The organism is Sphingobacterium pedocola (assembly GCF_015209965.1).
In the GTDB taxonomy this organism is placed as follows: Bacteria; Bacteroidota; Bacteroidia; order Sphingobacteriales; family Sphingobacteriaceae; genus Sphingobacterium; species Sphingobacterium pedocola.
In genome coordinates, this window is record NZ_MU158689.1 from 2026695 (window position 1) to 2084365 (window position 57671).

A 57671-nucleotide genomic window follows, 5' to 3' on the forward strand; every position below is an offset into this window, starting at 1 on the left:
TTAGGAAAAACCCTTGTTTTATAGAGTTTTCAAGGCATTAGAGGGGGTTTAGAAAGGAGTTTTGCTAACATTTGCCAATTGGCACATATGGGTAAAAGAAAAAGCAGTACGTTTTGGTACTGCTTTTAACTTTTTTGAATGTAAGCTGTATAAAATGGCTAAAGATCTTTATCCATGTATTCTTCGAGGGAAATTTTGAGTTGGTCTAAAAATGCTGTCCGGGAACCTGCTCTTGTTTTCATACGGGGAAACGCATGATGAAGATCACCCAACGAAACACTAAAAACTATCTGCGCTATCATGCTTAGTTTTCTTATCCCCACTTTTCCATGTGATACAGCTCCTGAAGCATACATCGCATATATGAGTTCGACAAGGGCATTTTTACTACTCGTCCAAAAAATGTCTTTAGTGGCTTCTTCATCCTTAAAGTTACTGTCCTCGATCGAATCTAATTTAAGATGCAAATAATTTTGGAGCAGATCGTTGGCTATGATGCGTGCAACTTTATAATCATAATAAGTGGAAAAGTGATGGTCGATTTCAAAAACAAAGCTGTTCAACCCATCATAGAAATTAATATTGCCCAATCTGAAAAAGGTCTGGTCTCGGTCATTTCTTCCCGACCGATAGTATCTGTAGAATTCTGAATTAAAAATATGCTCTTCAAATTCCTGTTTGAGTTCTTTTATTTGGTTGGAAAAATAGTTCCTGTATATTTTTCCGCTACCGAGAGGACAGGCACATTCAATACGATAAACCTTGTTGTAATAAATCAGTTTACCAAGAATACCAGGTTTGACGTTCCTGAAAAAATTGATTTCATCCCATTCACTCTCAAAACCTTCTTTCGTAACTGATGCTTTTAATGAGATAAGGACTTCTTGCAAATAGCTAATCATTTTGAGTGCCTCGTCCAAAGACCCAGATGCCTCATTCACAATTTTGCTTTCATATTGACTTACATCGTCAATGATTTTATGTAAAGAGTATTTCATGGCAATATAGTTTTTGTTAGAATACTAATTGCAATTGAAGAATTGCTCTTTACAAAGATTAGGATTATCAATCGCTCTTTTTCCCAAGTTACACCCAAGTTGGGTAAGATTTTTTTTCTTATTCAGGTTTACTTTTCTTTATATAATACTGAATGCGATTTGTTTTATATCAAATTTAAAAAGCAAAAAAAACTGCTTAGCACAAAAGATCTTATTCATATTTTGTAAATTTGCACTGAGTTACAAGGAGAAAACCACTGAAAGTGAGTGCAGTTAGCACCATTACTTAATCGTTACCTATAAGAAACCTCCTTAACGTAATCTACTCTGTATTAACTCGCTTAGAGTTTTCTAATGTTTTTTTCAAAAAAAAGATGTTTTTGTTTCTAACAGTACAACCATTCTAATCATCAAGGAGTTTTGAAGTGATGTACCCCTTTTTTGATGGCGATATACGTATCGGAAAGAAAATTCGCATCCAAAAAAATACGAGCGCAATCTTACAGGTAGGTATAAAACGAAAGATTAGCGTATCATGGCGCGATTTATTCGATAAAATACCTGAGATACAGTCTATTCCAACAATATGTGTGTACCTGTGTTATATTTCTAGAAACAGTATAGTATTACACAAAAAATTAAACAAAATGGAAAATTTACAAAACCAGCACACGGAAGGGGAAATGACGAAAAAAATCGAGAATATTACAGCGAAGATTCCCTCAGATACGTACCTGTGCATATCCGTTGCAGCTATGGCAACGTCGGCTGTACTTAAGTGTATGGGACACAAGCATACCGCACTATTTATCGGACAATGGGCCGCTCCATTTCTACTTTTCGGCATCTATAATAAAATAGTGAAAACCGAGGGGCATGATTGACAGATCGATAAGTATATAGAATAGCGGTTTCCAATTTTTCCATGTTTTGGAGACTGCTATTCTTTTCAGGAAACAAGGAACATAATGAATAATCACCGAGGAGGATATAAAACTATCAGCGATGAAACAAAGCGACGATAACAAATTTATACCGATGACGTCCTTTCACAGCAATACAGGAAAGGAAGTTAGGGATGACCTTTACTACTATACGAATCAGATCGTAAATATCATTATGATCGGAGATCCGACTACAAGCAACTGGGTGCTGGTGGATACGGGCATGCCAAAATGCGGGGATGAGATTTTATCGCTAGCTTATGATCGTTTTGGAGTCGGTCACGAACCGTCTGCAATCATTCTTACGCATGGGCACTTTGATCATGTCGGTAATGTGGTGCATTTATTGGAACATTGGGATGTTCCGGTTTTTGCCCATACGCTGGAATTATCCTATTTGACGGGCAGCAAAGATTATCCCGAGCCGGACAGTTCGGTTGAGGGCGGGCTTTTGGCCAAAATATCGTCCATGTATCCGCATGAATCAATAGATATAGGTGAGAAGTTACTTCCCTTACCCCCAGACGGTACGATACCATTTCTCCACGAATGGAAATGGATACCCACCCCTGGCCATTCGCCAGGTCAGATCGCACTATTTAGGGAAAGAGACAGGTCGTTGATCTCCGGTGATGCTTTCATTACGGTTAGACAGGATTCATTTTATAAAGTGCTAATTCAGGAAACCGAAGTTAATGGTCCGCCTAGATACCTTACAACGGACTGGAAGCGGGCATACGATTCCATCGTACGGCTTCGCGAGCTCGATCCGCAATTAGTAATTCCCGGACACGGACAAATGCTCGAGGGAATTAAGCTGACCACTGGACTGGACAATTTAATTAACAATTTCGATGAGCTGGCAAAGCCGGACCACGGTCGGTTTATTTGACCTTAGATGAATTGCAAGTGAGGCCTGATCTGTAAACCAACGATATCGCAACGTTCGTGTTGCGCAAGACAAAATCCGACCGCCATAGCGATGTCCTCTGCAGGCAGCATCTCAAGATTATCTACTTTTTCTTCTTTTTCTGACGTGCTTCCTGCCTGCATATCGGTATCTACAGCACCTGGCTCAATTAACGTTACTTTGATTTTTTTGGGATTGAGCTCTTTTCTCAGGGCTTCCGAAAACCCCTGTATGCCAGTTTTCGTAGCGACATACACTGAACTGCCCGCTTCCCGGACGTCCGCGCTCATGGATCCAATGTTGACGATGTGGCCTTTTCCCTCGGCTGCCATCCGTTTTGCGGCATAATGGCTACAGGCAAGATATGCTGTTAAGTTGGCGCGGACAAGATAGTCCCAGTCTTCATAATCTCCTTCGGACACGCTGCCATAGCCTAAGGCAGCGTTGTTGATCAGTATATCCACTCCCCCTAGGCGTTGGTCTGCCGTTTCAAACAAGCGATCTATGTCTTCCCGCTTGGCGATATCAGCGACAGTTCCATCGCAGGACCCAGTTGTGGCTACTTCCTTGCTAGCGGCTATTGTTTCATCAATCTGTTCTTGATGACGGCCGCATATCAGACAGCGTGCCCCTAAGGACGTAAGTAATAAGGCAATTTCTCGGCCGATCCCCGTGCTTCCTCCGGTGATCACAACTCTTTTTTCGGATAGACTTTCTTTCCAATAGGCATTTAAATCTTTCATATCGCTTTCGTTTAATGATTTTAAAAATTTGTTATATACATCTATTTCCTTTGCTTTTTTTACTTCTTTTTCTTTTGCTCCATACCTACCCCCAATGTATAGTAACGCGGTCGCCCCCTTTTAAAAGGATTGACTTACCCCTGATGATTACCTCTTTTTGCGGTTCTCCCCCATGGACTTCCAGCCGGTATTCCTTTTCTGAAGGACTTGTTATCCAGACACGGCAACTGTAAGCTGGTATACCCGTAAGCCGGAACGAAAGGGAATTTTTCAGGCGTTTCATGTCAACTGCTGGATATTCCAAAAATAGTCGAGTGCCCTCCTTATCCAAATCGAAAAAGTGCCGGTTTACCAAGTTAAACAGTGCTCCTGCACCGTATACTTCTTGACCTACCTGGCCTACCGGTTCCCAGCCGTCGCCGAGATCCTCTACGGGCATCCAAAGGTCCTTGTCTAAATAACCGGATTTGACTTCTGGAGCCAGAATATCTGCGGGCAATAAGGGAGGGAAGTAATGGGGTATGCGTTGACAGGCGTATTTGACATATTCTGGCAAGAGTGCCCGAATACCTTCCGGCAAGGGAGCACGATAAGCATAAGCCATCTGCAGATAACGGTGCGCGGAAGCAAGGCATTCATGCTCCTCAAACACCGCCGAGTACGGCGCGTCCTTGAGTGGAAAAAGGGCAAAGAAGCTTGGGTATTCTTTACTGTTTCCATATTGGCGGTCCCACAAGGATGTGTTGCGCAGAATGTTGGACATAAACAAGACGCTAAGATCAAGATAGCGGTCTTGCTTAGTAATAGCCCATAGTTCTAGCAACGCTTCTGCTGCAAAACTGCTATTATTTGCTTGATATAAAATATCGTGTTCATACGATCGCAGTCTCGTTACGGCTCTAACGGCTTCATCGATATATTTTTTTTTCTTTGAAAGTTCGTACGCCCGCAACATGAGCTGGGCATACATGCCTGCTACATCTTTTTCGCCCCCTTCGCCGGGTCCTGCCTCCTTCTTTACAACTTCCAATGTGTCCATATCGTAAAAAATGGGCCACTTGTATTTAAAATTCCTGGCCACACGGACGCTGTAATCCACAGACTGAAAAAACATGTCTTTTATTTTTTCGTCTACGTGCCCATCCCGAACGAGATGTGATATAGCAAGCAACGGATGGTGCAGATACCATGAATCCATAATCCGCGGTTCTTTCTGCTCTTCTGAACCATCTAAACGGTTCTCCTCTTTAGGTAGCCACCGTATAAATGTCTTTATCTTCGAATCGAAAAAATGTGGAATCGTTTTAATAAGGGTGTCCGCAATATAATCCAGCTTGGCTGATTCTGCCTTTTTACAGATGGGTAAAAGTGGAATAAGTACCGCGAGCTGAACCATGATTTCTACCGGGTTCTCATAATCGCTTACATAAGCGTTGAGGTAAGCCTGCGCTTCCACCTGCTCCCAGCACCCCTTATACGTATATAGGTCAGAAATGCAGTTTGCCAAATACTGCTCGTAGTCCTGCACCTTCGTTGTCGGGCGATCTATTTTGCGGTACACGATTTCCTGCATACGCAGATAGCTTGATGCTACATCAAATTTATCCTTTGGTTTATTCGAGTGGTATAATACAAAGGTGTCCTTCAGGATATACTTCTTTCCTTTTCGCAGGGAACGTGTAGATGATACGGGGATCGTATAACCTAGCTCCGGCCATTTAATTTTTACCGTATCGGCCAATGAAACCTGAACGTCTTCTGCATAATCATTAAGTGCACCTAAATTCTGGAAATAAAAAAGGCAACCCGGTGTTGACTTTCCGAAATCCACAAAAGCAATCCCTGACCGGATTTGCATCTGCTCCGCGTACGCCTCCCCTTCGGGGGCGGGCGAAAATGAACTTCTTTTCAGTATTAATAGGTCGGCAGGCATGTCATCGATGAGTACATCCTCTTTGGGCGTGAAGCGTACCGCATAATGAAGATTGAGGCCGGCCTCCTGCCCCGTTTCTATGTCGACCTCAAAAGTTCCGTTGGACGTCTCCATACGGACTCGCAGCTTATTCTTTCCTTTTGTAGCCTGGATTGCATTCGGGGCTATATCCCGGCCATCGACAATGCGGCAAAAGACCACCCTTCCATTCGGTAGGTTTACACAAAGCGTCAATATACCCATTATGCTAAGCAACCTTATGCCGTCCTTTGTTCCGGTTTCATTATAGATGACCTGGTAGGTGCGGTATTTAAAAGCTTGGATATACGCTTGCGTGGTATCCTGCAACGGCAAATGGTCTTTATACATAGCAAAGATTCTTTAATTCATCGGATTAAGAGTGCGCTATCCGAACCGTACTGCATTACATTTATGTCGATACTTAACATACTTTTTTTATTGGTTTATAACCATTGGAAACCCGCCGTGGCTAACCGTGTTGCTACAGCGGGCAACTGTACGACTTCTCTGGCCGGTACACTATATTGTCGTCTCGTCGTCGATTTCTGAGTCTTCACCCATGAGATCTTCAGCGTCATCAAGGTTGCTACCCTCGGCGTCTTCATCCTCCGAATCGTAAGGCGTACCCAACTCTTCGTCCTCTTCATCCGGGACTGGCTGCACATGCCCCCGTACTGCTCGATCGATATCGCTCTGCTGCGGCTCTTTTTCGACGCCTTCCACGTCATGCAGATCGTTTGCGGCATTTTCGGGATGATCAGAATGCCGATCTTCGCCTTCCGGAATCCGGATAATCATTGCTATTACGAAACCTGGTCTCTTCTCTAGCTGCGCTTGTTCATATATTTTCATAGTCGTGTATTTATTTCTTTTTTGTTCGGGGATTTGGTCCCGCCTTCTTCTCCATATTCTTAACGGTCTTTTCCTTAAACTCGGTAAATGCATCTACAAGCTGTTGCATCTCGGGATCCAGGCCCGGTGCAAACTCTTCCGGCCGCTCCGGCGCGATAGGATTTGGATAGGATTCCCTAGGTTCTTTTAGTGTTACCAATTCGGTTCCGTCGTTAGATGGCGCACTACCTTGGAAAATCTTTTCCATCTGTGAGCCGTCGAGTCTAAAGGTATACTGTTCACGATGGATGCCCGCGTCCATCAATTTCTTTACCTCAGGATACTGCGCGGCATCAAATTTCGGAATCGGTAATGCTTTCGCCCAGTCGACCCCCAGCGTTTCCAGCGCTTTAGCAAATGCCATCTGATGGGCTTCATCGCGTGCAATGAGAAAAGCGACAGTTGCTCTAAGCGTTTTGTTCGATGACATCTGATAAATTCTGCATTTTTGGAGTCTACCTGTAGATTCCAGTACCAAGTTGTCCATCAGATCCAATATGAGGTTACCGTGATTGTGCACATATGAACCGCTCCACGGATTGCCGGCTGCATCTACAGGCAACGCTCCTTGGGCACCAACGATAAAATGATGCGGGTTTTGCTGTTCTTTAGCCATATCCATCGTCGGAACACCCCCTTTACCGGGGACGTCGAACTTACCACCATGGTACTCCGGCGCACCGTCAAGCAAACGTGAAATCGTTTTGGTGATCAGTTCCACATGGCTGATTTCTTCGATACCGACTCCCTGGATGAGGTCAAGATAAGGAATGCCATCGCCCCTAAAATTGAAACTCTGAAACAGGTACTGCATCATCGTGCGCATTTCGCCGAACTGTCCGCCAAGCCCCTCCTGTAGCGCATTGGCTGCCGATGGATCTGGCTGATCGTCGACAATGGGATTAATTAAACTTTGAACGTGGTAAAACATAATATATTTATTTAAGAGTTATAAATAGCGGCTATTTTACTAACCTGAAGTAGCGATTGATATACATTTCGCACCGGAATGGATATCTCCTACTTTCTGCTGTGCTTAACCACATGCAGCACAGAAAAGTTTCTGACAATACATCCAAGGAGTATTAAAGTGTAAAATAACGTATTTTACGTAGGTGAGAGACATCATTATACGGTACGAATGAGGTGTGTAAACGAGTTACCCTTGGCGATAAATGTTAAGCAATTTTTACGTTATCAATAAATCTCAGTGTCGAGAAATGACGACAGAAAATATCTGTGGCTTGTCTGGAAAGTGGTATGAGTAGAATGTTGAAAAGGTAGTAATCCGCTCGTACTTCCTGTCGTAAACTGACGATTTCCTTCCTTGTTGCTCATCGATAGACATACACAAGGCGATATGACTTTGCACATCTTTATCTAAAAAAAGGAGTAGATATTCATGAAACTATTTTGCAAATAAATAGTTAATAGAGGTAAAAAGATGCTTATGTTTCATTTAGCTATTTTGGTATCTGACGGGTTTGATGAGCAGGCGGTAAAAGCTTCCCAGTCCTATTTTAAAAAACAAGGGTACAGCTATGAATTGGTTTCTCCTAAAAAAAGTGAATTCGCTCGTTCGTGGAGCTATAAGGACTGGGGGGCCTCCTATGCTATTGACCGACATATCCATGAAGCTGATCCAACAGCGTACGATGCGTTAATTATGCCCGGGGGGGCATTAAGCATTGATAATCTCCGTACTGACAGCGACGTGCAGACATTTGTACAATCTTTCGTATGCAACAATAAGTTAATAGGAACATTATGTCACGGTGTGTGGCCTTTGTTGGATATCGGTTACATAAGGGGCAAGCATATAACAAGTGTGCGAACTATTAAAGTTGACATTGAAAACGCCGGTGGCATTTGGGAAGACGAGCCCGTCGTTGTGTACGGCAACTTAATCTCCAGCCGTACCAGTGACGATATGCCCGATTTCCACCGTATATTACACGAAATTTTGCAAAGCAGATTACAGGTATTGCGTCCGAATAGCTCATAGTATGATAGATGTATATAGAAACTCTTCTGCCGGTAAACGGTTACAATACAGAACATAAAATTATAAACAACGAAGCGATTCGAGCAAAGAAGTTTTGTCATCTATACCGCGTTCAATTCACAGTCGGCTCTGCATTCTCAATCATCGTCGATCACTCCTCGAATTCATGGATCATTACCGAAGTACTTTGAGCCGTTTTATTATCAAATTGTTCATGTAAAAATCGTAGCGCTTGGTCTTCTGTATAAACCGAACATATGGCTTAAATAGTATTTAAAATATAATCATTATATTTGTTGTACAAATAGTTGTTATGCTAACGGAAAAATACAATCAATATTCGTTTATTTTAGATCGTACGGCCAGACGGGTAAAGCAATTTGCACAAACCGCGTTCGCACAAAATAACTTCGACTTAACTGTTGATCAGTGGACAGTCATGCGCACCCTCCATGAAACTGCGGCTATGACCAATAGAGAGCTAGCGGAAATGTGTGGCAAAGATCAACCCACATTGACACGGATAATTGATCTACTGATAAAAAAAGGATTAGTCGAACGCGCTAGCCACCCATCTGACCGAAGGTGTCTCACCTTACAGCTAACGGAAAGTGGCACGACGAAGATCAATCAAATTGCACCGAAGGTGGCGGCGTTTCGCATGCAGGCCTGGGAAAATCTTTCTGACGAAGATTTTACGCACTTCGTGCGAATTTTAGACACAATTTATACGAATTTAACAAACAAAGATGAATAATATAATACAAACCGATATATGTATAATAGGTGCGGGTCCGGTAGCCCTATTCGCTGTATTTGAAGCGGGATTACTCAAAATGAGATGCCATCTTGTCGACGCATTGCCTCAAGTTGGTGGTCAATTGTCTGAGATATATCCGCAGAAACCGATATATGATATTCCCGGATATCCGGCCATCAAAGCTCAAGAACTCATTGATAATCAGATGGAGCAAATAAAACCATTTTCTCCTACGTTTACCTTAGGAGAGCGGGTTGATTCCTTGGAGCAGCAAACCGATGGATCTTATATCGTTTCGACTTCTGAAAATACAAAAATACACTGCCAGGTGATTGCGGTGGCAGGGGGATTAGGGTGTTTTGAGCCCCGAAAACCGGATGTAAAAGACATTTTGGATTTTGAACGAAAGGGAGTTGATTACATGGTTAAAAATCCAGAAATCTACCGGTCAAAAAAAATAGTGATTGCGGGAGGCGGTGACTCGGCATTGGATTGGACAATTTATTTGAGCGATATCGCCGAAGAAATTACCTTAGTACATCGAAGTGAGAGTTTCAGAGGAGCACCCGATTCGGCAGACAAGGTTTATGAGCTGGCAAAAAAAGGTAAAATAAACCTACTATTATCCCACAATCTATTGGGTGTACAAGGCAATGGTTCATTGTCTCACGTGAAATTAGCCAATAAAGCTAAGGATGAATTTTTGATAGAAGCAGACCATCTGATTCCATTATATGGCTTAACGCCAAAATTAGGTCCGATTGCAAATTGGGGCTTGAATATTAACAAAAATGCCATCGAGGTAAACACATTTGATTATTCGACCAATGTAGAGCGCATATACGCTATTGGAGATATAAACACTTATCCTGGAAAATTAAAGCTTATTCTTAGCGGTTACCACGAAGCAGCTTTAATGATGCAAAGTGCCTTCAAATATGTGTATCCAGATCAAAAATTAAGTTTTAAGTACACCACTGTAAACGGTATCAATACTTTTTAAATAAATAACACTTTTCCTTATGGACGAAAACATCATCACAATAGAAGTGGAAGATCGAGATGGTACATTGCATAATATCGATATACCGACAGACGTTAATCTTAGTTTGATGGAAATCTTAAAGGCCTCAGAATATGAAATCTTAGCCACATGCGGTGGCATGGCGCTATGTGCAACATGCCGTGTTCAGATCAAAGTCGGCATTGAAAAACTCCCTGAGGCAGAAGATCAGGAACTCGACATGCTTGACACGCTACCTGACGCCGATGACAATAGCCGATTGGCTTGTCAATTGCGGTTAAAAAATGAGCATAATGGATTAAGCATAAAAATAAGAGGTGCATTACAATAAATTGTGTACTTAATACACTAAGCAAATTGTCTTTAAATGAAATAAACCCCCTTTTTGTGCTAAAAATGAAACTTTATCTCTTAATTTAAGCCCAATATATTGAAAAATAATTACTGAAATAACGTAAAATTTTAGGATATTTGAGCTTTAATTTTTTTCGAAACAAAACTAAATAAACGATATATGTTGTTGACCCGTTCTGAGCGTTCTTTTCCCCGCGTGATTGTTATTGGAGGTGGCTTTGGTGGCGTAGAGGTAGCCCGCAAACTAAAGGATAAAGATTTAGAAGTGCTACTAATAGATAGGAACAACTTCCATACATTTCAGCCCTTAATGTACCAGGTTGCGACGGGTACGTTGGCTTCAGACGCGATCTCGTTTCCGATTCGCAAAATGTTTAAATCACAACATAATTTTAGATTCCGATTGGCGGAAGTAACTCGTGTTGATTCCGAGCAGAAGGTAGTACACACTTCTGTGGGTAGCTACGATTATGATTACTTGGTGATTGCTACGGGTGCTATAACAAACTTTTTCGGTAATAAAGAAGTAGAAACATACTCTTTACCTATGAAAAGCATCAAAGAGGCATTGAATATCAGAAGTTATGTTTTACAGAATCTGGAAGAGGCTGTATTACGCAAAAATATGTCGGAAAGGGAGCGTTACCTCAACTTTGTGGTGGTGGGTGGCGGACCTACCGGAGTGGAGTTATCGGGAGCCATTGCCGAAATCCAGCTTCACATGTTGAAAAAGGATTATCCTGAACTTTCAGAACACGAAATGAAGGTATTTCTTATCGAGGGAACGGGAAAAATACTAGGGGCACTATCAGAAAAGTCTTCACGCGACGCGGAACGATACTTAAATGAGCTAGGTGTGAAGGTGATGTTGAATACACAAGTAACGGGCTACGACGGAAATACAATTACGTTTAGCGATGGCGAAAGCATCCCAACCAAAACAGTGATCTGGGGAGCTGGAGTAAAAGGACAATATCCGGAAGGGCTGAATCCAGAAATTATCGAACGTGGCAACCGGATCCGCACGAACGGGAAATGTCAGGTAGAAGGCCTAGAGAACGTGTATGCCATAGGAGATGTATCAGCAATGGTGACACCCGAAAATCCAAGAGGCCTTCCTGGTGTAGCACCGGTAGCGCAGCAGCAGGGAAAATATGTAGCGGAACAGATCGTAAGTCTATTGTCCGGAATAGAACCTATCGCCGACTTCAGCTATTTTGATAAAGGATCAATGGCTACTATAGGGCGTAATAGAGCGGTAGTCGATATGGGGAAAATCCATATGAAGGGATTTATCGCCTGGATGACCTGGATGTTTGTCCATTTGGTTTCCATATTCGGATTCCGTAACAAGGTGATCACTTTTGTTAATTGGTCGATTAAATTCTTAACGAAAAACTCCGGCATCCGTTTAATTGTCAATAAATATCACAGACCTGATCCTATTGTGGTTAAAAAAGAAATGACGGAACAAAGTTCTTAATAGCCTAGGACTTAACTGCAGAAGAAGGTCGTGCTTTTTCTGCTTTTTTCTGAAAAACGCTTTTAATTTTAGTTTTTCAATTTAACACAAGCATCTTTAAGATTAGATAAAGCGATTATCTCTTGTCTAACAAATTCTTTAATAGCTACGTTATCTGTTCGAACCAGCGTAAACATATAGTGGCGCAGAATCAATTCAATCAGTTCCCGATAGTTGTTAATTATATTACTACGTAGGGATTTTGCATTGGACTTCTCTAAAGCTAACCCTGCAATAGCAGTACCATAAAGATCTTCAGGCAGACTGAATTTAACAAGCTTTGCTACTGCCAAAAACTGAGACTGGCTTCCATGTATTTGGTTCGCCATTTGCTTCGAAAAATCAACAATATCGCCCTTGTCTGTATATTTTAAAGCTTCTTGTGACAGGTGCAAACAGCGTGTCCTTAAAATAATTGAGTGTACTATAAATTCGCGATCGACTACACTATCTAATTGGAGACCAATTAGCTGCTCTTCACTGTGCGCTTCGGTCCCAGAAGAACACATTACGAACAACAAACACATCCACGTTGCCTTCATAAATTTCACATTTGGGTTGAAGAAGCAATATACGAACTCTACAGCCAACTAAAATACGGTTTCTGTAGGTCAACCTTACCGTTTTACATCGTACAAAAAAGAAAAGAACACGTATAAATACGTATTACAGAATCTTTCTAAACAAATATATGCTGCATAGGTTTTATAAATGACATCTAAAAGTATTATGACAATAGGAAAAACATTTATAATTTCTAACAGATTACCCGTAAAAATTGAAAGAAAGAAAAATAAATTAGTTGTTACCCGTAGCGAGGGGGGATTAGCAACAGGGCTTGGATCCTTCTATCGTGAAGATGGTTCGTGGTGGCTTGGTTGGCCTGGAATAATCCCGAAAAATACGGAGGAAGAAGAGTTTATCCGTAGGGAACTACATTCTCTCAATTTAATACCCGTATTTTTAACGCAAGAGGATATAAAAGGATATTACGAAGGATTTTCGAACGCTGTACTATGGCCACTGTGCCATTACAGACCAAGTTTCGTAGATTTTAATGAGGCATATTGGAATAGCTATCTAAATGTTAGTAACAAATTTGCCGAAGAAGCACTAAAACATCTTGATAGCGATACAAATATCTGGATTCATGATTATCAGTTGATGGTGCTTCCTGAGCTATTACGTAAGCAGGATCAGTCGTTTACCATCGGATATTTTCACCATATACCCTTTCCTCCCGAAGAATTGTTTAAAATGCTGCCGTGGCGTAACCAACTCTTAAAAGGTCTATTGGGAGCAGATCTAATTGGTTTCCATACTTTTGAAGATACTCAAAACTTCCTTAATTCCTGTAGCAATAACTTACGCATGGAAGCCCATTACAACAATCTGAAATGTAATGGGCGCCGAATATTTGTAGAAGCTTTTCCTATGGGAATTGATTATGAAAAGTTCAAAAATGCGGCATTGAGCCCGCAGGTGATACAAAAAGCTCAGGAAGTAAAAGAATATTACAGAAATCAAAAAATAATACTTTCTGTAGATCGGCTAGATTATAGCAAGGGGATCATAGAGCGACTGCGTTCGTTGGAACGATTATTAACATCCCATCCCGAAATGATCGGAAAAATCGTCCTCTATATGTTGATTGTACCTTCGCGGGATCAAGTCTCGGCATACAAAAAGTTACGTAACGATATTGACCAATTAGTAGGAAACATTAATGCCGTTTACGGCAGACCCGGCTGGAGTCCGGTGGCGTATTTTTATCAATCTATTCCTAGCGAAGAATTGTCTGCCCTCTATGTAGCTGCTGACGTCTGCTTAGTAAATTCAATTCGAGACGGAATGAATCTCGTAGCTAAAGAATACATCGCCAGCAAGCAGATTGATAAACGAGGCGTACTACTCCTAAGCGAATTCACCGGCGCTTCCAAAGAATTGACCGATGCCGTACTCATTAATCCACACGATTCTATAAAAGTAAGTGCATCATTATACCACGCGCTAAATATGCCGGCAAAAGAGCAAAAAGAAAGAATACAAGCTTGTCAACATATCGTGGAAAAATTCCACGTATATCATTGGGTAAAGCTATTCATGGAAAAACTGCAGGAAACTAAACATCTTCAACGAAAAGAGTTGGCACGCAAAGTAGCCTATTCAATTCGATCGGCGATACACGACAGGTATACAAATAGCCAAAATCGTTTGTTCTTTTTGGATTATGACGGTACATTGGTGGGTATCAATATAAACGCCGATAAAGCTGTTCCTACTGAGGAAGTTTACAGTTTAATTGATTCTCTTACTGCGGATCCAAACAATACCGTCGTTATCATTAGCGGACGCAGACACCTTGAATTAGAAAAGTGGTTTGGTAAAAAGCCGGTATATTTGATCGGAGAACACGGAATTTGGACCAATTATCCGGATAAAAAATGGCGTGCTAAAAAAGGTATTTCCAACAAATGGAAAAATCATATCAAGGAGATACTTCAACATTATACCGATCGAACTCCAGGAGCTTCTATCGAAGAAAAATCGTATGCCGTTGCTTGGCACTACCGTAAAGTTCAAAAAGGATTGGGGTTATTACAAGCCCATAATCTTATTGTACAATTGAAAAATCTCGCATCAGATTACGGACTGCAGGTCGTACACGGGGATGAGGTAGTGGAAATAAAAGTGATGCAGACAAACAAGGGAAAGGCAGCCTTGGAACTTGTAAACACCATGACCCCGGACTTTATCTTGAGTATAGGCGACGACACGACAGATGAAGATATGTTTCAAGAACTCCCATCTAATACAGTGTCCGTGAAAGTCGGCGACAAACAATCACATGCTAAATTTTATGTCGACACGCAGATCGATGCCTTGAAATTTTTAAAATCCTTTACACACCTAAATGCAGAAAACACAATACCATATGAATAAAAAACATGTTTATGAAAGTGGAATAATAGGAAACTGCTCTTATATAGCTCACGTCCATAAGAGCACGAATATCTCCTGGCTATGTTGGCCTTCTTTTGAAGATAGTTTTATTTTCGGAAAACTATTGGATGAAAATTTAGGTGGAGAATTTTCCTTTAATCTAGAAGGACCGATTGACAGTCAGGAGCAATATTATCTTGAGAATACCAATATTTTGGTAACCGAAGTCAAAGGTCCTAATGCGGGATTTAAAGTAATCGATTTTGCTCCTAGGTTCAATCAATATGAACGGTATTATAAACCGCTCATGCTTGTTCGGATCTTTGAACCGCTCTATGGCAATCCGAAAATTAAAGTAAATTGCGAACCACGCTACTCGTATGGAAAAGAAGGCTTTACCAGATCAAGAGGTAGCAACCACGTGCAATATCACAATACGACGGAAAACATAAGGTTAACGACTAATATTCCGATTAGTCACTTTTTTGATAAAGAAGAGAGCTATATCATCATTAATGAAAAGAAACACTTTATTTTAACCTACGGTGGATTATTCGAAGCGCCATTGGAAAGCACTGCTGAAGATTTCTTACATAAGACAAAAAAATATTGGCGGGAATGGACGAAAAAAGCAAACATTCCAAATTTTTACCAAAAAGAGGTCATACGGTCTGCACTTACGCTGAAGCTACACCAATATGAGGATACAGGAGCAATTATCGCAGCTAGTACAACAAGTCTTCCCGAATCTCCGGGATCTGGAAGAAACTGGGATTACCGGTATTGTTGGGTAAGAGATAGCTTCTATGTGTTAACGGCGCTGGCACATATCGGTAAATTTGAAGAAATGGAGAAATTTGCTTCATATGTAGCCGGGATTACCCAAACGGATGCTGGAAGACTTCAACCTCTTTATGGAATTTTGGGTAAAAAAAGTCTCTACGAGGAAACACTTGAACATCTAGAGGGATATTTGGGCAACAAACCAATTCGTGTCGGTAATCAGGCTTATGAACATATCCAAAATGATGTGTATGGACAGGCCATGATTGCACTGCTTCCACTTTTTACAGACTATCGCTTTCCAGTCGATGAGAGAAAGGATGTTAAGAATTGGCTATTGTACATTTTGGAAAAGATCGAAATGACAATTGATGAAAAAGACGCAGGTATCTGGGAGTTTAGAAACTTCGCGAATCATCATGCTTATTCTAATCTGTTTCAGTGGGCCGGTGCTTCAGCGGCACTTAAAATAGCACACCAAAATGGATACGAGGATATCAGAGAGCGAGCTCAAAAGTTGAAAGAGAAAGCTGCTGACTATATCGAACGCTGTTACGACAGCGAACGAAACCTATACACCAATGCTGTAGGTAGCAGCAACCTCGATGCAAGTACGCTCCAATTAATTATGATGAATTACCTTAAACCAGATGGCGAACGTGCAAAAAGCCATCTCGAGGGGCTGGAAAAAGAATTAAAGGGAAAAGACGGCCTTTTCTATCGATACCTTCATCGCGACGACTTTGGTAAACCGACCACTACATTCTTGGTTTGTGCATTTTGGTACGTAGAAGCGTTGGCCTGTGTAGGACGTGTTGACGAAGCACAGAATATCTTTGAAAAACTGCTAAAATATGGCAACCACCTCATGCTCTTTAGTGAAGACATCAACGAAGATAACGGAAGTCAATGGGGCAATTTTCCACAGGCGTATAGTCATGTGGGGCTTATGAATGCAGCATACCGTATTGCGACCAAATTGGATAAACCGATTTTCCTGACTGACTAAATAGTCGATAGGCGACGTTGGCAATAAGGAAAAAATATTATTAAAAAGCAGTCTGTAACCACAGACTGCTTTTTGCGTATCAATAAAAAATGGAAAGCTAATTGAGTTTATAGCTGGAGAGCGTTGATTTCAATCTCTTACGAGCTATATGGATTCGAGTCTTTACCGTTCCCACCGGAATGGCAAGATGTTTCGCTATTTCATCATATTTATATCCTTCATAAAACATAATAAAACATATATATAAATCTTCCGGTAACTTCGCGAGCGCATAATTGATATCATCTAACATGCATTTATTCTCCCCACGATTGTTAGAGGCCGAATAACGTAAACTGACCGACGAAATCTCTTCTTCTACGGTAATGACCGACTTGGATTTGACAGCACGTCTGTAGTTATTTATAAATGTGTTTTTCATGATCGTCACTAACCACCCTTTCAGATTAGTTCCCTCTTTGAAGTTCTCAAAGTAATGTACTGCTTTTAACATGGTCTCCTGTACCAAGTCGTTAGCGTCGTCGTAGTTTTTGGTTAGATTTTTTGCATAATCCTTTAATAAGTTACTTTGTCCTAGCACCAGGCTGTTAAATTGTACTCTGTCCATAAAAAATCTTTTTAGGGTTTAAAACTTCATTCATGCAAATCTCACGCGACCAAAAATTGGTCTTCCTTTCGTCCTTAATTCATCATCTTAATATCAAATTTTATGCTGATTCCTTCCAAATGAACGAAAACAAGTATAACCACCCTCAAGAAAACGTCTAATAAAAGCCAGCCGCGTATATATACGGCTGTAATCAGCATTTTATCACACAAAAAAATAATTAAACATACCTCAGAAAAAAAAACGCATTATTTATCAATAATGCGTTTATAGCCGTGCGTACGACTCTTGCTCGGAAAGGGTAGGCTATTTGATCAAACCATTCAACACGGCGAATTTAATTAGAGAAGCGGTATTTTTACATCCTGTTTTTTGAATTAAATTCTGACGATGCCCCTCAATCGTTCGTTTGCTAAGAAAAAGCTTATCGGATATTTCGTTGTTAGTCAATCCTTCCCCTAATTTCTCCAACACCTCTAATTCTCTTACCGACAAATTCAGATCAACCTTGTTAGGCATATCGGGGTATGTCATTCGGTTAGAAATTAATCTATTTACATATTGCATACTCAATTCTTCACAGAGATACTTTCCGCCCGCGGCTACGTACCGTATAGCAGAGAGCAATTCTTCTGAATTTACATTCTTAACTAAATAAGCTGAAACGCCTGACTCAAAAGATCTAGCAATATATTGTTCATTATCCATCATTGACAATATAATAATAGCAGGTCTTATTTCGAATTTACTAATAATCTTTGCCAATTCAATTCCATCTAAAGGCTCCATACTTATATCAGAAAGCAATATATCTGGCTGCAATCCCTCATCCAATAATTTTAACACATCCTGTCCATTAGTGGCCACTCCTACTATTTCAATATCTTCTTGACTTTCCAATAATAGACGAATGCCGTCTCTGACCAATTTATGGTCGTCAGCTAACATTATTTTTATCATTTACCTTTATTTTTAAAGACTACTTTAACAACACATCCACTTCCGTCATAATCGATAGAAAGTGTACCTTTCATGACTTCAACTCTATTTTTAATATTTCTTAAACCCGTTCCTTTCAACATACATTCATCGACACCGTTCAAAAAGCCTTGCCCGTTATCTTTTACTTCCATTATTAAATTTTCATCTTTACGAAACAACCTGATCCAAATTTCACTTGCATTCGAATGCTTTAAGCAATTGTTTAAAAGCTCCTGGATAATTCTAAAAACTCCAAACTCATACTCATACGGCAACTGGATATCATCTTCTATATGCGTATGAATCTCCAACTGAGGTACATGTATACGTTTGACCATATCCATAACCGCTTTTTTGAGTCCGAAATCTCTTAAAACGGAAGGTGCCAAATCTTTAGAAAGATCACGTATTTGATGAATGGATTCATCCAGCATACTTTTAATGGGCTGGATATTACTTTTGAATTCAGGGTTTTTCATTAAAAAATGCTGAAGGCTCAACCGGATGCCGTACAATACTTGTGCAAGGCTATCGTGCAAAATAGATCCAAGCTGTTCTCTTTCCCTATCTTGCGCATCAATGATGGCCTCCATAAAGTTAACTTCCACATCGACTTCCGACGCAAATACGCTAACTGTAGAAAATAATAAAACATACAAATCTTCATTATCTGCGATCCGAATCTTTTTAATATAAAAATACAGATACTCTTGTGTAGAACCAGGATAATTGACACGTAGCTTCACCGAGAAAAGCGTATTCTCCTGCTGTTTTTGCAGTATATCGTTCAAGGCCTTAATACTGGCAGAATATAGACCTCCGTAAAGTGAGCTACCCAATATGTCTTCCGATTGGACACCAAGAATTTCTCGCCCTCTTTTATTCAGGTAAACAATTTTTGCGCTTCTATTAATCAACATATAGCCTAGGGGCCCAATGGTGAATAAATCCAAAAATTTCAAAAAACTGCCGAATGACTCAGCATTAAGGTCGTACACAGCTTCCGAATGGATTTCTTCGTGTCTCATTACGGGACTTGCCTCTGGCAGGGATTTAATATTGTCGTCCATACTACTGTCGTCCATACTTTTTTAAAGTTTTACAATCGTTTCACAAAAATCTGATAGATAATAATATATACACACAAACGAGAAAAAAGTTTTCTCGTTTCACTAATTTTTTATTAATTAACAACAAATAATAGCTAGTTTGGCTTTGGCGATGCTAAATATATATATTAATAAAAGTTAATTGCTACGTATAGCTAACCAAAACGTTATTTACAGTACTTTTACTCTACATTTCGAGTATTAATTCTTACTAAAAGCCCATCCTCTTTAGGTGTATTATCAGCAACACCTAAAAAGGATCATAGCCGTTCCGTCGTGGGAAAGAAGACAGTATAAAAAATGTTATTAGTAAAGTACAACACGATACAGGAACAATGCTGCAAAAAATTGATTCTTTAGAGCAACCAATATAAACAGTTACTGAATTCACGACAGTCCAGACCATGAGGTGGACTTCCTAAAAACACTATTCTAACAAAAAAAAAGAAACTAATTCTTGATTTGAGTGCCTTATTATTTTTAGAATTAATTGAATGAATGCTGCACTAAGGCTTTTCTATACTGCTCTAACAAATAGTTAAAACTTTTAGATGATATGCCTGATGTCGAATTCACCACCAAAATGCGAATACTCCTATTTTTGAAATACATTTGCGTTTCAAAAGGGAGCATTATCTTTTTAGGAATCGCTAGCTTAACAGCATTTAACAGAAGGTAATTTCGAAACCATGCCAAGGTACTCGAGTTACCAGAACTGCTGGTGAGTACCAAGGTATGCAAAGCTGAATAATCTTCTAACAGGCTAAAAACATCCAAATATTCTACGGCATGTATAGCGTCATCTAGCGAACTATTTCCAAACCGAATAATTTTCTTTCCCATGGACGACAAACCAACACGTAGTTGATCTAAAATAGCTAAGCGTTCATTGACTGCTTCTTTTCCTTCAAAATATTGTAATTGGTGCTCTGCTAAATTAGCCATCACTTTCCAAAACCTATTAGCCGGATTTGGATAATAGAAATCGATCTTCCGCTTCGCTTGCTGCGAGGGAAATGTACCTAGTATAAGGTGAGTAGATCCCTTTGGAATATAAGGTGCCCACGGCAACGTTTCTATGCTGTAGTTTATACTTGTCTTGTATTTCATTTCCGATTAAAGATATCTAATGTCTCTAATAGAAAAACACAAAATATATTATTGTAAGCAATACGACGGCGATAAGGATAGTCCAATTTAATGTTTTTGCAGCCGGCTTATCATTGGGTTCTTCCCTCGCCGCTTCCGGCACCTCATCATTTTTCACTTTTTCTCTCCACTCTTCCATAAGATTGAAATTTAATGTTAACTATTTATATATTATAAACCCGTTTTTTCGCTTTTGGTTTTTTTTAAAACAGCATTAACCGTGTTTTCTTCGACCGTAGCGCGTATTAATACGATAGAAACGAAATATAATCGTTACATCCCATACGCTAAAAAACCAAAATGAACATTCTTCTTGTTCTATTTGCGCCCCGATCAACAATAAAAATTTAAGTTAACATAAACTGATTTCATTATGTAGAAAGGTAAACTACGTATTGTGTGTTTTTCCGGAATGTGTTCGTAAATGCAAAGCATTTTATCTAAGTTTGAATACACAAAATTTTAGATTTCATATATTTAAAGATGGATAACAAATCTATAGCTAACGTATTCAAGCTTTGCGCTCAGTTGATGGAATTGCACAATGAAAACCCTTTTCGCACAAAAGCTATGGGAAGTGCCTCATTTAAGATCGACAAATTACCATTTTCAGCTATAGATGCATCTCTGGATCAATTGGGTGATCAGCAAGGGATTGGAAAAAGTACCGCCGAAAAAATTAAACAGGTTGTAACTTCCGGCACATTCCCCGACCTAGAAAATCTTTTAGCGAAGACTCCTGAAGGTGTTTTACAAATGCTTAATATCAAAGGATTGGGACCTAAAAAAATACAGATCGTTTGGAAAGGTCTAGCTATAGAATCCGTTGGTGAATTATATTACGCCTGCAATGAGAATCGTTTAATTGAAGCCAAAGGTTTTGGATTGAAAACGCAAGAAGAAGTTAAAAAAGCGATCGAGTTTACGATTGCTAACGAGGGATGGATACTCTATGCCAAAGCATTACCTTCTGCTAATCAAGTTTATACACATTTAAAAAATCAGCTTTCTGCTCACCGTGTTTCGTTTACTGGTGAATTTAGACGCAAATGCGAAGTGCTCGCTAACATCGAACTTTTATCAGATGCGCCAGCAGACGAAATCTACAAAGCAGTTGAAAAATTGAACAACGAAATCGTTGTGAATCAAGATAGACATAGCATTTCATTCAAAGACGAGAATAATTTCTCTTTCGTGGTTTATATTACTTCTGAAAATCAATATGCCAAGGATTTGCTCATAACAACCGGTTCTGAAAAACACCTTGAATTGCTGCAACAAATACAGGTCACAATGCCAGCATTACATTCCGAAGAAGAAATATACCGACAGCTAGGTATAAGTTATATAGAACCTGAACTCAGGGAAGGTTTTGATGAAATCGAATTGGCTAAGGCAAATCAATTGCCCACGTTGATTACGTTTGAAGATCTCAAAGGGACTTTACACAATCACACAACATATAGCGATGGCGTACATACCCTTGCAGAGATGGCTCGGTATTCAAAGGAAGAACTTGGATTAACATATTTGGGGATCTGCGATCACTCTAAAACAGCCGTCTATGCCAATGGATTATCTACCGAACGGTTAGAAGATCAGTGGTTAGAAATAGACCATTTGAACGAGACGTTAGCACCCTTCAAAATATTCAAAGGCGTTGAATCAGACATTCTTTCAGACGGTTCTTTAGACTATCCTGATATTGTATTGTCAAAATTTGATTTTGTAGTAGCATCCGTACACAGCAACCTGAAGATGGAGGAATCTAAAGCTACAGCACGATTAGTGAAAGCAATTGAAAATCCATATACGACAATCTTAGGACATCCGACAGGAAGATTGCTCTTATCCAGAGCGGGTTACCCTATTGATTATAAAAAGGTAATTGACGCCTGCGCCGCTAATAATGTTGTAATTGAAATTAATGCAAATCCGCTGCGTCTGGATTTAGATTGGCGTTGGCACCGGTATGCGCTGGACAGGGGTGTGCTGTTATCTATAAACCCTGATGCCCACCGTACAGAAGGTTTATTAGATATGCATTATGGTGTCTTTGTGGCAAGAAAAGGGGGATTATCAAAAGATAAATGCTTAAATGCATATAACTTAAACGAGATTTCAGCATACTTTTCGAGCAAAAAATCAAAAACTCACAACACGTAACACCGTCTACTTGTTAAAACGATATATTGAGGCACATTATTGAATGAAAGTATTTATTGCGAGAAATATTCCTGAGAAAGCTATCGAACACCTAAAAGAAAAAGGGTTAGAGGTATCAATAAACAGAACGAGTAAGCACCTAACCCGGGAACAATTGATATCACAGTGTCGAGATAAGGATTTTTTGATACTCGTGGGCAATGCCAAACTTGATTCCTATTTCTTCGAGCAATGTGCTCACCTGAAAGGAATCGCCCTTACCGCTGTTGGGTTCGACCACATCGATCTTGATGCGGCGACCAAAGCAGGAATACCCGTTAGTAACACTGCGGGCTCGCTCCGTAAAACAACTGCAGACATTGCTTTCCTTTTAATGATCGCTGTATCTCGGAAGGCATTTTTCCAAGCGAAGGAAGTCAGAGAGAAACAAAAAAAATCATTTGATTTTATGGAGGATCTTGGTATAGAAATTGAAAATAAAACCTTGGGAATATATGGACTAGGTGACATTGGGTTAGAGTTTGCTAAAATGGCGAAAGCTGCGTACGGAATGAAAATTATTTATCATAACAGAACTATAAATAAGGAAGCGGAGAACTTAGTGGGCGCAAAATATGTCAGTTTTGATAATTTGCTGACACGAAGTGATGTTATTTCTGCACATGTAAACCTCTCGCCCGAGACGAAATACAAGTTTAATAAAGATGCATTCGAAAAGATGAAAAAATCCGCTATTTTCATTAACACAGCAAGGGGAAAAATACATCAGGAAGAAGATTTAATAGCCGCCTTACAACAAGGAGAGATATGGGGAGCAGGATTAGATGTAACGGATCCTGAACCTATCTCTCCAGAAAATCCGTTGTTGGAGATGCCTACAGTCTGCATACTACCGCATATTGGATCCGCTACAGTAGAGGCCCGCACAAAAATGGCTGTAATGGCCGCTAATAATATTATATGTGCTAAAACGGGGTCCAAAATGCCTCAGGTTATTAACAAAGAAGTCTATAAGAAGTAGCAAACTATATATGAGGGTGTCCCTTATGTTTGTCTTGAACAAATGTAGGAGACACCCTCATAAAAAATACAACATCACAGCATTAACCGGTGATGCTAGGTACATTTACAACCTCATTTGTATCTGCCTCGTAATCGATCGAATCGAGATTAAAACCAAATAGGTTAAAGAAATCCTTCCGGTACCCTTTTATATCAGAAATCTCTTCTAAGTTTTCAGTAGTGGCTTGTTCCCACAATTTAGCAACCTCCGCCTGTACATCTGGACGCATCTCTAAATCATCTACACGGATACGACCTTTTTCATCCAACTGCACATTGCCACCATTATACAGGCGTTCTGCAAATAAGCGCTGCATTTGTTCTATAGTACCCTCATGGATGCCTTTCTCTTTCATCACCTTATAAAGCAACGAAATGTATAAAGGTACGACTGGGATAGCCGAACTAGATTGTGTTACCAATGCCTTATTCACAGATACGTAAGAAACACCCCCCAAGTCTTTTAGCAATTCATTTAACGCAGGAACTGTCCCTTCTAAATCATCTTTGGCCTGGCCTATTGTACCATTTCGATAAATCGGATATGTCAACTCAGGGCCAATGTAGGAATAGGCTACCGTCTTAATCCCTTCTGCCAATACCCCAGCAGCTTTTAAATCTTCGATCCAAAATTTCCAATCTTCACCTCCCATTACGGCAACAGTATTTGTAATATCCTCCTCGTTTTCTACGGGTTGAATCGATATATCAGAAATCACACCGGTATGGAAATCAACTGTTTTATTTGTAAAACTTTGTCCAATAGGTTTTAATACCGAACCATGTGCCACACCTGTTTTTGGATGGGTACGGCGTGGAGATGCTAATGAATACACCACTAAATCTACTGTTCCTAAATCTTTTTTTATCAGATCGATAGTTTGTTTTTTGATCTCGTCGGAAAAGGCATCACCATTAATACTTTTAGCATATAAACCCGCTGCTTGCGCTTCTTTTTCAAAAGCAGCGGAATTATACCAACCAGCAGTCCCTGGTTTGCCAGCTGCTGCGGGTTTTTCAAAAAATACGCCAATAGTAGCGGCGTCAGAACCAAAAGCAGCGCTAATACGAGAAGCCAATCCAAATCCGGTAGAAGCACCTATGACCAATACTTTTTTCGGTCCATCGGTAATCTTACCTTTTGATTTTACGTATTCAACTTGATCCTTAACATGTTGTGCCGTCCCTTCGGGATGCGACGTCAAACAAATAAATCCTCTTACACGGGGTTGTATAATCATGTTTTTATATTAACAAGTTCCAAATTTCAATTTAAGGTACAAATTAAGTAATTTTTAAGGAATATACGGCAATTGCCACGCTTATTAGTTCTCTTCAAAAACATCAGTTGCTGGAAAAGTAAATTTTTGTAAATATAATAGGGATATCGAAATGTTAATTTCAATATCCCTACTTGATGTGATATCTATTTTTATTTGATGTGCGCCCTCAACATCCAAGCTGTCTTCTCATGTTTTTCCAGAATACCAACCAGAAAATCTTCGGTTCCTGCATCACCTGCTTTTCCGACAAGCTCGATATCTTTTCGAACAGAAATAATCAGACTTTCAATATCATTTAACAGCTCCTTGATATAACCCTGACTATCATTTTTACCGTATTTCATTTCGGTCAACTGTGTAAATTCCAGAAATTGCTTCATTGTACCAATAGCGAAGTGACCAACGGAGCGGACACGTTCGGCAATCTCGTCTATTAACTCCGCTAATTCACCGTAGATAGTTTCAAAAAATAGGTGTTGCGCATGAAAATCCGGTCCCTCCACATTCCAATGTGCATTTCTTACCTTCGTATACAGTACGTTTTCATCCGCCAACAGCTTATTCAAAATCTGTGCGACAGTGGCCGTGTCTTTTTCTTTAATTCCAATGTTTGCTTTCATTTTTTTTATTTTTTTGGTTTAGTTATAAGAAATCTCTTCTGCAAGGTAACAGGGACATTTTAGTAGTAAATTAATCTTTAAAAGGTTGCATGATAAGTCATTTAGTATTTACTTGCCTCGTTTAATAACGTTAGCGACTCATGCGATAGATTCAACTCGACTGCCGTTATGAACGGGCCTAAATGTATTGCTTTAGTAGCGCTGACTATCGGTGCAGTGACAGTGGATTGTGCCAGCAACCAGGCCAATGCAATTGCCGCAGGGCTTGTGTTGTTCTCTGCTGCCACATGAGCCAAAGCCTTTATAATACGTTCTCCCCTTTCACTCCAGTATTTTTGCTTTACCCCCTCACCTCTATCCGACTTCGTAAAATCATTCTCCGTTTGGTACTTCCCTGTTAGAAATCCGCTAGCAAGGGAATAATAAGGAATCACGCTTAACTCAAAGTTTTGCGCTATTTGTTGATAGTTTTGTTCAAATTTTTCTCGGTCGAATAGATTATACAGGGGTTGAAGAGATTGATAGCGTGCAATTTTCAATCCTTCACTCACATATAGGGACTCTTTTAATCGTTGTGGAGAAACATTGGAGGCTCCAATCGAACGTACCTTTCCTACTTTTATCAGATCTTCATAAGCCCGTAACGTTTCCTCTACCGGTGTTTTTTCACTGTCAAAATGCGTTTGGTATAAGTCGACGTAATCTGTCTTCAAACGCCGTAAAGACCGTTCTACCTGTTGAAAAATATGTTCCTTGGTATTAATAGGCTCAGGAATATCAGAAGAAGTACCACCGACCTTGGTCATCACTATAATTTTATCCCTATTGCCGCGTGAAGATAACCAATTTCCAATAATCGTTTCCGATTCACCTCCCAAATTCCCAGGAACCCAATAGGAATATTGATTTGCCGTATCAATACCGTTAAAGCCTAAGTCTACGAATTCATCTAAGATGTCAAATGCTTGTTTTTCATCTAGTGTCCATCCAAATACGTTGCCTCCAAATATAATAGGAGCAACTGACAAGTTCGATTTTCCAATTTTTCTTTTAACCATAAACAAAGTCATTTACGAATACAACAACAATTTACCTTTTAAGTTTGAATCTGCATCCGCTCATCGTACATTTAATTGTCATAAATTTCGGTATTCTTACTATTTTTGCGGTATAGAATAAATTACACTATGCGGTCGTCACCTTTTGTTTTCTGTCAAAATAAGTTGTCTTCTACTGATGGAGACGCTTGCACGAGTTACGTCTCTTACGGACCGCGTTTGAACGACAGTATGCGCAGGTTTCATTCGTTTACTACCGATGTATCTCATATAGAAAAACCGCAGAAGTTCACATTTCCTTTTTATTACGAGCCTCACGCGTTAAGCATATTAGCGACCAATGAGTTACAAAAATACTTGAAGGAACAAGATGATTTCGTCCATAATTTTGGATTGGACGAAAGAGGGGAAGGTTTGGTAATTGGAAAAATGTTTGGCGTGCTTGTAGCAGAAACTCATTCCGGTGAAATTGGCTTTTTAGCAGCCTGCTCGGGTAAACTTGCCGGCCGAAATCAACATCATTATTTTGTCCCTCCTATTTTCGACATGTTGGATGAAGACGGGTTCTTTCTGAAAGAAGAATCGACCATCAACCAGCTGAATCGAGAAATCGAGAAATTAGAAGCTAGTGAGGAGCTTAAATCTGCGATTGCAGATTTGGAAAAAACTAATGAAACTGCGTTCGCTAAATTAGCAGAAATGCGTGTGTTGCATAAGCAGAATAAAGCTGAGCGCAAAGCAGTACGAGCAAATCAGAAAATCGCGTTGGAGGAAATGAAATACAAAGAAGTAGAGACCGATTTGATAAAACAGAGCTACCGCGATCAGCATGAATTTGATGTACTAAAAGCGCTATGCAAATTGGATGTGGAGCAAGCAAAATTTGTCGTAGATCAATTTCGGCAACAAATCGCAAGCTTGAAAGAAAGCCGTAAGCAAAAATCTGCCGCGTTACAACGCAAACTTTTTGATCAGTATCAATTCCTCAATGCGTACAGAGAGAATAAAAATGTTTTGGACATTTTCGAAGAGGCAAATAATATCATGCCGCCGGCGGGTGCCGGAGAATGTGCGGCACCAAAACTCCTCCAATACGCATATCAAAATGATTTAAAGCCAGTATGTATGGCTGAATTTTGGTGGGGGGCTTCGCCTTCCTCCGAAGTGCGCAAACATAAAAGTTTCTACCCAGCATGCCGGGGTAAGTGCGAACCTATTTTGGGTCATATGTTACAAGGACTAGAGCTAGACAAAAACCCCTTGTTGCAAAATCCAGCTGTCGGTAAAGATCTGGAAATAATATTTGAAGACGAGCATCTAATAGTCATTAATAAACCCGCGGAATTCTTGTCTGTACCCGGCATTCATATCCAGGACAGTGTACAGCGAAGGATTTTGACCCGCAACCCGGAGATCACGGGACCGTTAATCATCCACCGCTTAGATATGTCAACTTCGGGGATACTTGTGCTCGCAAAACACAAACATGCGCACCAGTTCATCCAAGATCAATTCATCCGTCATAAAGTGCAAAAACGGTATACTGCTTTACTCGATGGATTGATTACACACACGAAGGGACTAGTTGATCTACCTTTACGGGTAGATTTGGATGACAGGCCGCGTCAAGTAGTTTGCTACGAATACGGCAAGGCAGCACAAACTAAATTTGAGGTAGTTAATATAGAAAATGGAAAAACACGTGTACATTATTTTCCATTAACAGGACGAACGCATCAATTACGGGTTCACTCGGCGCATAAGCTTGGCTTAAACACGCCTATTGTGGGAGATGACTTATATGGAACAAAGGCGAATAGGCTCTACCTACATGCGGGTTTTATTTCTTTTGTTCATCCAATTTCTCTAAAAGTAATTGAATTCGAAATAACAGATCCATTTTAATTTACTACTTTAGTTTCAAAATGGTGACCAATGGCTACAGAAGTTTTAAAATATGCGTATCAGCACCCACTTTTTCAGTTTAAAGATCTGGAATTAATATTTAATGCCCATTCTAAATTGGTGCATTCAAAGGGAGACTTTTTATTAGAAAAAGGGCATATTGCGAATGAGTACTTTATTATAGAAAATGGATTAGTGCGTAATTATCTCCATGATTATGAGGGCAACGAGATAACCACAGGATTTGTTGGAAATAATGAGGTGCTGATTGAAGTTGCTTCCCTATTCCAGCGTATTCCTACGTATGAATATATCCAATGCCTTACAGATTGCACGCTTTGGAAAATCACATATGATGATTTCCAAGAACTATTTCATCAAATACCCGCGTTTCGGGAATGGGGACGCGCTTGGATGTCTTTCGAACTATACAAAAGTAAATTGAGAGCAATAGAAATGATAACGTTGCCAGCTTCTAAACGTTACCTCCAACTTATCCAAAAAAATCCGCAAATCATACAACAAGCACCACTAAAACACATCGCTACTTATTTAGGTGTAACAGATACTTCTTTAAGCCGTATACGGAAAGAATTATCTCACTTGTAGCCCTATTCTATCTATGTCTTATCCGATAATTGAAGATACAACTTACATCCAAGAAGACGTTGAAGTGAAAGAATTTCGTCTTGCTGAATATGAGAACTGTCGATTTGAGAACTGTAATTTCGAAGGACAAGACCTGTCTCAGTTCCGATTTTTAAATTGCGAATTTGTTCGTTGTAATTTGTCGCTGACAAATATGCAAAACGTTACACTGCAAGACGGTATTTTTAAAGAATGTAAAATGCTAGGTATCCGATTTGATTTATGCAATCCCTTTAACCTATCCTTTACGTTTTACAATTGCTTACTGGATCACTCTTCTTTTTACAAAACTGTTGTTAAAAAGACAATATTCCGAGCCTGCGAATTAAAGGAGGTCGACTTTGAACAATGTAATCTTACCCAATCTATCTTTGACGAATGTAATTTGTTGCACAGTAAATTTTTTCAAAGCATACTTGAAAAAGTAGACTTCAGATCCGCATACAATTATACCATCGACCCAGATAACAATAAGCTTAAAAAAGCTAAATTTTCGTTATTAGGCCTACCAGGGCTATTAGAAAAGTATAATATCGACATAAGCTAAGTGGAGATGGTAGATACAAAACAAAAACCAATTATCAGATTAACTGTTATCTCATAAACTTGAACAATCATGGAAAAAAATCTTGTTGCTAAAGCTGCCATTCAAATTCAAAAACCTATAGCAGAAGTCTTCGAAGCGATCATAGATCCCGAAAAAATGTCTCGTTACTTCATCTCAAAAAGTACAGGAAGACTAGACACGTCTAATACCGTTGAATGGAGTTTTCCAGAGTTTGAGGGCGCTTTTCCGGTAGAAGCCAGGGAAATTCAACCCTTTAGTTATATTTCCTTCGACTGGAGCGGTGGTGCAGAAGATATGCTCGTTGAAGTCTTTCTCGAACCACAGGAAAATAATTCTACCGTAGTGCGCGTTAAAGAAAAGCAAATGAAAGCTGACGAAAACGGTATACAACAGGCTATAGGTCAGTCCGAAGGTTGGGCCAACTTTTTGGCCTGTTTAAAAGCCTATCTGGAATATGGGATCAATCTGAGAAAAGGTGCATTCGATTTTAGGAAGGAAGATTAACGACAGAAAAAGCGCTACCTTTTTCTATTCGAAATCATCCAACATCCAATAGTTTTATTGGCAATATCATATTTATCCCCTCATTATAACGGTATTCTATCATTCGACATCTTATTTTAACAGAACCTACTTCCCTACAGGAATGAATCTCTCAAACTCTAAACAAAAAAATAAACCACTGAAAAAGAGTGAATTAAAAATAAAATTAGCTTTTAGAATTCTCACAAAAACAATTTGATTAATTCGTAACATTGTTATTTTTCTAGGGAATTAACATTATATTTGGAATAGATTGACGTGTTAAAGCCCTGCTCCTTTCATTGTTAATTCATTATCCATTTTAAGACAAATATTTCTTTATGTTAACGCTTACCAATTGCGAAGATGAAAAAATTCATATTCCCAATAAAATTATTCAGAATGGATATTTAATAGCTTTTAGCCTATCAGGTAAAGCGAAATATGTAAGTGAAAATTTGCGGAATTTGTTTCCAACAGGGCTTGAATTTTTAGGTCTAAATATGACCTCGTTTATTGAAACGCATCTAGAAAATTACATTACGCCTATACGCACTTCTGTAGAAGCGGTAACACTAGCGCACGAAGAACTATGCGTTATCGATTTGAAAGAACACGATTGCTATCTTTCCATATATCACCATCACCATTTAATTTACTTTGAATTTGAAGAAATTTACAATCCGCTAAGCGGAAATAACGTCTTTTATAATATATTTTCGAAATTTAACCAGCCCGCTATATTGTGGAATAATCTATGCGATGTAATTTCTGAAATAATTGATTTTGACCGGGTTATGATCTACCAATTTCTTGAAGATAGTAGCGGTAAAGTTATTGCAGAAAAAGTAAAGAATAGTCTACCTAGTTATTTAAAAATGTGTTATCCTGAATTTGATATCCCAAAACAGGCTAGGGAATTGTATCTAACAAACCATTTCCGGTTGATTCCAGACGTTGAGGCTCCTCAGATATGTCTGATCGGAAATACATCGGATCCGCTAGATCTCAGCAGAAGTAATGTTCGTGCGGTATCTCCTATTCATTTAGAATATTTGAAAAATTCGGGAATACGAGCTAGTTATAGCATATCCATCATTATCAATGACAAATTATGGGGATTAGTTGCCTGCCAGAATATAGAACCTAAGTTTATAGACCTAAAAACCCGGATTACGACTAATACAATAACCCAGTTTGTGGTGAATAAATTTACCGCTAATACAAATTCGGACCTGATCAGAGAGGCCGAAAAACTAAAATTCATTGAATTAGATATCAAAGGCAAGCTTTTTTTACATGGTTCGATCGAACAGGCCTTGGTGGACAACCTGGAAGGTTTATGCAAGTTGGTTGATGCCGATACAATTGTATATACTAAAGATGAAAATATCCGCTATTTTGGAACCCCGATTGCCGAAGAAACGCTCAAAAGAATAGTTCAATTTTTTAAGACCAATTTTCAATCTGACGAAGAAATTTATTCTTCAAATACATTCCTAAAAGATTTTGGTGAAAAATTAAATTTGGGATCGAACCTTGGTGGCATTGCTCTGGTTCGTCTGGATGCGTTAAGAAAAGAAAATATTTTGTGGATTAGAAAAGAACAGCTTCAACACAAAATATGGGCAGGTTCTCCAACCAAACTACTAATTCTTAGCGAAGATAAAAGGAATTTAAAAATTTCACCGCGAAAATCTTTTGAAGCATGGAAAGAAACCGTCAAAGGAACATCTTTTATGTGGAATGACAAAGACATATACCTTATTAGGCGTATTCGTACTCTAATCGTTGAATCGGCACTTTTGAAGTCAGAACAAATTCAAAAACTGAACAACGAGTTATCGGAAGCAAACAATGAATTAGAAAATTATGCACACACTATTTCCCACGATTTAAAAAATCCGCTTTCGGTACTCAAGTTGAGTGCACAAGTCCTCCGAAGCAAGCCTTTCACGGATCCGATTTTTATAGAGAAACACCTCAATCACATTTTAGATAGTGTGTCTTCTATGGAAGATATGATAAAATCTATATTAGAGATTTCTAGAACTAAAAACACCGAACTCTTTATGGAAGAAATTAACCCCGAACAGTTAATTCATAAATTGTTCAATCAATCCAAAGTGATTTACAGTGCGCCCAACACGCATCTCATCCTTAAAAACATAAATTATTTATATACCAATCAGACCTTAATTGCTCAGGTATTCATGAACCTCATGAGTAATGCTGTTAAGTATTCATCAAAATCGACAACTCCTACAGTTACCATAGATAGTTATAAGGAAGAGGAATATACAATTTACGAAATCGCCGATAACGGAATAGGCATTGAAGCAAGCGAAGCCGACAAAATATATCGTAAATTTATTCGATTAGGCAATGCTGCTGATTTTGACGGTGTAGGACTGGGCCTTTCAATTGTATATAAAATTATGAATAGGTTGAAAGGTAAAATATCATTTATCAGTAAACCAAATGAAGGAGCTACATTTATTATCAAAATCTTAAATAAAAAATATCAGGATTCCGACTAAATTCCTTCTATTCTAGAAAACTTAATTTAAGAAACCAAAATCGGGCATCTTAGCGTGAAATCAAATCCGATTCCAATACAATTGTCATTAAATAAATTGGACTTATTCATCTGATAGCGCTATTAACCAGGGTGGGGTTGTATTTTTTAAAAACATTAAATGTTATGCCTACTCGCTGTTGACATACTGTTGTCAAAACATGTACCTAACTTTGATCATCTTATCCAGTGAACGTGAGGTGCATAGGAATAATGAAATACAAATACTTCGTCAAAACTTGTCTTATGGCAAGTTTTATATTCGAAATGTAAAGTATATTTAAAATGTAAAGAATAATATATTATATATCGATGAAAATTTTAAAATACGTTATTTGTATACTCTTTGGTGCCATGTTTATCAATGCGGGCCTCAATAAGTTCATCATGTACATGCCTACGCCGGAGCTGGAAGGTGAATTACAAAAAGTTAGCGAAGCGATGACCAGCATAAAATGGCTGTTACCGTTGGTGGGTATTATCGAAGTACTGGGCGGACTTCTATTTATTATTCCCAGAACGCGCGCCTTAGGTGCAATAATGATGCTTCCTATTATGGTGGGTGTGGTCTTACAAAATGCTATATATTCACCCTCTACATTATCAATAGCGGGTGTATTATTGCTGATCAATTTGTATATCTTATTTGATGAGAGACGCAAATACAAACCTATGATTGAAAAGTAATCGTTTAAAAGATTATCAAACTTAGAAATCAAGAGATTTAAAAAAGTAAAACAACCATTCAAAAAAATAATATTTAGAAATCATGACAAAAGTACACGCTTATTTAAACTTTAACGGTAATTGTGAAGAGGCCTTTAAATTTTACGAACAAGTTTTTAACAAAGAAAACACAGGTTTTTACCGTTTTGGTGACATGCCTTCGGATCCAGAATACCCACTACCTGAAGAGGCTAAAAATCTAGTTTCTCACACCTCCATCGCACTCAATGAATCGACTATGCTTATGGGTTCAGACTGTTTTGAGGGATTTGGTCAAAAAGCTACCCAAGGCACCAATACCTATATTATGTTAGATACCGATACTCCCGAAGAGGCGACAGCACTTCATGCAGCGCTATCTGTCGACGCGCAAAATATAGAAATGCCGCTGGGAGAACAATTCTGGGCAGAACTTTTTAGTTCTTTTACGGACAAATACGGGATCTCTTGGATGATACATTTCGAGGGGAACAAAAAGATGTAATGAAAACCGATCTCGCCTCTAGCGAGAGAGCTTATTAATCCCTTAAAAAACTTAAATTTATCAATAAATAAGTAGACGGTTTAGTGATGATATCCGATTTGATTTTCTTGGCGAAATGTTATAGTCATTTCAAAGAAGTTAACATGATAAATGAAAACTGCAAAAAGCATAATCATAATAAAATGGCGAAACACATTATATTTCTACGTGGCGTTAATGTATCTGGGAAAAACAGTATTAAGATGCAAGATTTAAAACTCTTTCTAACAGATGCCGGATTTGATGGGGTAATGTCCTACATTCAAAGTGGAAATATAGTGCTTTCCTCTCCCCTTTCCAAAAAAGAAGTAAAATCGGCTATACATCAGCTTATTCAGGAGAAATTAGGATTAGATATCGAAGTTTTTGTAGTGACTGGCGAAGAGCTAAATCAGGCACTTTTAAACAACCCCTTTCAGGCAGAACATGAACCCAATAGGTTATTCATTACATTTTTATCTGATCGACCGAGTACCGATCTGATCAATAAGTTGCAAGAAAAAGATCACGGACGAGAAGAATTTCAGCTCATTAATAATATGCTATATTTTTACCTGCCAGAAGGAATGGCAAAATCCAAAATGAATAACAATTATTTTGAAAAAGCGCTAAAAATAAAAGCTACAGGACGAAATTTAAATACCGTGCAAAAATTAGCAAGTCTCATCCGGTAAAGACAATCCGATCTCGCCTATAGCGAGATCGGATTGTCTTTAAATACTATTTTGCCTGTAAAGCAGCTCCATCAAACATCACACCGTCCCACCCATTTAATATAAATTGGCGGATATTTTGGTGATCATTATAGTCAGGAGTCGCCAGTACGGCTTCTCCGTATTCAGCAAATAGAAGTAAAGTATCTTCTTTTGAAAGTCCGTTTATTTGCGCGAAAGAAAAAATCTTTGCACTCCCCTGGTTTTCATTTTCAGTATTATATTGTCTACCGTTTGTAAAGGCAGTTGGCGTATGTAAATACCGTTCATCAATAAAAGCTAATACCTCCACAAATTTCACTTTCTTATTTTTTAATCTTTGTATTAATTCCTGAGCCATAATATCGTTTTTATGCGAATATAATAAAGGAAATTGAAAATTCAACTCCTGTTATTTCTTGTGGCCGATTTTCATTAAAGCAGGAGTAAAAAAAGAAAATACGCCAACCAGCGTTATCGACAATCCTAAGATTATAAAAGCCAAATTAATACCGATACTATCTGCGATAAACCCCGTAAGCAACAAACCTACAATGGACGGGATAACCGCGATACTAAAATACATGGAAAATACACGTCCCAGCCTATCCGCCGATATCTCTTCTTGAAGAATTGTTGTAAAAGCAGCATTATATATAGATGCGGAAACACCTCCAACAGCCGTTAATCCGACAAACAGATAAAACATATTTGCAGATATATAGCCCGAAAGAGCTAAGGCGATTCCAAGTATGATATGCATACTATTGATAAGTATTACCTTAGGAATAGATGGCTTGAAGATACCTAAAATCCCTCCCCCGATTACCATCCCCAGTCCCCAAATGATTTCGATAATACTCATTTCCCATTTTCCACCACCAAAATGATTGAGTGTTAACAATGGAAAAATCACCGCTAAAGGCATGATACAGAATGTAGCTATAACCGAGTAGGTGAATAACCAAGCCAGACCTTTTCTACTCATAATTTCGTTCCAACCAATTCGGATGTCGGCCAATACCTGATTGAAACTCGCTTTTTGTATGCTATCCGTTTTAGGATTAGGGATATGAACAAAAAGTAAACTGGTTATCGCAATGATAGCCCCAATGATGTCTAACCAAAGCACGTCTCCGATACGAAATAGACCGATTGCCAACGCACCCAAAGCGGGGCCGGCAATACTCGAAACTGATTGTATCATTTGATTAATCCCCGCTATTCGTAATAATTGATCTTCCGGAGCCAACATGGGTATTGCGGCCTGCATAGCAGGCATATGAAACGCAGAGCCTACTGAACGTAAGCTAAGTAACACGTAAATGAGCAGTAAACTTTCATTCCCTAGATAAAAGCTTACAGCCATTACCAATGTGCAAAACGCAACAAATGCATCGGCAAAGATCATGACTTTTTTGCGATCCCACCGATCAATATAAACGCCGGCAAATGGCCCGATGATAGCTTGAGGAAGTAGTGCTGCAATCGCGCTATAAGCCAATACTTCTGCTGACCCGGTCTCTAAACTCAACCAAATAATAATTGCAAAGTTTACCGCTGAGGTACTTACTAGCGACAAAAACTGACCTATCCAAATAATGGAAAATGTTTTTTTCCAGGAATATTGTAACATAAAACAATAATTTTTGTACACCAAACGTATACTGTTCGCAAAAAATATAAAAAGTTCCCTGTAATTAGGAAGTGAAAAAGATATGCTTTACAGCATATTTAAGAAGCTAAAAATTCTGTCTCTGTGACAAAAAACACTTTTTTATGTAATACTCCACATGGTTCAAACGATTTAATAAATCAAAGTTAATGTTTTACACTGCAAAATCAGTTCTAGTTAAAACAAAGTTTTCTATAATTCGTTGTATAGATATTTATATAATTTCATTAACATGAATAAGTTATTTTTCCCCGCCATACTTTCAGTATGCCTAATGTATGCATCTTGCACCTCGAACACGAACAATCAAACTACAATTGACGAAGCAAGTACCCCTACCGATGAAGTATTACTGGATACCTCCCATACCTCTCAAAACTCACTGGATTGGAATGGTACCTATAAAGGCGTGATACCTTGTGCCGATTGTCCAGGGATTGCAACTACGGTAGTTTTGAACGCCGACGAGACATTCACCTATACTGCAGAGTACCAGGATAGAAATACGAAAGTTGAAGATACAGGAGAAATCATGTGGCATGACCACGGCAGCACCGTCCATCTACATGGCAAAGAATTGGACACCAAATATAAAGTGGGCGAAAATCGGCTTATACAATTGGATCAAGAAGGAAAAGAAATCGATGGCCCGAATAAAGATTTATATAATTTGATTAAACAATGATAAGGAGCTTTTAAATATCGATATAGCAGTAAACAACAAGGAAGGCGAAAATTAATATATTTTCGCCTTCCTTGTTTTAAACGGAGAATAGCTTATTTTAAGTTATCTCTATAGACCTTTGCTTTTTTAACCTCAGTCTGAATATCCTTACGGGCAGCGTCATATGTCAACACTTTTTCATAATCTACAATCGCTTTATTGTAGGCGTCAGTTGCAACAGCTTTATTATAATTTGCTGCCCCCGACGTTCCCTTCAAAATCCCTAAATCACGATAAGAGATAGCCCGATTTTGATATAATTTAGCGTCATTCGCGTTTACGGAAATAGCTTTAGTGTAATCATCTATAGATGACGCTAACAATTGTTCTTTTTGAGCTAACGATAACTTGCTTTCTTTGGCAATGGCCAAATTGTTATTCGCTTTTGCTTTATAATAGTACGCATTTGCATTTTTGCTATCTAACGCAATTACTTTGCTAAATGAAGCAGCTGCTTTCGTGTATTCGCCGGTGTGAAATTGTGAATAACCTAGCAAATATAACACATCAGGGTCTTTATTTTCTGCAGGAAGGGCTTTTTCCAAATGTGAAGCTGCACTTTTAAAATCGCCATCCAACAATGCTTTTTGTCCGAGACGGACATTCGGGTTGCTATGTTCTTCTTGCTGTGCGTAAGCCGATAAAGTAGTTACTGCTAGCGCCAAAGTGGCAATTCCGAGTTTTAATGTTCTTAAACGAGTACCCACAAATTTTAAATTCATATCCTTATTTTATATAGTTTCTATGTAATAGAGTAAAAATGCTGGATTAAGTTTAAGTAAACAATTAATATTTATAAACATTTCCACATTCTACATTTTCACCTCGAAAATCATTACTTTTACGTCTTTGAAAATTATGTCAATCTAAATTATTTTCTGACGTTTTAGCAGTATCGAAATTAATATAGCATAAATAATACCAAATATTCAAGTTGGCACCGGACTTGCACTATAAGCAATCACAGTTTATTAAAGATTTTATACTAAACAATCTGACATCTTGTCGGATTAATCAAACAATATATAGATGAGCAAATTTGACACATTCGACTTCAACTTGGCTATACCAATGATTAGCGAAGATACGGAATTCTTTCCTTTGCTAAGTCAGCAAGATGAAGACGAAATGAGTAAAGCAGATATTCCAGAAGATTTATCCATTCTTCCCCTTCGCAATACCGTTTTATTTCCAGGTGTGGTAATACCGATTACCGTAGGAAGAGATAAATCTATCAAACTGGTAAAAGATGCGTATAAAGGAAACCGAACGATTGGCGTAGTGTCTCAAAAAGACATGAATATTGAGGACCCTGGTTTCGAACAACTCTACAAAGTTGGCACAGTAGCAAATATCATTAAGATTTTACAAATGCCCGATGGGAATACCACGGTGATCATTCAAGGTAAGCAGCGCTTCAGGCTTATTGAGTTGATTCAATCGGAACCATATATCAAAGCTAAGGTTGAGCGTTTCCCAGAGGATAAACCTAAAACAGGCAGTAAAGAGTTTAAAGCGTTGATTTCTTCCATCAAAGAACTAGCACTTCAGGTAATTCAACTTTCTCCACATCTCCCTAGCGAGGCAGGTATCGCAATAAAAAATATTGATAGCCCTACATTTCTTGTCAACTTTATATCCTCAAATTTAACGCTAGAAATGGTTGACAAGCAAGATCTTTTGGAAATGAAAGATTTTGTAAAACGAGCTAAGCTGTTGTTGGAACACTTGACGACTGAAATTCAAATGTTAGAGCTTAAAAACCAAATCCAGAATAAAGTCCGTATCGATTTGGATAAGCAACAACGCGATTACTATCTCAATCAACAACTGAAAACAATCCAAGAAGAATTAGGTGGAAATACACCTGATTTAGAGATGGAAGATTTAAAAAGGAGAGCCAAATCAAAAAAATGGTCACAAGAGTTAAAACAACATTTTGAAAAAGAAAGTGAAAAATTAGCTCGTATTAATCCAGCGGCGGCTGATTACTCCGTGCAATTGAATTATTTAGAGTTGCTTTTGGATCTTCCCTGGGGAGAATATACGAAAGACAATTTTGACCTGAACCGTGCAATTAAAATATTGGATAAGGATCATTACGGGCTAGAAAAGGTAAAACAACGAATCGTAGAATATCTCGCCGTATTGAAACTTAAAAACAACATGAAAGCTCCTATTCTTTGTTTAGTCGGGCCTCCGGGAGTGGGAAAAACTTCTCTCGGGAAATCTATCGCACGTGCACTAGGAAGAAAATATACTCGGATGGCATTAGGCGGCATACGTGACGAAGCTGAAATCCGCGGTCATCGTAAGACTTATATTGGTGCTATGCCTGGTCGTATCATTCAATCTCTAAAAAAAGCAGGAACCTCAAATCCAGTTTTCGTATTGGACGAGATAGATAAAATCGGCTCTGACTTTAAAGGCGATCCATCATCTGCTTTATTAGAAGTGTTGGATCCGGAGCAAAACACTAATTTCTATGATCATTACGTAGAGATGGAATACGACCTGTCCAAAGTGATGTTCATCGCTACTGCAAATTCTTTAAATTCCGTCCAACCGGCACTGCTTGATCGGATGGAAATCATCGAAGTAAACGGCTATACAATTGAAGAAAAAATAGAGATTGCAAAAAAACATCTGTTACCAAAGCAACGTGAAATGCACGGATTAAATACCAAAGATGTATCATTATCACCTAAAGTAATCGAAAAAATAATTGAGGAATATACAAGGGAATCCGGTGTACGCGGTTTGGAAAAGAAAATAGGCTCTGTAGTACGTGGTGTAGCTACTAAGATTGTGATGGAAAAACCCTATAACACGAATATCTCCGCACCGATCGTAGAAGAAATATTAGGCGCGCCAATTTTTGACAAGGACATATACGAGAACAACGAAGTAGCAGGAGTTGTGACGGGACTAGCTTGGACGTCAGTAGGTGGTGACATTCTCTTTATAGAGTCTAGCTTAAGTCCCGGAAAAGGCAAATTGAGCTTAACAGGCAATCTGGGCGATGTGATGAAAGAGTCTGCGGCTATTGCAATGGCTTATCTTCGCTCGCATGCAGAAGAGTTTGGCATTGATTACAAAATATTTGACCAATGGGATGTCAATGTACATGTTCCAGCAGGAGCTACACCTAAAGATGGGCCGTCAGCCGGTATCACTATGCTTACGGCGTTAACTTCGCTATTTACACAGCGTAAGGTAAAAGAAAAATTAGCAATGACCGGAGAAATTACGCTTCGGGGGAAGGTACTACCTGTGGGGGGTATTCAAGAAAAAATACTTGCAGCAAAACGTGCCAACATTAAGGAGATCATCCTTTGCAAATCTAATAAAAAGGACATCATTGAAATAAAAGAAGACTATATTAAAGATCTTACGTTTCATTATGTAAGTGAGATGTCAGAAGTAATTGAATTAGCTCTGCTCCAGAAAAAGGTAAAAAATGCCAAGGTGTTAGAAAGAGAAACTACCTAGAAAAAGTAATATGTAGAAGGCCATCAGAACTTATTCTGATGGCTTTTTTAAGTTAGATGATCAAACGCTCATTTAATCAATTATAAAGAAAATACAGGTAGTGTTTGTTCTTCGAGCAATTAAAATCCTCCGCCCTTTTAAATTTTTAACAATATTAGACTAATCTTCCCAACAGAAAAGCTAATTTTGTATCCCAATAATATGATTGACAATTTCCTCAAAAAATTTATTTCTTCGCCACTATTGGTTTACGCCTTACGATGTCTGATAGGTTTCTTAGTAGGATTCTCATTATATAATGCCTATCCCCAATTCGAACTCTTCTGGACCCTATTATCTATTATTTTAGTTATCTCCCCTGAGGAAAAAGATTCTAGGCGGCTATCTACTGAACGGTTTAAATCCAATTTTATTGGTTCTTCTGTCGCAATGTTTTGTTTGTTCGTACATGAATCCAATATATACAACATCATTATCGGAATAATATTGACCATTATAGTTTGCCGGTTGTTCCATGTCATGAATATGGCTCGAGTAGCATTGGTAGCACTACTAATCATCATGGTGGAACCGCATCACACTGCCATGAGCATTACACCGATCTTCCGTTTCGTATCGGTGGGGTTGGGTTGTGTAATAGGTTTGTTAATAGTCGTATTTACATCCGTAATTTTCGGCTATTTCAAACGTAAATATGGAATCAGATATTAGCAAGTCTAATACTTACAAATTATTTTCTGTTGCCCCTACTTACGGTGCAATTCTATAGATCCGTCTTAACAAACTGCAACGATAATAATATTATTATTCAGACGAGATTTCGACAGTCTCTCTATATATTGATATCGGAAATAAGTGACCAATGTAATTCATTTTTAACAGAAATATTAATAGGCTATATTCAGATTAAGTGTATTTTTGTATGAATGATCGAATTATATACAGACGGAGCATCAAGCGGAAATCCAGGTCCAGGCGGATATGGTACGATATTACGAACCATTTATCAAGGGGTAAATCCGGAGTTTCAAGGCAAATTAATAGAAAAAGAGTTTTCAGGTGGATTTCGAAAAACGACAAACAACCGTATGGAGTTGATGGCGGTTATAGTTGGGCTAGAAGCATTAAAAAATATCAAGCAAAAAGTAACAATCTTTTCAGATTCGAAATACGTAATTGATGCCATCGAAAAAAGATGGGTATATGGATGGGTTCAGAAAGGCTTCCATGGAAAAAAAAACAAAGATCTTTGGATAAGATTATTGCAATCCCACAAATTTCATGATGTAAAATTAGTTTGGGTGAAAGGACATGCTGGCCATCCATTAAATGAGCGTTGTGATCAGTTGGCCGTAGCAGCCTCGAAAGACAAAGCAAATTGGAAAATTGACGCTATATTTGAGATGGAAGCGCAAAGATCTGACATAATATAAATGCAGAATATGGTCAAACAATCTTTTCCTCCGATACTGCATTTTGAAGCGACCGTATTAATTTTAGGTTCGCTTCCCGGCGACCGCTCTATCGCGCATCAACAATATTACGCGCACCCTCAAAATCGCTTTTGGAAGGTATTATTTGAATTAGCAAAAGAGAAATTTTCTACCAATTACAAAAAACGTATAGACTTATTGTATAAGAACAACATCGCCTTGTGGGACGTTTGCGCAACAGCAGTAAGGCAGGGAAGCATGGATACGGCTATCTTGCATGAGCAGCCAAATACCATCCATGCGGCACTAGAAGAATACACCTTATTAAAAAAGGTATGTTTCAACGGACAGAAAGCTCAAAAGCTCTACGATAAATATTTCCAACGTCTATCACAAATCAGCTACCATACCTTACCTAGTACCAGTCCGGCTAATGCACAATTTACATTAGAAAAGTTGGTGACAGCATGGTCGATTGTTAAAGACGAATAGCCATAAAAGCTTTGGGAATACAGAGCCCAAAGCAAATTCACAGAGCTTACCACTATTATAAGTGAAGACCAAGGGAGGTAAGGCGATAAAAAATTTTACCAATGTCATTCAGTTTGTTTATTTTTGCGCTAAGATGTCAGATTTAAAATACAATCAACGAGGTGTATCCGCTGGTAAAGAGGATGTGCACAATGCTATAAAAAATATCGACAAAGGTCTTTTTCCTCAAGCTTTTTGTAAGATCATACCTGATATACTAGCTGGAGATAAGGAATGGTGTAATATTATGCATGCAGATGGCGCAGGCACCAAATCTTCGTTGGCTTATATATATTGGAAAGAAACGGGAGATATATCTGTATGGCGTGGTATTGCACAAGATGCAATCATCATGAACCTCGATGATCTCCTATGTGTAGGTGCTATCGACAATATCTTATTGTCATCAACCATCGGACGTAATAAAAACGTTATTCCAGGAGAAATCATTGCGGAGATAATTAATGGAACAGAAGAAATATTAGCGGAATTACGCGAATTAGGTATCGGTATTTTTTCTACTGGCGGAGAAACTGCAGATGTTGGGGATTTGGTCCGTACGATTATTGTCGACAGTACGGTAACATGCCGAATGAAACGCGAAGATGTCATTTCTAACCATAACATAAAACCAGGAAATGTAATAATAGGCTTAGCTTCCAATGGCCAAGCTACCTACGAAAAAGAATACAACGGCGGTATGGGTTCTAATGGATTGACTTCGGCGCGTCACGATGTGTTTAATAAAACCGTAGCTGAAAAATATCCAGAAAGCTTCGATCCTGCTGTACCTTACGAACTTGTTTTTTCAGGGGGGAAAGCGTTGACTGACAAAATAAAAGTGGAAACTGGAGAAGAAATCACAGCTGGAAAATTGGTTCTATCTCCAACTCGCACCTATGCTCCCGTTATTAAACAGATACTAGACAAGTACCGTAAACAAATTGACGGCATGGTACACTGTTCGGGCGGTGCCCAAACAAAAGTATTACACTTTATAACCAACATGCATATTATTAAAGATAATTTATTTCCTATTCCTCCACTGTTCAGCCTCATCCAAGAACAGTCTAATACAGATTGGAAAGAGATGTACAAAGTTTTCAACATGGGCCATCGCATGGAGTTATATGTATCGGAAGAGATCGCTACAGACATCATTACAATTTCAAACTCCTTCGGTATCCCTGCTCAAATAATCGGGCGTGTAGAAGCTTCGGGCAAAAAACAAGTTACGATTACCTCACCCTACGGTGAATTCACATACGAATAGATAGGTTTGAAACAAAAGAGCATCATTGGTCGTCATGAAATTGTAGATTTGCCCGAGCTGGGCATGTATAACATCTATGCGAAGGTAGACACTGGCGCTGAAACCTCTGTTTTACATTGTGAAGATTTTAAGATATTTGAAAAAAAAGGGCACCGTTACATCACGTGTCATATTAAACCACATCTAGAAGAAGAAGAAATTCTAACGTTGACATTTCCTGTACACCGTGAACGGGTCGTAAAAAGCTCTTTCGGTCAGACAGAAACCAGACATATTTTTATTACTAAGATTAGAATGTTTGATCGCTTATTCGACATTAAGCTCTCTTTAAGAGACCGCTCTTCCATGTCCTATCCCATGTTATTGGGTAGAAACTTTATCAACCAAAAATTTTTGGTTGATGTTTCTCAAAAGTACCTGGCTAAGAATAGCTTTTAAACAAACTTATCTTTTCCAATTTTGTTACTAATTATAAACAGATCTTTGTGAAAATCGCCGTATTATCCACGAATAAGCATTTATATTCTACCCGACGGCTTGTAGAAGCTGCAGCAGCTCGCGGTCACGAATGTATCGTTATTGATCACAGTAAATGCTACGTTGGCATCCGACAAGGGCAACCAAGTATACATTACAAAGGTCATGATATAGCCGATATAGACGCTATTATCCCTCGTATCGGAGCTTCCGTTACATTTTATGGATCCGCTATTGTAAGACAATTTGAGGTAATGAATGTCATCTCTGCCAACCCGAGCCAGGCTATCACGCGCTCCAGAGATAAGCTGCGTTGTATGCAGATCCTTTCCGGTGCGGGACTTGGACTTCCTATCACCGGTTTTGCACGAACCGCTTCGGACGTCGATGATTTGATCAGTATGGTAGGCGGTGCCCCTTTGGTCATCAAACTCATAGAAGGAACCCAGGGTATAGGAGTGGTGCTAGCGGAGACAAAGAAGGCCGCATCTTCAGTAATTGAAGCTTTTTATGGTTTGGGAAGTAATATCCTCATTCAGGAATACATCAAAGAAGCGAAAGGTAGTGATATTCGTGCGTTTGTAGTAGATGGAAAGGTTGTGGGAGCCATGAAACGAACTGCTAAAGAGGGGGAATTCCGTTCAAATCTACACCGAGGTGGAACCGCAGAAATAGTTAAATTAACACGAAAAGAGCGTGAAACAGCGATTGCTGCTGCAAAAGCTATGGGTTTAACAGTTGCCGGAGTGGATATGTTGCCTTCTGATCGAGGTCCATTAATTTTAGAAGTTAACTCATCGCCAGGCTTAGAAGGAATCGAAACAGCGACACATAAAGACATCGCCAGCGAAATCATTAAATATTTGGAAAGACAGCATGAAGTAAAACAGCTATCAAACCCGATCGTAAAGCGCAAGATCAAGAAAGAAAGTAAATTATAACCTATAATAAAAATAACGCAAAAAGGGACCCAATGGGTCCCTTTTTGTATCTAACAAATTGACTGCGGATTAAAACTCTATTTTACTGCGTCTATAACTGCTTTGAAAGCATCTGGGTTGTTTAAAGCTAAATCAGCCAAAACTTTACGGTTTAAGCCAATATTTTTAGCACTTAATTTACCTATCAACTGAGAATATGATATTCCATGTTGACGGGCTCCAGCGTTAATACGTTGAATCCATAAAGCTCTAAACTCGCGTTTTTTGGTTTTACGGTCGCGATAAGCATACTGTAAACCTTTTTCTACTGTATTTTTAGCAATAGTATATACTTTGCTCCGTGAACCGAAATAGCCTTTAGCTAATTTCATGATTCTTTTTCTTCTTCTTCTCGAAGCTACTGCGTTAACCGAACGTGGCATAATTTTTAAATTTTAGTTTGGTACAAGGTGTTGCGTTTTTCAGCAATCTTACTACCCGATACCCGGTTAAAAAATGTTATTAATAAATAATGATGATAAAACTTATTTACCGATACCTAGCATACGTTTTACGTTACCTGTATCACCATCAGAAACATAACTAGTAGTTGTTAAGTTACGTTTTTGTTTGGTAGTTTTCTTAGTCAAGATGTGGCTTTTATAAGCGTTCTTTCTTGCAATTTTACCTGTTCCAGTCAATTTGAAGCGTTTTTTCGCGCTGGAATTGGTTTTTACTTTTGGCATAATACTTAAATTTTATATCAATCTGTTAGATTTTCTATTTTTTAATGGCCTTTGGAGCCAAGGTCAAGAACATGCGCTTACCTTCTAATTTCGGCAGCAACTCCACTTTACCATAATCCTCCAAAGCCTGCGCAAATCGAAGCAATAAGATTTCTCCCTGTTCTTTAAATACAATAGCACGACCTTTAAAATGAACGTATGCACGTACTTTCTCTCCCGCTTCCAAAAAGCGGATGGCGTGTTTTAATTTAAATTCAAAATCATGCTCACTGGTATTGGGTCCGAAACGGATCTCTTTAATAACAGTTTGCTTTGCATTAGCTTTGATTTCTTTTTGCTTCTTCTTTTGTTCGTAAACGAACTTACTGTAATCAATTATTTTACAAACCGGCGGAACAGCATTTGGCGAAATCTCCACTAAATCAAGCTCCAACTCATCCGCTAATTCCAATGCCTTACGCGTAGGGAAAACCCCTTGTTCCACATTATCTCCCACTAAACGCACCTCTGGCACGCGAATATGTTCGTTAATGCGGTGATCTGGTTCTTTCTTTCTCATTGGTGGTCTTGGACCACTCGGTCTTTTTAATGCCAAATGTTTAAAAATTTAAACGGTTATTTCTTTAATTAATACTTCTCTAAACTCGTCAGGGGTCATTGAACCTAAATCTACCGACCCGTGTTTACGAACAGAAACTGTGCCACTTTCCATCTCCTTTTCCCCTACAATCAACATATAAGGCAATTTTTTAATTTCAGCATCACGAATCTTACGACCCACTTTCTCATCTCGAAGGTCAATCAGACCGCGAATATCGGAATTATTTAGCGATTCTAAAAGTTTTTGTGCATAATCTTCATATTTTTCTGACACAGGTAAGACGATAAATTGCTCAGGGGCAAGCCATAATGGAAATTGCCCTGCACAATGCTCGATCAGCACTGCTACAAAACGTTCTAATGAACCAAAGGGGGCACGGTGAATCATGACAGGGCGATGCTTTTGGTTATCGCTACCTGTATACTCCAACTCAAAACGTTCTGGCAAATTGTAATCTACCTGAATGGTACCTAATTGCCATTTACGTCCCAAAGCATCCTTCACCATAAAGTCTAGTTTAGGACCATAGAATGCTGCTTCACCGTATTCGACCACCGTATTTAGCCCCTTTTCAGCAGCAGCTTCAATAATCGCATTCTCTGCTAAAGCCCAATTTTCGTCTGTGCCGATATATTTCGTTCTATTGTCTGGATCACGCAACGATACCTGAGCCGTATAATCTTTAAAACCCAAGGCTCCAAAAACATATAACACTAAATCGATTACTTTCTTAAATTCCTCCTTCACCTGGTCTGGGCGGCAGAACAAGTGGGCATCGTCTTGTGTAAACCCACGCACACGAGTTAAACCGTGTAATTCACCCGATTGCTCATAACGATACACCGTACCAAATTCGGCGAAACGAACCGGCAACTCCTTATACGATCGCGGTTTTATTTTATAAATTTCACAATGATGCGGACAGTTCATCGGTTTCAGGAAAAATTCTTCTCCCTCAACAGGCGTATGAATAGGCTGAAACGCATCCGCGCCATACTTCTCGTAGTGACCAGAAGTAATATATAACTGCTTGTTTCCGATATGTGGCGTAATCACGGGTTCATAACCCGCTTGTAATTGCGCCTTCTGTAAAAAATCTTGTAATTTCTGACGAAGAGCAGTTCCCTTGGGCAACCATAACGGCAAACCAGCCCCTACCTTCTCAGAAAACGCAAACAACTCCAATTCTTTTCCTAATTTGCGGTGATCCCGCTTTTTAGCTTCTTCGATAAATTTCAAATAATCTGAAAGCTCAGAAGCTTTAGGAAAAGTGACCCCATAAATACGGGTCAATTGTTTGCGGGTTTCATCCCCCCTCCAATACGCCCCGGCTACATTCGTAAGTTTTATTGCCTTTATAAACCCTGTATTTGGGATATGAGGACCGCGACACAGATCTGTGAAATTCCCTTGCGAATAAAACGTAATCTTCCCGTCTTCCAGGTCTTTGATGAGATCCAGTTTATATTCATCGCCTTTTTCCGCGAAATAAGTCAATGCATCTGTTTTGGAAACGGCTTTACGCTCAAAGATTTGTTTTTGCTTCGCCAATTCCAATATCTTATCTTCGATCTGTTTGAAGTCATCTGAAGAAAATTCACGATCACCAAAGTCTACATCGTAGTAAAAACCGGTTTCGATAGAAGGACCGATTCCAAATTTGACACCTGGATAAAGAGATTCCAAAGCCTCGGCCAACAAGTGAGCAGAAGAATGCCAAAAGGTCGATTTACCTTTATCGTCATTCCACGTCAATAATTTCATGCTAGCGTCTTCTTCAATAGCGCGAGAGGCATCCCAAACTTCACCATTTACTTCTGCTGCCAATACATTTCTTGCTAAACCTTCGGAGATAGAAAGGGCTACTTGCATAGCAGTAGTACCTTTTTCGTACTGACGTACCGAGCCGTCAGGGAGTGTAATGTTAATCATGAACAACTATGATTTTTAAATTATTTAAAGTTAAAGAACCCCTTGAAATCAGTATGCACAATTATACTGTTGGATACTCAAACGATTCTATGAATTAATAAGTTGCAAAGGTACCTAATATTTAGCAGGATAGAAAACTTAAAAGGCAAAAACCTACATCTAATGTGTATTTTCTTGCATCTCAAATCTAAACTGTACCTTTGCATAAAAAATAAACACAGATGGCTAATAACGCAAAATCCACTCCAAAACTACATCCTCGGAACAAACACCAATCCGGATACGATTTAAAAAAGTTAAGCAGTAGATACGCCGGCCTTAAAAAACACGTATTTATTAACGATTTCGGCAAGGAAACTATAGACTTTTCCGACCCTAAGGCTGTGCTTGAACTGAATAAATCGTTGTTATTGACCGACTATAAGCTGAAGCACTGGGAGATTGCCAAAAACAGCCTTTGCCCGGCCATTCCTGGAAGAGCCGATTATGTGCATTACATAGCTGATTTACTAGCCGATGAAAATAATGGAGAGGTTCCAAAAGGGACAAAAATAAACATCCTAGATATTGGAACAGGATCAAGCCTAATATATCCCTTAATAGGAGCTCAAGAATACGAATGGAAATTCGTAGGAACAGAAATCGATAGAACTTCCATCCACCACGCAGAAATTAATATCAATAAAAACGTATGGTTGAAGAAACAGATTGATCTGCGGTTTCAGGATGATAAAAACAAAATTCTAACGGGTATAATATACCCTGGCGATAAATTTGATGTCGTAATGGGTAATCCGCCATATTACGGCTCAAGGGAAGAGCACTGGAAAAATACCACCAAAAAATTCGACAACCTGAATAAAAAGAAAGACGCTTTACCGGTTCAAAACTTCGGTGGCCACGCCAATGAGCTATGGTATGAAGGCGGCGAGAAAGCTTTCATCAGTAAGCTCATTTATGAAAGTATGGAATTTAAGAAAAATATAAATTGGATTACTTCTTTAGTCTCTAGCAAAGATCATTTAAAGCCACTTATATCTATTTTAGAATACCACAAAGCTTCCAAAGTTGAAGTAATTGCAATGAAACAAGGTCAAAAAACATCACGAATATTGGCGTGGAAATGGTAGCAATCAAACAAAAAAAGGATCCATTGAAATGATCCTTTTTTTGTTTACACGACAATACTTAACCAATAATTTCTTTCATCTCGGCAATAATCCGTTCGGCAATTGCTTCCGCTGCCTCAGGCGTCTTTCCTTCTGAATAAATACGGATAATCGGTTCTGTATTTGATTTGCGGAGATGCACCCATTCGTTTTCAAAATCGATTTTCAATCCATCTATAACGGAATGATTTTCATGAGCATATTTTGCTTGCATCTTAGCCAATAGGTTATCGATATCCAATTCCGGAGTTAACGTAATTTTATTTTTAGACATGAAATATTGTGGAAGTTCGGCCCTGTACTGTGAAACTTTCTTTCCTAATTTAGCTAAATGCGATAAGAAAATAGCCACCCCTACCAACGCGTCACGTCCGTAATGCGAGGCTGGATAGATAACACCGCCATTTCCTTCTCCACCAATCACCGCGTCTACTTCTTTCATTTTGGTTACGACATTTACCTCACCAACTGCTGCAGCAAAATACGCTCCGCCATGTTGTTGCGTGATGTCGCGTAATGCTCGAGTCGACGATAGATTTGACACGGTGTTACCTTTTTCATGCTGAAGGATATAATCGGCTACTGCAACTAAAGTATACTCCTCCCCAAATAACTCGCCGTCTTCCATCATGAATACCAAACGATCTACATCTGGGTCTACGGCAATCCCAAGATCGGCGTCATGCTGTAACACCGCTGCGGATAGATCTGTCAAATGTTCTTTAAGCGGCTCAGGGTTATGTGGAAATTTACCATTAGGTGTGCAATGTATCTGATATACAGCTTCAACTCCTAAAGCCTCCAACAGCGCAGGAATGAATATACCGCCCGAACTATTCACAGCATCAATAGCTACCTTGAAATTTGCTTTTTTAATCGCTTCCACATCCACATATTCCAACGCCAAGACAGCATCAATATGTTTTTGCAGATAACTTTCATCATGAACAACTTTTCCTAGATCTTGTACCTCGGCAAAATCAAAATCTAAACTTTCACCTAATGCGAGGACCTCCTTGCCTTCTACATCTGAAATAAACTCTCCTTCATGATTTAACAATTTTAAAGCATTCCATTGCCCTGGATTATGGGAAGCAGTGAGAATAATCCCTCCTGCAGCTTTTTCAAGAGGCACGGCAATTTCAACGGTAGGTGTCGTAGATAAACCTAAATCAATAACTTCTGCACCTATACTTTGCAATGTACCGACTACCAAGTTATTTAACATTTCACCCGATTCTCGCGCATCTCTCCCTACCACTATTTTCTTATTACCTGTTTTACCGATTAAAATCTTACCAAAGGCTGCTGTAAACTTAACAATGTCAATCGGCGTTAACGACTCACCTGATTTTCCGCCTATAGTGCCTCGGATACCAGATATGGATTTAATTAAAGTCATAATCTTTCTAATATATAATGGCCGTAAAAATAAACTATTAATAAGAATTTACAATAAATACTTCGATATTCGAACGCAAAAACACATCTTTGATGCAACTTTGTATACTTAAACGACGCATACTTATTTTTATTCTTTATAAAATAACGTACTTTTATCGGATAAGAACACAAAATCACTACGCATGTTGCAGCAAATAATAGAATTAGATAAAGAAATATTCCTGATTATCAATCAAGGGATGAGTAATCTTGCATTTGATTGGTTGCTACCCATACTTAGAAATCCATATACTTGGGCACCTCTCTATTTATTTCTAATTATTTTTTTTATAAAAAATTACGGCAAATTCGGTCTAGCAGTCGTCCTTTGCACCTTAATCAATTTTGGTATTTCGGACGGTATATCGTCTCATTTGATCAAAAAAACCGTAAAACGTCTTCGGCCCTGCAATGATATTGAATTCAAACATGACATTAATCTTCGCGTTCGCTGTGGCTCGGGCTACAGTTTTACAAGCTCACATGCTACAAATCACTTCGCTATGGCATTTTTCTGGATTGTACTATTTAGGCGAAGGTGGAAACACACCTTGTGGCTATCCATTACGTGGGCCGCATTAATTTCGATATCTCAGATATATGTAGGTGTACATTATCCTTTTGACATCTTATGCGGAGCCGTCCTTGGGGCATTAATTGGCCTCCTCAACGGGAATCTCTTTTTAAGATTATTACCGAGATTCGCAAACGAAAACAGTCAAGAAAACACATCTACATGAATTCTGCTCTAATTATTACAATTTTATTTGGTTCTGCTTTAGCAAGTGGATAGCTATCTTTATTGTCAAGCGCGACAACGCAAATTTACTCAAGCTCATTCTGTCTTTAGTGGCGCATTTTTATTTGCCATAACGGTATGTGCTAGGAAGCTTTATTTTCCAATTGGTATTAGTGCAATTTTATCAGGTATTGAACACGGCCACATACACCATAATAGTCATAAGGCTTTTCCCGATAGAAATAATAGCAAGTTTAGGCCTACACGCGCTGTTAGAAGGGATGCCGTTGGCTTCGGAACATCAATCACAGCTAGTTTTGGAATAGCTATACATCATATTATTTCCATGCCGTTTATATTTGCCATTATGACTCCATTAGGTTTCGTAGTAAGTAAAACCATTAGCAACAGTAGTATTGGAAATATTTCTTAATACTTTGATAAAATCATTGCAGTAGTAATTAGGTATATTCTTACTTATTTCCACCACTTTTATTTAAATCCGGATCCGCTGATCATCATAAATTTAACAAGAAAAAGATGATAGCTGTGTTCCTCGGGATCGCTGTTTCACTGCGCAATTTCATATTTGATTCCCACACGCATAACCATGACATACTCTCCTTGGCACGAGCATCATGATCATGAACACCATGATCACAACCATTAGTTAATCGTCCATGTTCATGCTTCCTCGAAACTTATCAAGCAGGCTACTTAGTTGAAGAGCTTCTTGTTCCGTGATATTACTGTTGATTAAATCCGTCAACATCATATCTTCTTCAATCTCATCAAGAAGCTGTAAACCTCTGTCCGTAATCCATAGGTCGACAGATCTTTTATCGAGAGTATTTTTGGAGCGCATCACCAAGCCCTTCGCAACAATTCTATCTACCAATCTGGAAATATCGGGTGTGCTATTAATCATTCTTTCTTTTAAAAGATTGTTAGACGCGGCTTTGGGATATTGTCCTCTCAGAATTCGTAAAACATTAAACTGCTGAAGTGTAATATCTTTTTTATTGGCGCGTTGTTCCAGTTTTTTTACAATCCAGCTATTTGTATAGATAATATTTAAGGTTGCCTTATGCCAATCGTCTCTAAATTTTTTAACTTTCAACAGCTCGTTAATTTTCATATTTATAATAATTCTAAATAATACAAAAGTGTGACAGATTTTACCTCAGCAAGCCGCCCATTTTGATTATATTTGGACATTTCTAATGAACAATATCTTATCTAAGATACAAAATGCAAAACAATATTACTTTAGACAAATTAAAAAAAGGCGAAAGAGCAATAATTCATTCTTTTAGAAGTAATGAACTTCCTGCAAAGTTCTACGAACTAGGCTTCACGCCCGGAACTACTATCCAACTAAAACACATAGCTCCTCTACAGGGACCTATTTGTGTAAATATCATTCAGCAAGATTCTTTAATTGCCATTCGTAAAAAGGAAGCTAACTTAATTTTGATTACTAAAATATAATGAAGAGAAAAACGATAGCATTATTAGGAAATCCCAATGTAGGTAAGACTTCATTATTTAATCGGTTAACAAAATTAAATCAAAAAGTTGGTAATTATCCCGGGGTCACGGTAGATAAGCGTATAGGTACGTTAAAGGCAAATGCAAAAGAATACAGGATAATTGATCTCCCAGGTACTTATACACTGTTTCCGAATTCTTTGGATGAGGAAGTTGTTTTCAATATTTTAAGCAATCAAGCTAACGACGATTTCCCGGATTTAACTGTTGTCGTTACTGAGCCATCCAGCATCAACAGAGGGGTAGTGCTGTATCAGCAAATTCGTGAATTAGGTCTACCCGCTATTTTCGTTATTAATATGGTCGACGAGATAGAGCAAAAGGGACTACATATAGACTATACTGCGCTTGAAAACTATTTACAGACAAAAGTTTTTAAGACTAATGCACGTTCGGGAGATGGTATAGATCAACTGATTCAAAACTTCGATATTGAGTTAAAGCCTTACTTTGGCGCAGTTGACTTACCTCAAAAATACCGCAACGCATTAGAAGACGCCAAACAGTTATTTCCATTAGCAACAGAGTATCTAACTTGGCAATATTTGGCTCAAGACAACATAAGCAGCCTCCCTTTAGAAAAAAGATCTGCGTTGCAAACAATACGTGAATCTCATCGGCTTGACACGCAAGAACTACAAAAAGATGAGTCTATATCTAGACATGATACGATCGCAAGCGACTTAATGTCTATTGTCGCCAAAAAAGAAAACAAACGGCTATCGACAACAGGAAAAATAGACAATCTATTAATACACCCCGTACTAGGTTACATCATTTTTTTCGGACTATTATTTATTATATTTCAAGCGATTTATAGTTGGGCCGGCCCTTTGATGGATAGTATAGATACCCTCTTTGCCTTTTTAGCTGATTCAACCGCTGCTGCACTGCCGGAAGGCCCGTTAAGCGCTCTAGTGGTAAATGGGGTTATCGCCGGAATAGGAGGAATCGTTATATTCCTGCCGCAGATTGCGATCCTCTTCCTCTTTATATCGATTATGGAAGAGACCGGTTATATGAGCCGAGTTGTGTTTTTAATGGATCGGTGGTTAAAACCTTTTGGCTTAAACGGTAAATCAGTCATCCCATTGATGTCTGGGGCTGCCTGTGCGATTCCTGCAGTAATGTCTGCACGCAATATTGAGAACCCCAAAGAACGCCTATTAACGATATTGGTTACGCCATTTATGACCTGTTCTGCAAGACTTCCCATATACATCGTTATTATCGGGCTTGTTATTCCGGATGATACATTTTGGGGATTCAATCTACAGGGCATTACCTTATTTGGAATGTACATCCTAGGTATACTAGGCGCTTTGTTATCTGCTCTCGTGCTTAACAAAATAATAAAATCAATTCGAAAATCTTTTCTAATTTTTGAATTGCCGACTTATAAAGCTCCGGACTGGAAGAATGTATTGAATACCGTCTGGGAAAAATCGTCAGGTTTTCTCATTGGAGCTGGTAAAATAATCTTAGCTATTTCCATCATTCTTTGGGTGTTAGGAAATTTCGGTCCCAATGATCGATTTTCAAATCCGCAGCCGTATATAGCAGAGGCTAATCCTGAGTTCTCGCAAGATGAAATTGATAATGAAATAACCGCTTACAAAACTGAATATTCATACCTTGGTTACTTAGGTCGCGGTATCGAACCCATGATTAGACCCTTGGGCTATGATTGGAAAGTAGGTATAGGTTTATTAGCATCGTTTGCCGCGAGAGAAGTTTTCGTTGGCACTATGGCTGTAGTTTACAGCTTGGGGGAAGAGGTCGATATCGAAGACGAAGGGCAAAGGCAAACGCTATTTGAGCGTATGAAAGGTGAAGTAAATCGCAATACCGGCAAGCCAACATATAATTTTGCAACAGGAATATCCTTATTGTTATTTTATGCCTTTGCGATGCAATGTATGGCAACAATTGGCGTTGTGAAAAGAGAGACAGGATCATGGAAATGGACATTAATACAAACAGGTTTTATGACCGGACTAGCCTATTTAGTGGCATTAGTTGCTTACCAACTTTTAAAATAAATCGATATGGAAACCATTCAGTATATCATTATCGCACTCATATTTGTAGTAGCCGTAATATACGTAACAAGAAGATTTTTCCCGGCTAAAAATCAAAGCGGTGGCTGTAACAAAGGCTGTGGCTGCAATTTTAGTAAAGCGGAACAATCTTAAAACGTAAATGATTAAAAAACTAAACTGTGCATTAAAACTTCACAGTTTAGTTTTAGATTAAGCCTCCCGTTTATACAATTAATTTATACCCGTTATGATAATGGCTTTTTATAAACTGATTTGATTCATCATCGGTAAATTCCCGCTTCGATTTATCCCAGTATATTTTCTTTCCTGTTCGATACGCTATGTTGCCCATTTGTGAAAATATTGCAATATGAGCCCCATCTTGGATTGGCGCATTTAAAATAAATTGATCGCTTTTTCGGATAGATTCGACAAAGTTTGCCATATGTTTGTCAAGCCCCGAATCAACTGATTTTTGAAAAGAAACGGCTTCCATGCGTTTGCCCTCGGGTATGACCTCCCACCCTTGCCTATTCAACACCAAAGTTCCGTTATTTCCGATGAAAGAAACGCCATGGTTTTTACCATATGGCCCCAAGTCTATTCCATTAGCGTGTTCCCACTGGATACTAAAGTCATCGAATTCAAAAACGGCAGTTAACGAGTCGGGCGTTTCAGCCGCATCATCTGGATAAGCGAATTTTCCACCAGAAGCCATGACCGATTTTGGATCGGACACATTCATACCCATCAAGGCATAATCTAACATATGCACTCCCCAATCTGTCATCAACCCCCCTCCATAGTCCCAAAACCATCTAAATTCAAAATGAAATCTATTTTGATTAAATGCTCTCCTTTTTGCAGGGCCAAGCCATAAATCATAATTGACCCCATTCGGCACTACTGAGTCTGGCTTTACAGGAATACTTTTCATCCATCCTTGATAAGCCCAAGCTTTAACCAATCTTATCTTTCCCAGCTTTCCTGAATGCACAAATGCTATAGCATCCTTAAAATGCTGTTGACTTCGCTGCCACTGTCCTACTTGAACAATACTATTGTATTTTTTGGCAGCCATGACCATACGCTCACATTCTTGAATTGAGTTCCCGATTGGCTTCTCCACGTACACATGCTTACCAGCTTTACATGCTTCAATCATTTGCAGACAGTGCCAATGATCGGGGGTAGCAATGATCACGATATCCACCTCTTTAGAAGCTAGTAAATCCTTATAATTCTCAAACGTATTAACTTTAATATTACGCGCAGCCAGCTCACCTGCTCGCTTCTCAAGCACATTAGCATCCACATCACATAGCGCTGTGCAAACCACATTATCCACTTTTAAAAGTGCATTTAAGTTTGACCAACCCATTCCGTTAATCCCAATGGCTCCAACCCGCAAAGGGAATCGAAGATTTGCAAACGCCGTATTTCCAAAGAGTGCTCCACTAACTAAAAGACCTGAGTTCTTTATAAAATCTTTCCTATCCATGATATCATATTATTGGTTATGTATACTTATTTAGTTTTTCAACACGAAACCGTCCTGTGCTTCCAATTTTATCCTTATGGAGGTTTTGAAGCTTAAATTTTCGGTCTTAATATCTAGCCGGTGCTTACCAGTTTGAAAAAGTGTACCCACATCTCCTTCCAAGAAAGAAAGATCAATGTCTATCGTTCTCTCGCGATCTTCTCCATTTATACCTGCAATATACCAGGTACGACCGGACCTTCTCGCTAAAACAACATATTCCCCCGGATACCCGGCAATGAAGCGGATATCCTCCCATTGAGATGGTAAGATGCGCAATAAATCTTGAACTTCCCCAGATACATGTTGCATACCTTCGGGCGATTCGGCATAATGTTGGATTCCC

General features: G+C 38.9%; 57 protein-coding genes (1 of these 57 only partly in view). 32 read left to right on the forward strand and 25 right to left on the reverse strand.

From position 1 onward, the window contains the following. Window positions 1-158: 158 nt before the first annotated feature. On the reverse strand, window positions 159-998 hold the full coding sequence (locus C4F40_RS08535; protein WP_196938911.1) for an RteC domain-containing protein: 840 nt from the start codon (window positions 996-998) through the stop codon (window positions 159-161). A 647-nt stretch (window positions 999-1645) separates the two neighbouring features. Between C4F40_RS08535 and C4F40_RS08540 the strand changes: the two genes are divergently transcribed. Continuing rightward, on the forward strand, window positions 1646-1882 hold the full coding sequence (locus C4F40_RS08540) for a hypothetical protein (protein WP_196938912.1): 237 nt from the start codon (window positions 1646-1648) through the stop codon (window positions 1880-1882). A gap of 121 nt (window positions 1883-2003) precedes the next feature. Next, entirely contained in the window at window positions 2004-2834 is an 831-nt protein-coding gene (locus C4F40_RS08545; protein ID WP_231389968.1) for an MBL fold metallo-hydrolase, read from the forward strand. A 2-nt stretch (window positions 2835-2836) separates the two neighbouring features. On the opposite strand, the gene C4F40_RS08550 is transcribed toward C4F40_RS08545, so the two are convergent. The 4 genes from C4F40_RS08550 to C4F40_RS08565 form a co-directional block, all read right to left on the reverse strand. Continuing rightward, entirely contained in the window at window positions 2837-3595 is a 759-nt protein-coding gene (locus C4F40_RS08550; protein WP_196938913.1) for an SDR family oxidoreductase, read from the reverse strand. Between the two features lie 85 nt (window positions 3596-3680). Continuing rightward, window positions 3681-5897: a glycoside hydrolase family 88 protein gene (locus C4F40_RS08555; protein ID WP_196938914.1), complete on the reverse strand. Its 2217-nt coding sequence runs from the start codon at window positions 5895-5897 to the stop codon at window positions 3681-3683. A 171-nt stretch (window positions 5898-6068) separates the two neighbouring features. After that, a complete protein-coding gene (locus C4F40_RS08560) occupies window positions 6069-6401 on the reverse strand; it encodes a hypothetical protein (protein WP_196938915.1) in 333 nt (110 codons plus the stop codon). Between the two features lie 10 nt (window positions 6402-6411). Then, window positions 6412-7371, reverse strand: coding sequence for a manganese catalase family protein (locus C4F40_RS08565; protein ID WP_196938916.1), 960 nt, complete (start codon window positions 7369-7371; stop codon window positions 6412-6414). A 519-nt stretch (window positions 7372-7890) separates the two neighbouring features. On the opposite strand from C4F40_RS08565, the gene C4F40_RS08570 reads away from it, so the two are divergent. From C4F40_RS08570 to C4F40_RS08590, 5 genes are all read left to right on the forward strand, one after another. Continuing rightward, window positions 7891-8445: a DJ-1/PfpI family protein gene (locus tag C4F40_RS08570; protein WP_196938917.1), complete on the forward strand. Its 555-nt coding sequence runs from the start codon at window positions 7891-7893 to the stop codon at window positions 8443-8445. A 313-nt stretch (window positions 8446-8758) separates the two neighbouring features. Next, a complete protein-coding gene (locus C4F40_RS08575; protein ID WP_196938918.1) occupies window positions 8759-9202 on the forward strand; it encodes a MarR family winged helix-turn-helix transcriptional regulator in 444 nt (147 codons plus the stop codon). A 1-nt stretch (window position 9203) separates the two neighbouring features. Next, complete coding sequence (locus C4F40_RS08580) at window positions 9204-10208, forward strand: NAD(P)/FAD-dependent oxidoreductase (RefSeq protein WP_196939300.1); 1005 nt, start codon at window positions 9204-9206, stop codon at window positions 10206-10208. 19 nt (window positions 10209-10227) lie between these two features. Continuing rightward, complete coding sequence (locus tag C4F40_RS08585; protein ID WP_196938919.1) at window positions 10228-10560, forward strand: 2Fe-2S iron-sulfur cluster-binding protein; 333 nt, start codon at window positions 10228-10230, stop codon at window positions 10558-10560. 183 nt (window positions 10561-10743) lie between these two features. Then, window positions 10744-12066, forward strand: coding sequence for an NAD(P)/FAD-dependent oxidoreductase (locus C4F40_RS08590; RefSeq protein WP_196938920.1), 1323 nt, complete (start codon window positions 10744-10746; stop codon window positions 12064-12066). Window positions 12067-12134: 68 nt separating this feature from the next. Here C4F40_RS08590 and C4F40_RS08595 read toward each other — a convergent pair whose 3' ends face one another. Further along, window positions 12135-12647 (reverse strand): hypothetical protein, encoded by a 513-nt coding sequence (locus tag C4F40_RS08595; protein ID WP_196938921.1) that lies wholly within the window; start codon window positions 12645-12647, stop codon window positions 12135-12137. A 187-nt stretch (window positions 12648-12834) separates the two neighbouring features. On the opposite strand from C4F40_RS08595, the gene C4F40_RS08600 reads away from it, so the two are divergent. Together C4F40_RS08600 and C4F40_RS08605 are read left to right on the forward strand one after the other, a co-directional pair. Continuing rightward, the gene (locus C4F40_RS08600) at window positions 12835-15048 is read left to right on the forward strand and encodes a bifunctional alpha,alpha-trehalose-phosphate synthase (UDP-forming)/trehalose-phosphatase (RefSeq protein ID WP_231389969.1); all 2214 of its coding nucleotides are present in this window, start codon (window positions 12835-12837) and stop codon (window positions 15046-15048) included. Continuing rightward, complete coding sequence (locus C4F40_RS08605; RefSeq protein WP_196938922.1) at window positions 15041-16840, forward strand: glycoside hydrolase family 15 protein; 1800 nt, start codon at window positions 15041-15043, stop codon at window positions 16838-16840. The genes C4F40_RS08600 and C4F40_RS08605 overlap by 8 nt, the downstream gene beginning before the upstream one ends. A 97-nt stretch (window positions 16841-16937) precedes the next feature. Here the strand turns inward: C4F40_RS08605 and C4F40_RS08610 are convergent, their stop codons facing one another. The 5 genes from C4F40_RS08610 to C4F40_RS08630 form a co-directional block, all read right to left on the reverse strand. Beyond that, a complete protein-coding gene (locus tag C4F40_RS08610; RefSeq protein WP_196938923.1) occupies window positions 16938-17447 on the reverse strand; it encodes an RNA polymerase sigma factor in 510 nt (169 codons plus the stop codon). A gap of 306 nt (window positions 17448-17753) precedes the next feature. Further along, window positions 17754-18407 (reverse strand): response regulator transcription factor, encoded by a 654-nt coding sequence (locus C4F40_RS08615; RefSeq protein ID WP_196938924.1) that lies wholly within the window; start codon window positions 18405-18407, stop codon window positions 17754-17756. Continuing rightward, the gene (locus tag C4F40_RS08620) at window positions 18404-19513 is read right to left on the reverse strand and encodes a sensor histidine kinase (protein WP_196938925.1); all 1110 of its coding nucleotides are present in this window, start codon (window positions 19511-19513) and stop codon (window positions 18404-18406) included. The genes C4F40_RS08615 and C4F40_RS08620 overlap by 4 nt, the downstream gene beginning before the upstream one ends. A 510-nt stretch (window positions 19514-20023) precedes the next feature. After that, window positions 20024-20647: a hypothetical protein gene (locus tag C4F40_RS08625; RefSeq protein WP_196938926.1), complete on the reverse strand. Its 624-nt coding sequence runs from the start codon at window positions 20645-20647 to the stop codon at window positions 20024-20026. Window positions 20648-20672: 25 nt separating this feature from the next. After that, window positions 20673-20825, reverse strand: coding sequence for a hypothetical protein (locus tag C4F40_RS08630; RefSeq protein ID WP_196938927.1), 153 nt, complete (start codon window positions 20823-20825; stop codon window positions 20673-20675). A 344-nt stretch (window positions 20826-21169) separates the two neighbouring features. Here C4F40_RS08630 and C4F40_RS08635 point away from each other — a divergent pair, with 344 nt between their 5' ends. Both C4F40_RS08635 and C4F40_RS08640 read left to right on the forward strand, forming a co-directional pair. Beyond that, window positions 21170-22852, forward strand: a complete 1683-nt coding sequence (locus tag C4F40_RS08635) for a DNA polymerase/3'-5' exonuclease PolX (RefSeq protein WP_196938928.1) — start codon at window positions 21170-21172, stop codon at window positions 22850-22852. A gap of 43 nt (window positions 22853-22895) precedes the next feature. Continuing rightward, window positions 22896-23873, forward strand: a complete 978-nt coding sequence (locus C4F40_RS08640; RefSeq protein WP_196938929.1) for a 2-hydroxyacid dehydrogenase — start codon at window positions 22896-22898, stop codon at window positions 23871-23873. Window positions 23874-23955: 82 nt separating this feature from the next. Here the strand turns inward: C4F40_RS08640 and fabV are convergent, their stop codons facing one another. The 3 genes from fabV to C4F40_RS08655 form a co-directional block, all read right to left on the reverse strand. Further along, complete coding sequence (fabV, locus tag C4F40_RS08645) at window positions 23956-25155, reverse strand: enoyl-ACP reductase FabV (RefSeq protein WP_196938930.1); 1200 nt, start codon at window positions 25153-25155, stop codon at window positions 23956-23958. A gap of 191 nt (window positions 25156-25346) precedes the next feature. Further along, window positions 25347-25817 (reverse strand): Dps family protein, encoded by a 471-nt coding sequence (locus tag C4F40_RS08650; RefSeq protein WP_196938931.1) that lies wholly within the window; start codon window positions 25815-25817, stop codon window positions 25347-25349. 101 nt (window positions 25818-25918) lie between these two features. Further along, on the reverse strand, window positions 25919-26875 hold the full coding sequence (locus C4F40_RS08655; RefSeq protein ID WP_196938932.1) for an aldo/keto reductase: 957 nt from the start codon (window positions 26873-26875) through the stop codon (window positions 25919-25921). A 129-nt stretch (window positions 26876-27004) separates the two neighbouring features. Here C4F40_RS08655 and C4F40_RS08660 point away from each other — a divergent pair, with 129 nt between their 5' ends. The 8 genes from C4F40_RS08660 to C4F40_RS08695 all read left to right on the forward strand — a co-directional run bounded on the left by C4F40_RS08660 (window position 27005) and on the right by C4F40_RS08695 (window position 35019). After that, window positions 27005-28780, forward strand: coding sequence for a pseudouridine synthase (locus C4F40_RS08660; RefSeq protein WP_231389970.1), 1776 nt, complete (start codon window positions 27005-27007; stop codon window positions 28778-28780). A gap of 30 nt (window positions 28781-28810) precedes the next feature. Further along, a complete protein-coding gene (locus C4F40_RS08665) occupies window positions 28811-29389 on the forward strand; it encodes a Crp/Fnr family transcriptional regulator (protein WP_196938933.1) in 579 nt (192 codons plus the stop codon). Window positions 29390-29402: 13 nt separating this feature from the next. Continuing rightward, complete coding sequence (locus C4F40_RS08670) at window positions 29403-29975, forward strand: pentapeptide repeat-containing protein (protein ID WP_196938934.1); 573 nt, start codon at window positions 29403-29405, stop codon at window positions 29973-29975. 69 nt (window positions 29976-30044) lie between these two features. Beyond that, on the forward strand, window positions 30045-30500 hold the full coding sequence (locus C4F40_RS08675; RefSeq protein ID WP_196938935.1) for an SRPBCC domain-containing protein: 456 nt from the start codon (window positions 30045-30047) through the stop codon (window positions 30498-30500). Between the two features lie 359 nt (window positions 30501-30859). After that, entirely contained in the window at window positions 30860-33058 is a 2199-nt protein-coding gene (locus tag C4F40_RS08680) for a GAF domain-containing sensor histidine kinase (RefSeq protein WP_196938936.1), read from the forward strand. Between the two features lie 350 nt (window positions 33059-33408). Continuing rightward, the gene (locus tag C4F40_RS08685; protein WP_196938937.1) at window positions 33409-33783 is read left to right on the forward strand and encodes a DoxX family protein; all 375 of its coding nucleotides are present in this window, start codon (window positions 33409-33411) and stop codon (window positions 33781-33783) included. 82 nt (window positions 33784-33865) lie between these two features. After that, the gene (locus C4F40_RS08690) at window positions 33866-34306 is read left to right on the forward strand and encodes a VOC family protein (RefSeq protein WP_196938938.1); all 441 of its coding nucleotides are present in this window, start codon (window positions 33866-33868) and stop codon (window positions 34304-34306) included. 182 nt (window positions 34307-34488) lie between these two features. Further along, window positions 34489-35019 (forward strand): DUF1697 domain-containing protein, encoded by a 531-nt coding sequence (locus C4F40_RS08695; RefSeq protein ID WP_196938939.1) that lies wholly within the window; start codon window positions 34489-34491, stop codon window positions 35017-35019. Between the two features lie 46 nt (window positions 35020-35065). Here C4F40_RS08695 and C4F40_RS08700 read toward each other — a convergent pair whose 3' ends face one another. Next, window positions 35066-35398: a HopJ type III effector protein gene (locus C4F40_RS08700; RefSeq protein ID WP_196938940.1), complete on the reverse strand. Its 333-nt coding sequence runs from the start codon at window positions 35396-35398 to the stop codon at window positions 35066-35068. 51 nt (window positions 35399-35449) lie between these two features. Then, a complete protein-coding gene (locus C4F40_RS08705) occupies window positions 35450-36673 on the reverse strand; it encodes an MFS transporter (RefSeq protein WP_196938941.1) in 1224 nt (407 codons plus the stop codon). Between the two features lie 271 nt (window positions 36674-36944). Here C4F40_RS08705 and C4F40_RS08710 point away from each other — a divergent pair, with 271 nt between their 5' ends. Further along, window positions 36945-37397, forward strand: a complete 453-nt coding sequence (locus C4F40_RS08710; protein WP_196938942.1) for a copper resistance protein NlpE — start codon at window positions 36945-36947, stop codon at window positions 37395-37397. 92 nt (window positions 37398-37489) lie between these two features. On the opposite strand, the gene C4F40_RS08715 is transcribed toward C4F40_RS08710, so the two are convergent. Then, the gene (locus C4F40_RS08715) at window positions 37490-38158 is read right to left on the reverse strand and encodes a tetratricopeptide repeat protein (RefSeq protein WP_196938943.1); all 669 of its coding nucleotides are present in this window, start codon (window positions 38156-38158) and stop codon (window positions 37490-37492) included. 307 nt (window positions 38159-38465) lie between these two features. Between C4F40_RS08715 and lon the strand changes: the two genes are divergently transcribed. From lon to rimK, 7 genes are all read left to right on the forward strand, one after another. Beyond that, on the forward strand, window positions 38466-40928 hold the full coding sequence (gene lon, locus C4F40_RS08720; protein WP_196938944.1) for an endopeptidase La: 2463 nt from the start codon (window positions 38466-38468) through the stop codon (window positions 40926-40928). A 201-nt stretch (window positions 40929-41129) separates the two neighbouring features. Beyond that, on the forward strand, window positions 41130-41639 hold the full coding sequence (locus tag C4F40_RS08725; protein ID WP_196938945.1) for an FUSC family protein: 510 nt from the start codon (window positions 41130-41132) through the stop codon (window positions 41637-41639). A 215-nt stretch (window positions 41640-41854) separates the two neighbouring features. After that, window positions 41855-42361 (forward strand): ribonuclease HI, encoded by a 507-nt coding sequence (rnhA, locus tag C4F40_RS08730; protein ID WP_196938946.1) that lies wholly within the window; start codon window positions 41855-41857, stop codon window positions 42359-42361. Window positions 42362-42370: 9 nt separating this feature from the next. Further along, window positions 42371-42853, forward strand: coding sequence for a DNA-deoxyinosine glycosylase (locus C4F40_RS08735; RefSeq protein ID WP_196938947.1), 483 nt, complete (start codon window positions 42371-42373; stop codon window positions 42851-42853). A gap of 133 nt (window positions 42854-42986) precedes the next feature. Then, window positions 42987-44165, forward strand: a complete 1179-nt coding sequence (locus tag C4F40_RS08740) for an AIR synthase related protein (protein WP_196938948.1) — start codon at window positions 42987-42989, stop codon at window positions 44163-44165. A gap of 6 nt (window positions 44166-44171) precedes the next feature. Then, entirely contained in the window at window positions 44172-44603 is a 432-nt protein-coding gene (locus C4F40_RS08745; RefSeq protein ID WP_231389972.1) for an ATP-dependent zinc protease family protein, read from the forward strand. Between the two features lie 47 nt (window positions 44604-44650). Beyond that, window positions 44651-45583, forward strand: coding sequence for a 30S ribosomal protein S6--L-glutamate ligase (gene rimK, locus C4F40_RS08750; RefSeq protein WP_196938949.1), 933 nt, complete (start codon window positions 44651-44653; stop codon window positions 45581-45583). A gap of 77 nt (window positions 45584-45660) precedes the next feature. Here rimK and rplT read toward each other — a convergent pair whose 3' ends face one another. From rplT to thrS, 4 genes are all read right to left on the reverse strand, one after another. Beyond that, window positions 45661-46005 carry a 50S ribosomal protein L20 gene (gene rplT, locus C4F40_RS08755; RefSeq protein ID WP_140939483.1) on the reverse strand — a complete coding sequence of 115 codons (345 nt, stop codon included), beginning with the start codon at window positions 46003-46005 and terminating at the stop codon, window positions 45661-45663. 102 nt (window positions 46006-46107) lie between these two features. Then, window positions 46108-46308 carry a 50S ribosomal protein L35 gene (rpmI, locus tag C4F40_RS08760; protein ID WP_136902235.1) on the reverse strand — a complete coding sequence of 67 codons (201 nt, stop codon included), beginning with the start codon at window positions 46306-46308 and terminating at the stop codon, window positions 46108-46110. 34 nt (window positions 46309-46342) lie between these two features. Continuing rightward, complete coding sequence (gene infC / locus C4F40_RS08765; RefSeq protein WP_390881618.1) at window positions 46343-46867, reverse strand: translation initiation factor IF-3; 525 nt, start codon at window positions 46865-46867, stop codon at window positions 46343-46345. 48 nt (window positions 46868-46915) lie between these two features. Continuing rightward, complete coding sequence (thrS, locus tag C4F40_RS08770) at window positions 46916-48841, reverse strand: threonine--tRNA ligase (RefSeq protein ID WP_196938951.1); 1926 nt, start codon at window positions 48839-48841, stop codon at window positions 46916-46918. A gap of 221 nt (window positions 48842-49062) precedes the next feature. Between thrS and rlmF the strand changes: the two genes are divergently transcribed. Further along, window positions 49063-49971 (forward strand): 23S rRNA (adenine(1618)-N(6))-methyltransferase RlmF, encoded by a 909-nt coding sequence (gene rlmF / locus C4F40_RS08775; RefSeq protein WP_196938952.1) that lies wholly within the window; start codon window positions 49063-49065, stop codon window positions 49969-49971. Between the two features lie 58 nt (window positions 49972-50029). On the opposite strand, the gene glmM is transcribed toward rlmF, so the two are convergent. Next, the gene (glmM, locus tag C4F40_RS08780) at window positions 50030-51412 is read right to left on the reverse strand and encodes a phosphoglucosamine mutase (protein WP_196938953.1); all 1383 of its coding nucleotides are present in this window, start codon (window positions 51410-51412) and stop codon (window positions 50030-50032) included. Window positions 51413-51596: 184 nt separating this feature from the next. On the opposite strand from glmM, the gene C4F40_RS08785 reads away from it, so the two are divergent. Next, window positions 51597-52193 carry a phosphatase PAP2 family protein gene (locus C4F40_RS08785; RefSeq protein ID WP_196938954.1) on the forward strand — a complete coding sequence of 199 codons (597 nt, stop codon included), beginning with the start codon at window positions 51597-51599 and terminating at the stop codon, window positions 52191-52193. A gap of 669 nt (window positions 52194-52862) precedes the next feature. On the opposite strand, the gene C4F40_RS08790 is transcribed toward C4F40_RS08785, so the two are convergent. Beyond that, window positions 52863-53330 (reverse strand): MarR family winged helix-turn-helix transcriptional regulator, encoded by a 468-nt coding sequence (locus C4F40_RS08790; RefSeq protein WP_196938955.1) that lies wholly within the window; start codon window positions 53328-53330, stop codon window positions 52863-52865. A gap of 113 nt (window positions 53331-53443) precedes the next feature. Here C4F40_RS08790 and C4F40_RS08795 point away from each other — a divergent pair, with 113 nt between their 5' ends. From C4F40_RS08795 to C4F40_RS21770, 3 genes are read left to right on the forward strand one after another with little or no spacing between them, the layout of a single operon-like run. Next, on the forward strand, window positions 53444-53683 hold the full coding sequence (locus tag C4F40_RS08795) for a FeoA family protein (protein WP_196938956.1): 240 nt from the start codon (window positions 53444-53446) through the stop codon (window positions 53681-53683). Further along, the gene (feoB, locus tag C4F40_RS08800; protein ID WP_196938957.1) at window positions 53683-55785 is read left to right on the forward strand and encodes a ferrous iron transport protein B; all 2103 of its coding nucleotides are present in this window, start codon (window positions 53683-53685) and stop codon (window positions 55783-55785) included. The genes C4F40_RS08795 and feoB overlap by 1 nt, the downstream gene beginning before the upstream one ends. Window positions 55786-55791: 6 nt before the next feature. Then, on the forward strand, window positions 55792-55938 hold the full coding sequence (locus C4F40_RS21770; RefSeq protein ID WP_196938958.1) for a FeoB-associated Cys-rich membrane protein: 147 nt from the start codon (window positions 55792-55794) through the stop codon (window positions 55936-55938). Window positions 55939-56008: 70 nt separating this feature from the next. Here the strand turns inward: C4F40_RS21770 and C4F40_RS08810 are convergent, their stop codons facing one another. Both C4F40_RS08810 and C4F40_RS08815 read right to left on the reverse strand, forming a co-directional pair. Beyond that, entirely contained in the window at window positions 56009-57286 is a 1278-nt protein-coding gene (locus C4F40_RS08810; RefSeq protein ID WP_196938959.1) for a Gfo/Idh/MocA family protein, read from the reverse strand. A 30-nt stretch (window positions 57287-57316) separates the two neighbouring features. Then, window positions 57317-57671: the 3' end of a glycoside hydrolase family 97 protein gene (locus C4F40_RS08815; protein ID WP_196938960.1), read on the reverse strand. The gene runs 1556 nt beyond the window's last position; only the last 355 of its 1911 coding nucleotides appear in the window; its start codon lies beyond the right edge, outside the window — the gene reads right to left on this strand; the stop codon is at window positions 57317-57319.

Coding starts and splice junctions, on each gene's coding strand:
- C4F40_RS08535 (WP_196938911.1), bottom strand. CDS start 998: ATGAAATACTCTTTACATAAAATCATTGACGATGTAAGTCAATATGAA.
- C4F40_RS08540 (WP_196938912.1), top strand. CDS start 1,646: ATGGAAAATTTACAAAACCAGCACACGGAAGGGGAAATGACGAAAAAA.
- C4F40_RS08545 (WP_231389968.1), top strand. CDS start 2,004: ATGAAACAAAGCGACGATAACAAATTTATACCGATGACGTCCTTTCAC.
- C4F40_RS08550 (WP_196938913.1), bottom strand. CDS start 3,595: ATGAAAGATTTAAATGCCTATTGGAAAGAAAGTCTATCCGAAAAAAGA.
- C4F40_RS08555 (WP_196938914.1), bottom strand. CDS start 5,897: ATGTATAAAGACCATTTGCCGTTGCAGGATACCACGCAAGCGTATATC.
- C4F40_RS08560 (WP_196938915.1), bottom strand. CDS start 6,401: ATGAAAATATATGAACAAGCGCAGCTAGAGAAGAGACCAGGTTTCGTA.
- C4F40_RS08565 (WP_196938916.1), bottom strand. CDS start 7,371: ATGTTTTACCACGTTCAAAGTTTAATTAATCCCATTGTCGACGATCAG.
- C4F40_RS08570 (WP_196938917.1), top strand. CDS start 7,891: ATGTTTCATTTAGCTATTTTGGTATCTGACGGGTTTGATGAGCAGGCG.
- C4F40_RS08575 (WP_196938918.1), top strand. CDS start 8,759: ATGCTAACGGAAAAATACAATCAATATTCGTTTATTTTAGATCGTACG.
- C4F40_RS08585 (WP_196938919.1), top strand. CDS start 10,228: ATGGACGAAAACATCATCACAATAGAAGTGGAAGATCGAGATGGTACA.
- C4F40_RS08590 (WP_196938920.1), top strand. CDS start 10,744: ATGTTGTTGACCCGTTCTGAGCGTTCTTTTCCCCGCGTGATTGTTATT.
- C4F40_RS08595 (WP_196938921.1), bottom strand. CDS start 12,647: ATGAAGGCAACGTGGATGTGTTTGTTGTTCGTAATGTGTTCTTCTGGG.
- C4F40_RS08600 (WP_231389969.1), top strand. CDS start 12,835: ATGACAATAGGAAAAACATTTATAATTTCTAACAGATTACCCGTAAAA.
- C4F40_RS08605 (WP_196938922.1), top strand. CDS start 15,041: ATGAATAAAAAACATGTTTATGAAAGTGGAATAATAGGAAACTGCTCT.
- C4F40_RS08610 (WP_196938923.1), bottom strand. CDS start 17,447: ATGGACAGAGTACAATTTAACAGCCTGGTGCTAGGACAAAGTAACTTA.
- C4F40_RS08615 (WP_196938924.1), bottom strand. CDS start 18,407: ATGATAAAAATAATGTTAGCTGACGACCATAAATTGGTCAGAGACGGC.
- C4F40_RS08620 (WP_196938925.1), bottom strand. CDS start 19,513: ATGGACGACAGTAGTATGGACGACAATATTAAATCCCTGCCAGAGGCA.
- C4F40_RS08625 (WP_196938926.1), bottom strand. CDS start 20,647: ATGAAATACAAGACAAGTATAAACTACAGCATAGAAACGTTGCCGTGG.
- C4F40_RS08630 (WP_196938927.1), bottom strand. CDS start 20,825: ATGGAAGAGTGGAGAGAAAAAGTGAAAAATGATGAGGTGCCGGAAGCG.
- C4F40_RS08635 (WP_196938928.1), top strand. CDS start 21,170: ATGGATAACAAATCTATAGCTAACGTATTCAAGCTTTGCGCTCAGTTG.
- C4F40_RS08640 (WP_196938929.1), top strand. CDS start 22,896: ATGAAAGTATTTATTGCGAGAAATATTCCTGAGAAAGCTATCGAACAC.
- fabV (WP_196938930.1), bottom strand. CDS start 25,155: ATGATTATACAACCCCGTGTAAGAGGATTTATTTGTTTGACGTCGCAT.
- C4F40_RS08650 (WP_196938931.1), bottom strand. CDS start 25,817: ATGAAAGCAAACATTGGAATTAAAGAAAAAGACACGGCCACTGTCGCA.
- C4F40_RS08655 (WP_196938932.1), bottom strand. CDS start 26,875: ATGGTTAAAAGAAAAATTGGAAAATCGAACTTGTCAGTTGCTCCTATT.
- C4F40_RS08660 (WP_231389970.1), top strand. CDS start 27,005: ATGCGGTCGTCACCTTTTGTTTTCTGTCAAAATAAGTTGTCTTCTACT.
- C4F40_RS08665 (WP_196938933.1), top strand. CDS start 28,811: ATGGCTACAGAAGTTTTAAAATATGCGTATCAGCACCCACTTTTTCAG.
- C4F40_RS08670 (WP_196938934.1), top strand. CDS start 29,403: ATGTCTTATCCGATAATTGAAGATACAACTTACATCCAAGAAGACGTT.
- C4F40_RS08675 (WP_196938935.1), top strand. CDS start 30,045: ATGGAAAAAAATCTTGTTGCTAAAGCTGCCATTCAAATTCAAAAACCT.
- C4F40_RS08680 (WP_196938936.1), top strand. CDS start 30,860: ATGTTAACGCTTACCAATTGCGAAGATGAAAAAATTCATATTCCCAAT.
- C4F40_RS08685 (WP_196938937.1), top strand. CDS start 33,409: ATGAAAATTTTAAAATACGTTATTTGTATACTCTTTGGTGCCATGTTT.
- C4F40_RS08690 (WP_196938938.1), top strand. CDS start 33,866: ATGACAAAAGTACACGCTTATTTAAACTTTAACGGTAATTGTGAAGAG.
- C4F40_RS08695 (WP_196938939.1), top strand. CDS start 34,489: ATGGCGAAACACATTATATTTCTACGTGGCGTTAATGTATCTGGGAAA.
- C4F40_RS08700 (WP_196938940.1), bottom strand. CDS start 35,398: ATGGCTCAGGAATTAATACAAAGATTAAAAAATAAGAAAGTGAAATTT.
- C4F40_RS08705 (WP_196938941.1), bottom strand. CDS start 36,673: ATGTTACAATATTCCTGGAAAAAAACATTTTCCATTATTTGGATAGGT.
- C4F40_RS08710 (WP_196938942.1), top strand. CDS start 36,945: ATGAATAAGTTATTTTTCCCCGCCATACTTTCAGTATGCCTAATGTAT.
- C4F40_RS08715 (WP_196938943.1), bottom strand. CDS start 38,158: ATGAATTTAAAATTTGTGGGTACTCGTTTAAGAACATTAAAACTCGGA.
- lon (WP_196938944.1), top strand. CDS start 38,466: ATGAGCAAATTTGACACATTCGACTTCAACTTGGCTATACCAATGATT.
- C4F40_RS08725 (WP_196938945.1), top strand. CDS start 41,130: ATGATTGACAATTTCCTCAAAAAATTTATTTCTTCGCCACTATTGGTT.
- rnhA (WP_196938946.1), top strand. CDS start 41,855: ATGATCGAATTATATACAGACGGAGCATCAAGCGGAAATCCAGGTCCA.
- C4F40_RS08735 (WP_196938947.1), top strand. CDS start 42,371: ATGGTCAAACAATCTTTTCCTCCGATACTGCATTTTGAAGCGACCGTA.
- C4F40_RS08740 (WP_196938948.1), top strand. CDS start 42,987: ATGTCAGATTTAAAATACAATCAACGAGGTGTATCCGCTGGTAAAGAG.
- rplT (WP_140939483.1), bottom strand. CDS start 46,005: ATGCCACGTTCGGTTAACGCAGTAGCTTCGAGAAGAAGAAGAAAAAGA.
- rpmI (WP_136902235.1), bottom strand. CDS start 46,308: ATGCCAAAAGTAAAAACCAATTCCAGCGCGAAAAAACGCTTCAAATTG.
- infC (WP_390881618.1), bottom strand. CDS start 46,867: ATGAGAAAGAAAGAACCAGATCACCGCATTAACGAACATATTCGCGTG.
- thrS (WP_196938951.1), bottom strand. CDS start 48,841: ATGATTAACATTACACTCCCTGACGGCTCGGTACGTCAGTACGAAAAA.
- rlmF (WP_196938952.1), top strand. CDS start 49,063: ATGGCTAATAACGCAAAATCCACTCCAAAACTACATCCTCGGAACAAA.
- glmM (WP_196938953.1), bottom strand. CDS start 51,412: ATGACTTTAATTAAATCCATATCTGGTATCCGAGGCACTATAGGCGGA.
- C4F40_RS08785 (WP_196938954.1), top strand. CDS start 51,597: ATGTTGCAGCAAATAATAGAATTAGATAAAGAAATATTCCTGATTATC.
- C4F40_RS08790 (WP_196938955.1), bottom strand. CDS start 53,330: ATGAAAATTAACGAGCTGTTGAAAGTTAAAAAATTTAGAGACGATTGG.
- C4F40_RS08795 (WP_196938956.1), top strand. CDS start 53,444: ATGCAAAACAATATTACTTTAGACAAATTAAAAAAAGGCGAAAGAGCA.
- feoB (WP_196938957.1), top strand. CDS start 53,683: ATGAAGAGAAAAACGATAGCATTATTAGGAAATCCCAATGTAGGTAAG.
- C4F40_RS21770 (WP_196938958.1), top strand. CDS start 55,792: ATGGAAACCATTCAGTATATCATTATCGCACTCATATTTGTAGTAGCC.
- C4F40_RS08810 (WP_196938959.1), bottom strand. CDS start 57,286: ATGGATAGGAAAGATTTTATAAAGAACTCAGGTCTTTTAGTTAGTGGA.